Below are 56,087 nucleotides of genomic sequence, written 5' to 3'. Positions count from 1 at the left end.
GGGCGGTCAGCTCACCGAGAAGGTGCGTCGCAAGCCGTTCAGCGTTGTGTTGTTCGACGAGATCGAGAAGGCTCACCAGGAGATCTACAACACCCTGTTGCAGGTGCTCGAGGATGGTCGTCTCACCGACGGTCAGGGTCGCACGGTCGATTTCAAGAACACGGTGCTGATCTTCACCTCGAACTTGGGCACTTCGGATATCTCGAAGGCCGTGGGCCTCGGCTTCTCCGAGGGTGGCGGCGGCTCCAACTACGAGCGGATGAAGCAGAAGGTCAACGACGAGCTCAAGAAGCATTTCCGGCCCGAGTTCCTGAACCGCATCGATGACATCATCGTCTTCGAGCAGCTGACTCAGCAGCAGATCATCGAGATGGTCGATCTGATGATCGGGCGGGTGGGCAAGCAGCTCAAGGTCAAGGACATGGCGATGGAGCTCACCGACAAGGCCAAGTCGCTGCTCGCCAAGCGCGGGTTCGACCCGGTGCTGGGTGCGCGGCCGCTGCGCCGGACCATCCAGCGCGAGATCGAGGACACCCTCTCGGAGAAAATTCTCTTCAACGAGATCGGTGCCGGCGAGCTGATCACGGTCGATGTCGAGGGCTGGGACGGCGAAGGCGCCGGCGAGGACGCGAAGTTCACGTTCGTCGGCCGTCCGAAGCCCGCGCTGGTCACCGGTGAGGAGCCGGCCGCCGACCTGGCGGCCTCCGCCTCGGAGTAGACAACCCACAAAGCGCCGGGTGCGAGCCTCACAGCTCACACCCGGCGTTTTGTGCGTATTGGGACCTCAGGCGTGCAGCAGGGGTCGCACTTCCTGGCCCAGGCTGTGGATGTATCCGATGAGATCGGGTTCGTTTCCGGTCGGTGATGCGATGAAATCCGTGACGCCGAGGTCTCGTAGCGCGCGGAGCTTCCCGGCGACCTCGGCGGCATCTCCGCCGATGCTCGCCGAAGCGTCGAAGGAGATCCCGGGGTAGTGGCCGGGGTCGTTCGCGATGAGTTGGGCGGCGCCGGGCCCGACACTGATGGTTCGGCTCAGGAAGATCCGGTGATCGGGGCCGGGGTCAATCAGAGCGCAGTGCGCGGCGACGGTGTCGGCGGGAACCATGCTGGTCAGCAAGGTGCCATCGCCCAGGCGGCCGGCCAGTCGTAGCGAGCGGGGCCCGTTCGCGCCGATCATGATGGGCAGCGGTTCCGCGGGCGGCCAGTCCAGCCGGACCTCTTTCAGCCGCACATATCGCCCGGCGGCACTGACCTCCTTGCCCGCCAACAGATCCCGCAGTGCCGTCGCGTACTCCTGGAGCAGCGTCAGGGGCGAGCCGACCTTGGCGCCAATTTGTTCCATGTGAGGCTGCCAGCCGTGCCCGATCCCCGGCAGCACCTGCCAGGGAAATTGCGCGCCAGGATGCTGTAGTCCATTGCTGCCGTCACGACATTGCGTACCGGTGCCGAGAGGAAACCAGTTCCGACACTGATCCGTTCGGTGGACGCAAGGGCCAGGGAGGCGTACGCGATCGATGTGGTGGCGAAGCAGTCCTCGCAGACCCACAGGTGGTCGAGCCCGGCGGCTTCGGCCGCACGCGCGATCTCGAGCAGCCGTTCCGGTGGAAGTGATGGCGGCACCATGAGGCCGAGGGTGGTGGGCGAGCTCATGTCGTCACCCTAACTCCAGAAGCCGACAGCGTTCAGAATCCCTTGTCGCGCAGATAGTTCGCCAAGGTGACGATGGCATCCGGATTGCGCGGTCCCTCGACCAGGGCGGCGTAGGGCAGCACGATGAAGTTCCCATCGCGGACCGCCTGGGTGTGCTTCATCAGTGGCTGTGCCTTGAGCAGGTTGATCTTTGCGTCGGCCGTGTTGTTGGGGCCCACCCCGTAATCGCAGATGATGATCACCTGAGGGTCGCGCTGGGCGGCCGTCTCCCACGCGCTGGTGGTCCAGCTGTCGTCGAGATCTGAGAAGACGTTCCGGCCCCCGGCCTTCTCGATGATCTGTTGGGGTGCGGCGTTCCTGCCGGAGGTGAACGGTTCGGCCTCGCCGCTGTCGTACAAGAAGACACGTGCGGGCGGCTTGCCCTGCGGCAGACGTGACTGTACGGCCTCAATGGTCCTGCGGTATGTGGCGATCAACTCTGTTGCGCGGTCCTGAACTCCGAAGATGGCCCCGAGGTTGGCCAGATCCTCGTAGAGCGCGTCAAGGGGAGGCTTGATACCGCGCCGGACGGTTCCGGGCTGACGGCACGCCTCGGTCAGCTGATAGGGCACCGCCCCGATGGACCGCACCCAATCCGGGGTCAGCCCGGAGGTCTCGTTGAATCCGTAGCTCCACCCCGCGAACACGAGATCGGGACGCGCGGCTTGCACTGCCTCACGAGTGAATCCCTGCCCCAGGTTGGTGGCGGACTCGAACTGCGCCTTCCACGGCGAGGTGTTGATGTCGCGATCTTGTCCGGCGTCCAGGAAGTAGCCGGCCATCCGGTCCTGTAGGCCGAGCGCGAACATCAGCTCGGTTACCCCGGTGTCATTGCTGACGGCTCGGGTAACCGGGACCGGGACATCAAGCGGTGCACCGCAATTATCGACGGACACCCGCTCGGTTCCGGGGCTCTGCGCCTCGATGGTCGCGCAGCCCGCTGAGAGCACCGACACCACCACCGTCACGCCGATGAGTGCCTTCATTCCTTCTCCTGTCTTTCGGGCTGAGCGTCGAAGATGATCTGCGGAACACCGCTTCGTGGGTGTGCGATGACATGACAGCCGATGCCGAACCACTGGCCGATGGATTCGGCAGTGATGACCTCGCGCGGTGGGCCCGAGAGCACGATGCGCCCCTCGGCCATGACGTGGATCGTGTCGCAATACTGTGCCGCGAGGTTGAGGTCGTGCAGAGCGGCGATGACCGTAACGCCCAGCATCTGTGCCGAGCTGAGTATCGAATACTGATGGCGCACATCCAGATGATTGGTGGGCTCGTCCAGCACCAAGACACGCGGTTGCTGTGCGAGCGCGCGGGCGATGAGAACCCGTTGGCGTTCCCCGCCCGAGAGGGAACTGAACCTACGGTCGGCCAGCGCGGTCACATCCGCCGTCTCGGTCGCCTCCGCGCAGATGCGCCGGTCCTGTTCGGAGGTGCTGCGCAGCGACGTGCCGTGCGGCAGCCGGCCGGTGGCGATCACTTCTGCGGCCGTGAAATCAAAATCCAAGGACATGTCCTGAGTCAGCGCCGCCACCTGACGGGCGTTCTCCCGCATGCTGATGGCCCGTACCGACACGCCGCTGACCGCTACGTCGCCGGTGGTGGGAGTGAGCGCGCGGTACAAGCAGCGCAGGGTTGTCGACTTGCCGCTGCCGTTGGGGCCGACGATTCCCACGAACCCCCCGGCCGCGACCCGCATGTCGATGCCGGAGACGATCCGGTTGCCGGCGATGTCGACCGACACGCTCCGATAGGTGACGTCCATCAGCCGACAGCTCCCGCAGACATCGCGCGCCGGCGCATCAAGCCGACGAAGACCGGTACTCCGACGGCCGCGGTGATCGCACCCAGCGGAAGCTCCTGGGGCGGAATCATCGTCCTTGCAACGAGATCGGCGGCGACGAGGAAGCACGCGCCCAGTACCGGAGCCACGATCAAGACCCGGCGGTGGTCCGCGCCGACCAGCAGCCGTGCCGCGTGCGGAATGACCAGTCCCACGAATCCGATGGCTCCGCATATGGAGACAAAACATCCGGTCATAGCGGCCGACAGCACGAACAGTGCCACCCGGAACCGCCCGGCGTGCAGACCCAGGGACGCGCTCACCTCGTCGCCCATGGACAGGGCGTTCAGTTGGCGGGCCAGCCCCGCGACGCAGACGATCCCGATTACGGTCGCCGCGAGCGCCACCGGAACCTTGTCCCAGGACGACGCCCCCAGGCTGCCGAGCAGCCAGAACATGACGCTGCGCGCCGCTTCGCCGTTCGGCGCCAAGAACACCAGCACGGTCGTCACCGCGGACAGTCCGTAGCCCACCGCGGTGCCCACCAGAACAAGTCGCAGCGGCACCAAACCCTGTGGTGTTCGAGCGATTTGGTACACGAGTGCGGTCGCTGCGAGGGCGCCGAGGGATGCGGACAGCGACAGCGCGTAGGCGCCGAAGGTGCCGAGCACCCCATAGACCACCACGGCGGTGGCGCCCACCGAGGCCCCCGACGAGATGCCGAGAACGTACGGATCGGCCAGGGCATTGCGGACCATTGCCTGCACGAGCACGCCCACCACTGCCAGTCCGGCGCCGATAAGGATCGCAAGAATCACCCGGGGCAGCCGGGACTCGATGACGATCCGGTAATTCGCCGCGTCGGCGGCCCGAATGGACCCGCCCGTGGTGCCGACCCAGAGGAAGTGCAGACAGTCGCGCCAGGGCACGTCGGCGGTACCGAACGCGAGCGCACCGACCGACAGCAGCACCAGTGCCACCAGGCCACCGGCCGCCGCGAGGACCACCGGCCGCTCGTGTTGTGCTGCGGGCATCGGTCTTCCTGCGTCGTCGGGTCGCCGACCGCGGGGCATGACGGATACGCCAAGTCAGGCACTACCCACCAGGCGATCCCTCGGCACTGGCGAATGACTGCACCGGGTGGTGCGGCCGCGTTGGCAGGTCTTCGGACTCGTGGACACGAGGCCTTGCGAGCCTCACCTACTGGCGGCTGCTTCCCGGGCCTGGACCCAGTGCTCTTAGGTGCCGCTGTCGTTTCCACATACCGCTGCGGGGCAGTTCCGGATTCACGCCGGATTCCCTCTTGCGATCTCCGGGAGCACTTCCCTGGCGCTCTCGGAAAAACCAATGCGGGGCCAAAACTATCACTCGAACGCGCAGCCCAGCCGCGTCGACTAAGCTCAACTGGTCCTTCGACAGGACGGGAACCTGGTGTAATCCCAGGACGGTCGCGCCACTGTGAGAGTCAGACCCCGCCGTCGACAAGAACAGATCGGGACGCGGTATTCCGAAAAGGAGCAACATGGCACACACAACGTCCGCCAGCCATCCGGTTGCGGTGTCGATTCCCCAGGCCGCGCTGTGGTTGAGCGTGACCACCCTCCTGGGTCTGCTCGCCTATTACTTCATCGGCATCGACCAGGGTGCGGTGTCGATCTTCGGCAGCGATATGCACGTTCACGAGTTCGTGCATGACGCCCGCCACCTGCTCGGCTTCCCCTGCCACTAGCAGCGGGCCGAATACATGGAAAAGTCAATAATTCTGCGCGGCTTAGGTTTCGGCGCACTGGGTGGCCTGCTGTCCTTCATCTTCGGATGGATCTTTGTGGAGCCCGTCATCAACAGGGCGATCGCCTATGAGGAGGGCAGAGGCGAGGCGCAGGGCGTGCTCGATGAGGCCGCCGGTATCCACGCCCATCACGAGGGCGCGGAGCTGTTCAGCCGCTTCGCACAGGCCAATGCGGGCCTGGCGCTCGGTGTCATCGGATTCGGAATCGCGATGGGCGCGCTGTTCGCGGTGGCGTACGTGGTGGCGATCGGACGGGTCGGCAATCTGAGCCCGCGCACGCAGGCTCTCGCCGTCGCGGGCGGGCTGTTTCTGGTGCTGTATGTGGTGCCGTTCCTGAAGTTCCCGGCCAACCCGCCTGCGGCGAGCGCAGAGGGCACCATCAAGGAGCGCACCGGGTACTTCGTGCTGATGATCCTCGTCGCCGCGATCGCGTTGGCGGTGGCGCTGTGGGCGGGTCGAAAGCTCTCCGAGCGCGTCGATACCTGGACAGCCACTCTTGTTGCCGCTGCGGTGTTCATCGTGCTGGTCGGGCTCGTCATGGCTGTGACGCCGGGATTTGTCGAAGCGCCGCAACCGCTGCTCGATGCCGACGGGAAGATCGTCTATCCGGGTTTCCCGGCGCACGATCTGTATCTGTTCCGGCTGTACTCGTTCACAACGCAGGCGATTATGTGGGCGACGATCGGTCTCGGGTTCGCGACGGTTATCGGGCGTAAGCCCGTCAATGCCGAGACATCCGTTACCGGCTAGCTAGAGAGCCACGGTCTTCGCGCGGGCGCTCATCGGGGTGTGACGGTCTTCGCGCGGGCGCTCATCGGGGTGTGACGGTCTTCGCGCGGGCGCTCATCCCAGCTTCTTGAAGACGCCCTTGGCCAGGCCGATGACCCATCCGGCCGCGCCGGGGCCGAACGCGCGGTCCCAATTCAGCTGGAAACTCACCACATACGGCTGGCGGTTGCGATCCTCGGCGTACCAGCTGAATGTGAGGTCGCCGGGCAGGTTGCCACCTTTGGCGCCGATGTAGCGCCAGTTCTCGCTGTGCAGATCGATACCGGGTTCTGCTGACAGGATGCCGCGAATCGGAGCCGCCGGGCCGACGGCGACCTTCTGCAGTGCCGCGTGGACCCGGCAGATGTCTTCGGCGCTGCCGTACCACTCGATGCCGAATTTCGATGCGGGCGTGGTGGTCCGGTCCGGATCCAGCTTGTAGTCGTGGGTGTCGGCTTCGGCGAGCATCTGCCCGCGCTGGGCCGGTGTGGTGGCGTCCTTCCATTGCTGGCGGACATCGGGTATTCCCCACCCAATGTTGAACAGCTCATGCATGGTGGGGAAGGGGGTCATCGATGCCGGGTCATGATGCCCGCCGTCGGCAAGGGCCTTTTCTATCGCCTGGCGACCGAGGCGGTTGATCAGCATGTCCGTGCCCATGTTGTCGCTCACTGAGATCATCTTCTGGGCGGCGGTGCGCACCGACACCGTGGAGCCGGTGGGGAGCTTGTCCATCGAACTTCCGAGCGCCTTGCCGCGATCGCTGACGGTGAGTTGGTCGTCCCAGGTGAGGGTGCCCGCATTGATGGCGGTACCGGTGGCCAACAGCACATAGAGCTTGAAAACCGAAGCCAGCGGCATGGATTCGGAGGTATTGGTTCCGGCGACCTGCTCGCATTGACCGTTGACGATCTTGGACGCCCGGTAGGAGTACCGGCCGCCCGATGCCGACAGCACGGCGTCGACGTCGGACCAGTCGGCGATGGTCGGGGGCTGCTGATACGGAACCAGCCTGTCGACATCCCCCTTGGTGTTGGTGCGCAGCCCGATATCGACATTGGCGCCATAGGGTGCGATCAGGTGGACGGTGGAGCTATTGGCAGCCAGATCCACGGAGCTCACCTTGTATGGGCGATCGACCCACAGTTTGGTCATGATCTCGGTGTAGTCGTCGACCTTGTTGGCGGCGGCGAGCGTCGCCACGCCCTGCTTGCCGATCGGCCAGTTGGAGTTCAACATGTCGATCAGCTGTTGTGAGCGCAGGCCCGGGGGCGTGCTCGTATCCACGTCGCCATGCGGCACCTGTCGCAGCTTGATGCCACACCCCGCTGTGCTGCCCACCGATAAGGCCACCACTGCCACCGTGCATACCGAAACGGCGCGCGTCATGCGCGCGCGCAGCAAACTCCTACTCACGCCTTGGCGGCGGCCCCGGTCACGTCGAGCACAACCTCGAACTCCAGCAGGTGGGCACCCTTAGCCACGGGCTTGGCCTGCTGGCCGGCATGTGCTTCGACCGCCGGACCGGTGGCCCAGGCCTGGAAGGCCTCTTCGGACTCCCACTGGGTGACCACGAAGTAGCGGTCTTCTCCCTTGACGGGGCGCAGCAGCTGAAAGCCCAGGAATCCTGGCTGGTTCTCGACTGCTCCGGCGCGGTGAGCGAACCGCTTCTCCAGCTCCGGACCTGCACCCTCGGGGATCTCGATTGCGTTGATCTTCACCACGGACATGGGTTCAGGCTACCGTGCGGGCTCCCGCATGATTCGGGGCGATGATTGGGGCGATGATGACAGACATGGACCCAGACCGTCTGTTCGACCAAGGCGGTCTGCCGGAAGACTCGGGGGCGCCGTCCATCGTCCTTGTGCACGGTCTGATGGGCCGTGGAAACACCTGGTCACGGCAGTTGCCTTGGCTGCGGGAGCTGGGCCGGGTGTACACCTATGACGCGCCGTGGCATCGCGGACATGACGTCGTTGATTCCCAACCGATTTCGACAGAGCGTTATGTCGAGGCCCTCGCGAATGCGGTGGGTGCCCTTGGCGGTCCGGCCGTCCTCGTTGGTCACTCCATGGGTGGACTGCATTCGTGGTGTCTGGCGGCGGAGCATCCGGAGCTGGTGTCGGCCCTGGTGGTGGAGGACATGGCCCCCGATTTCGTCGGCGGCACCACGGGCCCCTGGGAACCCTGGCTGTATTCCTGGCCAGAAGTCTTCACGTCTGCCGCCGACGTCACCAGTAGGTTCGGAGCTGTTGCGGGACAGTACTTTCTGGAAGCGTTTGACCGAGTACCCGAGGGCTGGCGATTGCATGGCCCGATCGACAAGTGGATATCCACCGCCGCGGAATGGGGCGTCCGTGAATTCTGGGACCAGTGGCGGGGGGTGCGTTGTCCATCGCTATTGCTGGAGGCGTCAGTCACGGTGGCGCCGACCGGGCAGATGCGCCAGATGGCTGAAACAGGTTGGAAGACAACTTATTTGAAGATTGAAGGAGCGGGGCACCTGATACACGACGACGCTCCCGAACGGTACCGGTCCGCGCTCACGGAATTCATCGCCGCGCATCGAGTCCGGTAGTCCGCTAGCGCCGAGAGTGGATTACTTCCATTTCGTGCAGCTGCCGTTGTAGGTCGCGGTCATCGGCGAAGGTTCCGCCGAGGGGCGCTGCGACCCGGAACTGATCGAGGTGGATGCGAAAGGTCTTGTTTCGGCGGGCGATCCAGCTCAGTGCGACCGCCAGGGCGAACGGAGATATAAGGACGAGGATGGCGGCGAAGATGGTCATGGCAATAATTGTGTGCTGGTAAATATCACGCCAACAGTGGCGGTATTGACGATCTTCGATAATATTCAGCCATGTTGCGTTCGGTGGCGGCCCTAGTCCTCGATCAGGTTGCCGTTTTCGAGTTCGGGGTGATCTGCGAGGTCTTTGGCATTGACCGCGCCCGAGACGGCGTTCCGAACTTCGATTTCCGCGTCTGCGGGGTAGAGGCCGGTGTTCCACTGCGCACCACGGTGGGGGCGTCGATCATCCCGGATCGCGGACTCGAGGGGCTCGCCGACGCCGATCTGGTGGCGGTTCCTGCCCGCCCCTTTACTCATGGCTATCCGCCGGAGGCTCTGGAAGCACTGCGTGCGGCGGCAGACCGCGGAGCCACCGTGCTTACCGTCTGTTCGGGTGTCTTCATCGCGGGAGCGGCGGGGCTGCTGGACGGACGCCGCTGCACCACGCACTGGATGTACACCGACGAGTTGGCCCGCCGGTATCCGACGGCGACCGTCGATCGCGATGTGTTGTTCGTCGACGACGGCGACCTCATCACCAGCGCGGGGACGGCCGCCGGCATCGATGCCTGCCTGCATCTGGTGCGGCGTGAGTTGGGTAGCGAAATCACCAACAAGATCGCGCGACGCATGGTGGTGCCGCCACAGCGTGCGGGCGGTCAACGTCAATTCATCCCACAGCCAGTGCCCGATGTGGATACCAACGGCTTTGGCGGGCTTTTCGATTGGTTGATCGAAAACATCGACCAGACGCATACGGTGGCCGATCTTGCTGCACGCGTGCATATGTCGACCCGCACATTCGCCCGTAAGTTCACCGATCAGACCGGTGTGACGCCGATGCGCTGGATCATCGACCAGCGGGTGCTGCTCGCCCGGCGATTGCTCGAAGAGACGGATCTGGATATCGATACCGTCGCGGCGCACAGCGGTTTTGGTACCGCGATCCTGCTGCGTCATCACTTCCGCCGTGGCGTCGGCATCACACCCACCGATTACCGCAAGACCTTCGCGGTGGCTGTCGGCTAGCCGCCCTCGCCAGCCAGCGCGAAGCGCCCATCCGCGGTCTGCTCCACCAATCCATCGACCAACAGTGAATCCAACGCGCGGTCGCGCTGGGCGATGTCGGAAAGCCACACCACGTCGAGCTGTGCCCGCGTTACCGGAATGCTGCTGCCGCGCAACACATCCAACAGTCGCCCACGTACCTGACGATCGGTGCCGGCATACTTCTGCACCGCTCGCACCGGTGTGTCCAATTCGGGGTGTCCCGCCTCGTGCCACCCGCAAGAACTGAGCGGACACAGCGGGCACTGCGGTGCGCGGGCGGTGCACACCAGGGCGCCCAACTCCATCAGCGCCGCTGAGAACCGTGCCCCGTTGTCGACGGGCAGTAGCGCCTCGGCGTCCCGCAAGTCCCGCGCCGAGGGTGCCGAGTCCGCGACACCGTGCACCACTCGCGCGATCACCCGGCGAACATTGGTGTCCACCACGGGAACCCGCTGCCCGTACCCGAAGCAGGCAATGGCGCGCGCCGTGTACGCACCCACGCCAGGAAGCGTGAGCAGTGTCTCCACATCGTCGGGCACCTGATCGCCATGGTCACGGGCCAGCACGGTCGCGCACTCATGCAGCCGCATGGCGCGGCGCGGATAACCGAGCTTTCCCCATGCCCGTAACACCTCTGCCACAGACGTTTTCGCCATCGCTGAGGGCACCGGCCAACGTGCCACCCATTCCCGCCACACCGGCTCTACCCGGGACACCGGGGTCTGCTGGAGCATCACCTCGCTGATGAGGATGTGCCACGGTGTCGCCCCGGGGTGACGCCACGGTAGGTCACGCTCGGCGACATCAAACCAGTCCAAAAGTTCGTCAGGGCACAATGACGGGTATGACAGCTGATCCGAGGTCCGCCTGGAAGGCACTCAAAGAGGGTAACCAGCGTTTTGTCGGCGGTTATCCGCAGCACCCGAGCCAGAGCGTCGCGCGTCGTACCGAGCTGGCTAATGGCCAGAACCCCCATGTGCTGCTGTTCGGCTGCTCGGATAGCCGGGTGGCCGCGGAGATCATTTTCGATCAGGGCCTGGGCGACATGTTCATCGTGCGCACCGCGGGGCAGGTGATCGACTCGGCGGTGCTGGGTTCGATCGAATATGCGGTGGCGGTGTTGGGTGTGCCGCTGATCGCGATCTTGGGGCATGACTCCTGCGGCGCGGTGGGTGCCACGGTGCAGGCTCTGGACACCGGTGAGGTACCGGGCGGGCATATCAGGGATCTGGTGGTGCGGGTGATGCCCTCGATCCTGGGCGGCCGCAAAGACGGGCTGACCCGGATCGATGAGTTTGAGGCTCGCCACGTCGAGGAGACCGGCATCAAGCTGCTGCAGCGCTCGCAAGTGGTGGCCGATGCGGTCAAGGCCAAGAAGCTCGCGCTGGTGTATCTGACCTACAAACTCGCCGACGGGCGCGTCGTTTTGCACGGACACGTCGGCGACATCGGCCAGTAACAAGCTCTAAGTCCCAGGTCAAAGCCTATTCGGCAAACGTCACATGGCATCTTGCTGTCTGTGATGGGAGAATTAGAACGAATGCAGATTTCTCTGGGGGAGGGATGGGTAGTTCGGTGTGTACGTTGCTGCCACATCGGGGTAGTAACCGATGAGCCGCGACACTGGTCGCAGCCGGCCAAAGCACGCACTACCTAAGTCGAATAACCGCTGGTCGGTAAGCAAAACCGCGGCCGGTCGGGTCATCTTCGCACTGCTCGCCTGCGGCAGCCTGGTGGTAACCGGCGCCGGTTGGCAGGTCTTCTACAAGGCGTTCAGCCACGTCCCCACCTCGGGGGCGGAGGCCGAAGGTGGCAAATCGAGCGACGGCTCCATGAACATGCTGCTGATCGGTCTCGACTCGCGGAAGGATCAGGACGGCAACGACCTGCCGAAAGCGGTCCTGAACCAGCTGCACGCCGGTGATTCGGATGCGGGCGGCTACAACACCAACACCCTGATCCTCGTGCACGTCGGCGCCGACAACAAGGTCACCGCGTTCTCGATCCCCCGTGACGATTGGGTCCCGGCCGACGGCATACCGGGCTACAAGCACATCAAGATCAAGGAAGCCTATGGCCTGACCAAGGCCAACGAGGCGGACAAGCTCGTCAACGAGGGCATCACCGATCAGGCGATACTGGAGCAGCAGAGCCGCGAGGCGGGCCGCCGAGCCACCCTCAATGCCGTACACCGTCTGACCGGTCAGCCCATCGACTACTTCGCCGAGGTCAATCTGGTCGGCTTCTACGACTTGGCCTCCGAGCTTGGTGGGGTCACCGTGTGCCTGAACAATGCCGTCTACGACAGCTACTCGGGCGCCAACTTCCAGGCGGGAGAACAAACCCTCAACGCCTCACAGGCATTGGCGTTCGTGCGTCAGCGCCACGGGCTCGAGAACGGCGACCTCGATCGCACCCACCGTCAGCAGGCCTTCCTGATCTCGGTGATGCAGCAGCTGCGTAATGCCGGCACCCTGACCGACATCACCAAACTCACCGGACTGATGAACGTCGTCCACAAGGATGTCGTGCTGTCAAAAGGCTGGACCGAGAAGCAGTTCCAGCGCATCGGGCAGATCGCGGACGGCAACGTGAATTTCCAGACGTTGCCCGTGGTGCGATACGACACCATCAACGGTGCGGACGTCAACATCGTTGACCCGGTCGCGATCCGGGCCAAGGTTGCTGCGGCCTTCACGGGTTCGGATTCTGCGCCCGCGTCGACCCCGGCGACGCCCACCAGCACCGTCGATGTCGTGAACGCCACCTCCACCTCCGGTCTGGCGTCGACGATTTCGTCGGCGCTCGTCAGTCGCGGCTACACCAAGGGCGACGTGCGGGATCCGGAAAGCGGCGAATCGACCACTACCACCATCGATTACGGCGCAGGCGCCGATGCCGATGCCAAGGCGATGTCCACAATGTTGGGTATCGATGCGAAGCCCAGTGTGGATCCGACGTTGGCGCCCGGACGAATTCGCGTCATGTTGGGCGTCGGGTACTCCGCGCCATCCGATGTATTGAGCGCTGAAGACAGTGGCACCGCGAGCTCGATGTCCAGCTACTCGAGTTCGGAGTCCTCGAGTGATTACGCGCCGCCGGACTCGGGTAAGCCGGTGGTCGGCAGCAGCAGTGGCGTTCCCTGCGTGAACTGACGTGGGATGGCTGTAGATAGCCCCAAACGGGGCCCAAATAGCACTGTGAAGTCTGCGTAGCTCGCCGACACGCCGAGCGAGGTCGGCCATCCCGTAGTGACCTGCGCTTACCGTTGAATCGTGATTGACATGCACCCCTCAGGCCCGCTGCCTTCAGAGATCTACTGGCGGCGCCGCGCCCTCGCGATCGGCGTGGCGGTGGTCGTGGTTGCCATCGTCGCCGCGGTGATCTTTGCGCTGGTAGGTGGCAGTGCAGGAGCCGATACCAAGGCCGCGGATCAGCCCGCCGAAGCGGCGGCCCCCGCCGGTCAGCCGGTCATCCTGCCGCCGAACGAGATCAAAAAGCCGTCCGACAAGCCCGCGGATGCCCCGGTCCATGACGGACCGCCCATTGCCAAGCCCGAGCTGGTGCCGCCGGTGGCGCTGAACCCCGGTGATGACTGCCCCGACGCGACGCTTGCGGTGAAGGCCTCCAGTGATAAGCCCAGTTATCTTGCCGGTGAGCAGCCCAAGTTCACCATGGTGGTCACCAACATCGGCCTGGTGCAGTGCAAGCGGGATGTGGGCGCAGCCGTGCTGGCCGCGTCGGTGTTCAGCGTCGACAACAAGCGGATCTGGGCCAACTTGGACTGCGCTCCGTCGCAGGAGAACTCCATCAAGACCTTCAACCCGGGTGAGCAGGTGACCACCGAGGTCACCTGGACCGGAATGGGCTCCGCGCCGAACTGCCCGCTGCCGCGTCCGGCCATCGGTCCGGGAACCTACTCGCTGGTGGTGCAGCTCGGAGATCTGCGCAGCGCGCCAGTGCCTTTCATCATCGGTGAGAAGCCCGCCGACGCACCTCCGGCGGCGGGGCCACCGGCCTAGCCGGTCTGCTCGGTAAGAGTCGATTCGGCGAGTCGGGACAGACCCTCCCTGATGTGCCGGGCCCACATGGCCCCGATGCCTTCCACCGACTGCAGGTCTGTCGCGCTGGCGGCCAGGAGCCCCTGTAGGGATCCGAAGGCTCTGACCAGCCTGTCGATATGTGCGAACTGCAGCCGTGGGATGTGCGTCATGACCCGGTAGCCGCGCGAGCTCATCGCGGTGTCCTGGGCTTCGACAGTGGAGGGGTATCCGAATGTCCGGGACAGCACCGTCAGATCCAGCAGATCGGTGTCCGAGAGGGCGTCCAGATCCTCAAGAGTTGAGGCGATCTGCGCTTGCGTCGGTGGCTCGGGGTTGGCGTGATAGTCCCGGACCAGCAGCTCGCGTTCGGTGTCGTTATCGCCGACTAGCTCGCCGATCTGCAGTTTGAGCTGCCGTCCGTCGGTACCCAGCTCGATGACGTCGAGCTCGATGTCCTGACTGATCCGGCGCACCAGCTCCAGGCGCTGCGCCACCGTCATGACATCGCGCAGGGTGACGAAGTCCTCGATCTCCGCGGTGGACAGCGACGAGGTCACCTCGTCCAGGCGCGTTTTGTAGCGCTCCAGGGTGGACACCGCTTGGTTGACTCGCGACATGACTGTCGCCGAATCCATGACCACGTGCCGGATACCGGCGGTGTACACGCTCACGATGTTCATCGAATGACTCACGGACACAACGGGGTAATCCGTCTGAATGGCGGTACGCTCCGCGGAGCGGTGCCGGGTGCCGGACTCGTCGGTCGGAATGGACGGGTCGGGCACCAGTTGCACATTGGCGCGCACGATGCGCGATCCGTCCGTGTCCAGCACCACGGCGCCATCCATCTTGGACAGCTCGCGAAGGCGGGTGGGTGCGAAGGCGACGTCAAGGGAGAAGCCGCCGTCGCAGATGCTCTCGACCTTGTCGTCGTAGCCGAGAACGATCAGTGCCCCGGTGCGACCACGAAGAATGCGTTCCAGCCCGTCGCGCAGGGGTGTGCCCGGCGCCAACCGGGCGAGGGTCTCCCGCATCCTTGCGTTGGCTTCCGCGTTGTCCATCGCGCCCCTCCCTCTCCAGGCTCGGTTCGCCGCAGTTAGATTACGTGGTCATGTCGACGTGGACGTTGCCCGAGGGGCTAGAGGCGGTTAGTCGCGGCCCAGAAGCACCCGCTCCCGGTGCGGTGCTGAACCCGGGTTGGCCCCGCAGGTTTAGCCACCCGGGGCCCGAGGAGGACCTGTGGGGGACACGGTTCTACGCCGGCGAGGGTGCCAGCGTCACGGGACAGTTCGAGGTGCTTCCCGAGCTGGAGGGTGGACCCGGCGTCATCCATGGCGGCGTCATGGCGGCGATTTTCGATGAGCTACAGGGTGTTTTGGGCATCGTGACGCAGTTGATCGCTGTCACAGCGCATTTGGAGATCGACTATCGCAGGCCGATTCCCGTTGGGTCGACGGTGGACTTGTCCTCCGCTGTGGAGGGCCGAGCAGGACGCAAGCTGTACACAACGGCGAGTGCGCGCATCGACGGTGATGTGGTGGCCAGTTCGCAGGGCATCTTCGTGATCATCGACCCGGACGCGCACTACGGAGAGGGCGCCTCACGCGCGCTGGGTATCAGTCCGTAGCACCGTCGGCGCGGCTCCGCGCCAGGCGCAGGCTCGGGCGCTTCTCCGGTTCTATTCGGCGGGCCTCCGAAAGTACCTCGAGGGCCCTGCTCACCGTGGGGCAACGCAGCAGATGCATTCCGGCAGGATGCAGGTCATCGCCCTCGGGGGGAATCACCGCGTGCGTGTATCCGAGGCGTGCCGCCTCGGCGATGCGCCGACCCACGGCGGCGGTGCGCCGGATATCGCCCGCCAGTCCGACCTCGCCGATGAACACCATGTTGGCTGGTAGGGCAATGTCGGTGTACGCAGAGGCCACTGCCATCAAGATGGCCAAATCCGCCGCAGGGTCGGTCATACGCATCCCACCCACCGTTGCCATGTAAATGTCATTGTTGCCCAAGGGAATTCGGCCGTGACGCTCGAGTACGGCGGTGACCATCGCCGACCGTGCGTGATCGAGTCCGCTGACCGCGCGCCGCGGCGAGGGGTTGGTCGATGTGGTGACGAGAGACTGCACCTCGCCGAGTAGCGGGCGCTTGCCGTCGAGGGTGACGGTCACCGCGGTGCCCGCCGCGGCGTTCTCACGATGCTCCAGGAACAATCCGGATGGGTCGGTGACACACTCGATTCCCTTGTCGCGCAGCTCAAAACATCCAACCTCGTCGGCGGCGCCGAATCGGTTCTTAATCCCGCGCACCATCCGCAGCGCCGAGTGTTTGTCGCCTTCGAAATGCAACACCACATCGACCAGGTGTTCCAGGGAGCGCGGGCCCGCGATGGCGCCATCCTTGGTGACGTGACCCACCAGCACCATCGCCACACCCGACGACTTTGCGGCCATGGTTAGTGCCGTGGTCACCGCGCGCACCTGCGTAACGCCACCGGTCACGCCGTCGGCATCGGTGGTCGACATGGTCTGCACCGAATCAATCACTGCCAGAGTGGGTTTGACGGCATCGATGTGGCCCAACACGCTGTGCAGATCGGATTCGGCCGCCAGGTATACCTCGTCGTGTACGCAGCCGGTGCGTTCGGCCCGTAGCCGGACCTGAGCCGCCGACTCCTCGCCGCTGATGTACAGGGCTCGTCCACCGGAGACCGCCCACTGGTGGACAACCTTCAGCAGCAGTGTCGATTTCCCCACTCCGGGCTCGCCGGCCAGCAGATTCACCGAGCCGGTGATGACGCCGCCGCCGAGCACTCTGTCGAGTTCGGAGACACCGGTGGGCCGATGTTGGGTGTCATCGGTCGCAATGCTGGTGATCGGTACCGCCGCGGTCGCCGGGGCCACCGCGCGTACGGCGCCCAGCCCCCCGATCGAGGACAGTACGGCGGTCTCACTGACGCTGCCCCACGTTCCGCAGTCGGGGCAGCGGCCCACCCATTTGGCGGTGGTGTGCTGGCATTCCGAACAGCGATACTGCGCGCGGGGTTTGGCCACACCGCGACGTTAGCCTCCGGGTACGACAAGACCGGGCCAGCACAGCCCAAGCGTGGCTAACGGTTGTGTTTGTCGCAATCGGGCTCGGTAGATGTCCGTACGGTCCGTGTCGGTCACGCTTCGGGCTTGGGGGCTGGTCGAGCATTCGGGCCAGGTATGTTCCCTGCTGTTGCCGTGATTGGCGTGCAACTGTGCACTTTCTCTTAGAACTCCGAACGAATTGTTCGCGGAACCGCATCGCTCGGAAAGTGCAGTGAAGAACTGTATAAATAGTCCCTTGAACTGCGTCAATATGTCGACGTTGCGAGCGTCGCAGTGGAATAACTTGCGACCGAAGATGTCCTGCCATACTGTAGTTGGTGTACAACTGTTAACCGAAATGGAGCCGAGTATGTCTCTCAAACTTCAGGCTTGGACTTCTTCTCGGCTTGCACGTCGGGTGCTGACCTCTTCGTTCGTCAAGGCGGCTGCAACTCCGCACGGTGTGGACCGCTACTTCGAAATGGTCGACCCGCTGTGGTCCACGACTGAGACCCGCGCCGAGGTAACCGACGTCGTCCGGAAGACCAAGGACAGCCTCACCCTGACGTTGCGTCCCAATGCCAATTGGAAGGGCTTCCGGGCCGGACAGTTCGTCAAGCTCTCGGTTGAGATCGACGGCGTCCGCCGCACTCGTTGCTACTCGCCGGCGAACTCGCAGTTCCGCCGTGACGGCCAGATCGAGCTCACCGTCAAAGTGGACCCGAACGGCCTTGTTTCGCCCTGGCTGCTGGCCAACGCCAAGCCCGGCTTGGTCGTACAGATCTCGGCTGCGCAAGGCGAGTTCTGCCTGCCGCTGCCGCATCCGCGAAGCATCCTGCTCATCAGCGGTGGTTCGGGAATCACGCCGGTGATGTCGATGCTGCGCACACTCACCGATAAGGCGTACATCGGGAAGATCACCTTCCTGCACTACGCGTTCACCAAGGACGACGTGATCTACCAGGCTGAAATCGATGAGATCAAGGCCAAGTACGAAGGCGTCAGGATCGTCCGTGCGTATACCGAAGCATCGGACGGAGACCTCGAGGGCTATTTCAGCAAGGAGCACCTGCTTGCCGCTGATCGCCACTACGCAGAAGCCGAAACGTACCTGTGCGGCCCGATGCCGCTCATGAACGCGGTCCGTGAGATCTTCGATGCCGAGGGTCTCGCGCACAAGCTCCATCTCGAGCAGTTCGCCGCTCCGATTCGGACCGTCGGCACCGACGATGCCGAAGGTGACCTCACCTTCTCCGAGTCGAACCTGGCTATCGCCAACAACGGCCAGACGATCCTCGAGCAAGCTGAGGCCGCAGGCCTGACTCCGGAGTACGGCTGCCGCATCGGCATCTGCTTCACGTGTGTTCGCAAGAAGGACAGCGGAACGACGCAGAACGTTCTCAACGGCGACCTCTGCAGCGACCCTGACACCAACGTCAAGCTCTGCATCAACAAACCCGTTGGCGATGTCGTCATCGCCCTCTGATCAACGCCGAGTCAGCCTCTATCAACGCCCTGAAGGAGACCCGAAATGACTACTTTCGCACCTGCCAGCAAGCAGAAGAACCAGAAGAAGCCGACCACATACGCACCCCCGGCCAGGCCGAATGACCTCAAGAAACTGCCTTCCGAGCAGATCGAAGAGTTCGGCAAGGAAATGGACGCCCTGCGTGCCCGCATCGTCGCCGACCTCGGTGAAAAGGATGCCAACTACATCCGCGACATCGTGAGCAAGCAGAAGAAGCTCGAAGTCGCCGGCCGCGCGCTGTTGTGGGCTGGCTGGTTCCCCCCGGCCTGGCTGGCCGGCGTTGCTGCGCTGTCGTTGTCGAAGATCATCGACAACATGGAGATCGGGCACAACGTCATGCATGGCCAGTACGACTGGATGCAGGACCCGGCTCTTACGTCGAAGAACTTCGACTGGGACAACACCATCCACGCCGACAGCTGGCTGTACACGCACAACTACGTGCACCACACCTTCACCAACATCGTCGGCAAAGACCACGACGCCGAGGGTTACGGCGTCATGCGCATGACCGAGGAGCAGCCGTGGCACCCGATCTGGCTACTCAACCCCGTCTTCTGCGCCACCCTGCAGATCTTCTTCCAGTGGGGGACCGCGCTTCAGGAGCTCGAGTCGGAGAAGTTCTTCAAGGGTGAGAAGTCGTGGTCCGACATGAAGGACGGGCTTGCCAGGTTCCGCGCGAAGGCCGGCAAGCAGGCGCTCAAGGACTACGTCATCTTCCCGTTGCTCTCGGGTCCGGGCGCGCCGTTTACCTTCCTTGGAAACATGGCGGCCAACCTGGTCCGCAACCTGTGGGCATCGTCGGTGATCTGGTGCGGTCACTTCCCCGAAGAGGTTCAGACGTTCTCGATCGAAGAGACCGAGGACGAGAGCCATGCTGCTTGGTACTACCGCCAGATCCTCGGCTCGGCCAACTTCACCGGTTGGAAGGGCATCGACATCCTGTCGGGCAACCTGAGCTATCAGATCGAGCACCATCTGTTCCCCGACCTCCCCGCGTACCGCTATGCGGAGATTGCAGTGGAGGTCCGCGCGATGTGCGAGAAGTACGGCATCGCCTACCACGAGGCTTCGATGGCGAAGCAGCTGGGAAGCGTCTACAAGAAGGTGTTCAAGCTTTCGTTCCCGGACAACTTCTTCCAGAAGTCGCCGATTGCAACGGTTGCAGACATCATCGCGTTCCCAGTGCGGATGGTGAGGCGCCGATTCCAGGCGCGCTAGTCAGGGGGCAGCGGGACGATGCGGTCCTGACAGTTCACGGTCTTCTCGCCGTCATTGGACAGGACGGTCTGCCCGTCCACCAGAATCCGGCAATGGATGTGGCCCGTGCCCCAGATGGCCGTCACCTGCTTGACGGTGTCCTTGTACGGCCAGGCCACGGTGACCGACCATGGCAACTTGACGCCGTTGACGGCCTGCGGCAGTCCGGAGTAGTCGCCGTAGCTGATGGTGCCGGCCTCCGGTGTCTTGCCGGCAGCCCACACCAGATAGGTCACCTTGGGGGGTGCGGCCTGCGCCGTCCCCGGAAGAACCAGACCAATAACCGCAGTCGCTGCAGTTGCCGCTGCCCACGTTCGCTTCACGGTGTCCTCCCGGTTCTGGCTTTGGGCCGGAAGCTATCACGGCGACGACGGCCCGATGGGCCGAATCGTCACACCGCCGGCGTTACTGAGCGCGACTGCATGGGTCGCCATCCACCTTGGTCAAGATGCCGACAATGGAGCCGGAATTGCCGCGCATGCAGTGCTCGCGGGGTAGGCCGTCGGTGGCGTAGCTGCAGGTGGCTAGCTCCACTCTGTCGTCTTCGTCGACCACCTGGCCGTCGATGGGGATCTGACAGAAGATCCGGGGGCCATCGCCGGTGTTGTATCCAGTGACATTGATGAGGGGGTGCTTGGTGTCGTCGGTCCACGTGACGTCCTTCCCCCACGGCAACTGCGGATTCATCGCGCCGTGCCGGGACCCGTCTGCCTCGTTGTAGCCGATGGTTGCCGCGACGAGCGGGCCGTACTCCGCCCACACCCTGTAGGTGACCGTTTTGGGTGCCGCGTGCGCGGCAGGCGCGGTCAGTACCGAGCCCATCATGGCCACTACCGCCGTGCAGGTGACGAGCCGTTTCATGGGCGCAAGCTAGCACGAAAAAAGCGAGGGCCCGAGACGGCCGATCGCCGTTCCGGGCCCTCGCTACGCGACTGTGTTAGTGTCCGCCGCCCTCATGTCCGCCCTCATTGGCGGTGTGCTGGCGAGGTGCACTGGGTCCGGCATCGATGGGCACCGCGACGGTGACCTCTCCGGCCTTCTCGAACGTGAAGGTGAATCGGTAGGTGAGGCCGTCGGCCAGGTCCTTCGTCAGCTGCAGCTGCGCCTTGCCGTGCTTGATGGTCGGATCAGACGAGGCCAGTGGCTTGGATTCCGGCGCCTTGACCTCTGTGGTCGTGGCTCCGGGCTCAGCGGACGGGGCTGCGCCGTGCTCACCGCTGCTGGCCTCCGGGCCTGCGGCCTCGGCAGCGGGCTCCTGGCCTTCGGCGGCTCCGACGAACAGGCGGCCGGTGGCCGGAATGTCGCTGTCGCCGCTCAGTGTCACCTTGCCGATGTCGTCGGGAGAGGAAACAGAGGTGAGCTTGTCGTTGACATCAGCGGATTCATTCGTGATGACCAGAACCAGCTCGGCCTTCTGTCCCGCACGCTGCTTCACCGGGTCCGGGCTCCCGACGAGGTGGACATTGCGCAATGCGAGCTTGCCGAGGTTGGCACTGCCGCCGTTGATTGCCGATGACTGGTTTGCTGTCTGCGAGATCTGCCCAGCACCGCAGCCGGCGAGGGCGGTCGCGAGAACCGCGGCGCCGAGAAGTGTCATCACGCGAGCGGTGCTGCGCTGGGACCGAGTGCGAAACACAGGCATCTCCCTGATTCGATAGCGGCTCCGGACAGTCCGAAATCCACCTGCGGCCGATATGTCCTATAGACAGTAGTAGGTGCCGCGCGAGGACGAAAACAGCGGGGCACTCGCGATGAGCCGCGTGCACGAGGACGGTGCAGATCCGTCCGGATCTGGTGTTCGAGTCCAGCTTCAGGGAATCGATGTGACCTGGATTACCGCTTGTGGGGGCTGGTTTATGGGCCCGTCAGCGGGGTTGCGGAGGGGCGCTGGATGCACGAAATCGTCACCCTGTCAACCCCGAGGGTTCATCTGCAGTGCCCCTGACCTGCGCTGTTGGTGGGCGTGCCGAGATACGCCGTGATAGAATTGGGTATCGAAAGGGGCACGAAACAAGATGATATTTAAGGTCGGAGACACCGTTGTCTATCCACATCACGGTGCAGCACTGATCGAAGCGATCGAGACCCGGACGATTAAGGGCGAGCAGAAAGAGTATCTCGTCCTCAAGGTTTCCCAGGGTGATCTGACGGTCCGCGTGCCCGCCGACAACGCCGAATACGTCGGTGTCCGCGACGTGGTGGGACGCGAGGGTCTGGACACGGTCTTCCAGGTGCTGCGTGCACCGCATACCGAAGAGCCGACCAACTGGTCCCGTCGATTCAAGGCCAACCAGGAGAAGCTGGCTTCCGGTGACGTGAAGAAGGTCGCCGAGGTTGTTCGCGACTTGTGGCGTCGTGAGCAGGAGCGCGGCCTGTCCGCAGGCGAGAAGCGGATGCTGGCCAAGGCCCGCCAGATTCTCGTGGGCGAGCTGGCGCTGGCGGAGAACACCAACGCCGCCAAGGCCGACACCATCCTCGACGAGGTGCTCGCAGCTGCCTCGTAGGACAGCGGCGATAGTCCCGGCCGCCGGTCTCGGTGTGCGGCTGGGTGCGGATGTTCCGAAAGCCTTCGTTGCCGTCGGCGGCCGGACAATGCTCGAACGTTCTGTCGATGGTTTGTTGTCTTCAGGTGCCATCGACGAGGTAGTAGTCGTCGTCGGCGCCGATCAGCTCGATAAGGCCGCGGCGCTCGTAGGCCCGTTGGCCAGGATTGTGCAGGGCGGTGCCGAGCGCACCGATTCCGTACGTGCCGGGTTGGCCGCCGTGGCTGGTGCCGACTGGATTCTTGTTCACGATGCGGCCCGTCCGTTGACCCCTCCGGACATGATCGCCCGCATCGTGGCGGAACTGCGTGAAGGCCGCTGCGCGGTCATCCCAGCGATATCGGTCTCGGACACCATCAAGTCGGTCGATTCGTCCGGTGATGTGAGCGGCACACCCGACCGGGCATGCTTGCGTGCGGTGCAGACCCCGCAGGGGTTTGCGGCCAACGTGCTCAGGCGCGCGTATGCGGCCGCAGGCGATATCGCCACCGATGACGCCGCGCTCGTCGAACAGATCGGTGAGCGCGTTCATGTGGTGGAGGGCGACCGGCTGGCCTTCAAGATCACCACAGCGCTGGACATGATGCTGGCCGAGGCAATCCTGAGCAGAGAGGTAGCCCAATGACCGCATTGCCCCGGGTAGGCATCGGCACCGATGTGCACCCGATAGAGGAGGGCAAGCAATGCTGGCTACTCGGGCTGCTCTTCGCGGATGCCGACGGTTGTGAGGGACATTCAGACGGTGACGTTGCCGCACACGCCCTGTGTGACGCCCTGCTCTCAGCGGCAGGACTCGGGGATGTGGGCGCGGTATTCGGTACCGGTCAGCCCGAATGGTCGGGAGTCAGCGGCGCGACGATGCTGACTCACGTGCGGGAGCTGCTGCACAACAGCGGTTTCCGGATCGGCAATGCCGCGGTTCAGGTGATTGGGAATCGGCCGAAGATCGGACCGCGCCGGGTGGAGGCCCAGGAGCTGCTGTCCGGCCTTCTGGGGGCACCGGTCTCGGTGTCCGCGACCACAACCGACGGGTTGGGGCTGACTGGACGCGGCGAAGGCTTGGCCGCGGTGGCAACGGCGCTCGTCACAGCGCTGTAAGCTCGCTGGTCGTGACCGGTCACGCTCCGCTTCGGCTGTACGACACCCGCGTGGGTGCCGTGCGTGACTTCGTGCCTCTGCATCCCGGGTCCGTCTCCATCTACCTGTGCGGCGCAACGGTGCAGGGTCTGCCCCATATCGGGCATGTGCGCAGCGGTGTCGCCTTCGATGTGCTGCGCCGCTGGCTCGCCGCCCGCGCCTATGACGTCCTGTTCGTCCGCAATGTCACCGATATCGACGACAAGATCCTCAATAAGGCGGCCGATGCGGGGCGGCCGTGGTGGGAGTGGGCGGCAACGTATGAGCGCGCCTTCGACGAGGCGTACGACGCCCTCGGAGTGCTGCCGCCCTCGGTATCGCCGCGCGCGACGGGGCACATCACCCAGATGATCGAGCTGATCGAGCGGCTCATTGATACCGGGCATGCCTACGCCAGCGGTGGCGACGTCTACTTCGATGTGCTGAGTTACCCGGAGTACGGGCAACTGTCCGGGCACAAGATTGACGATGTGCACCAGGGCGAGGGTGTTGCGACCGGAAAACGCGATCCGCGCGACTTCACCCTGTGGAAGGGCGCCAAGCCCGGTGAACCGTCGTGGCCGACCCCCTGGGGCCCCGGCCGCCCGGGCTGGCATACCGAGTGTGTGGCGATGTGCGAGTCATATCTGGGGCCGGAGTTCGACATTCACGCGGGCGGGATGGATTTGATCTTCCCGCACCACGAGAATGAGATCGCGCAGAGCCGCGCCGCTGGCGACGGATTCGCCCGATACTGGCTGCACAACGGCTGGGTCACCATGGGCGGCGAGAAAATGAGCAAGTCCTTGGGCAATGTGCTGTCCATTCCTGCTGTGCTGCAACGTGTTCGGGCTGTCGAGTTGCGCTACTACCTGGGCAGTGCGCACTACCGCTCCATGCTCGAGTACTCCGAGACTGCACTCGCTGACGCGGTAAAGGCCTACTGCGGCATCGAAGATTTCCTGCATCGGGTGCGGGTCCGGGTGGGCGAGGTGCCAGTGGGTACCTGGACTCCTGCCTTCGCGGCAGCCCTGGACGACGACCTGTCGGTGCCGATCGCGCTTGCCGAGGTGCATTCCGCGCGCGCCGACGGGAACCGGGCGTTGGATGCCGGCGACCACGAGGGCGCACTATCGTCGGCGGCAAGTGTCCGCGCCATGATGTCGATCCTTGGCTGCGACCCGCTCGATGAGCGCTGGGAGACGCGCGATGAGACCTCCGCCGCATTGAACGCCGTCGACGTGCTGGTCACCGCAGAGCTGGAGCGGCGGGGAAAAGCTCGGGCAGAGAAGGATTGGGCGCTCGCAGACGAGATCCGGGATCGGCTCAAGCGCGCGGGCCTGGAGATAACCGACACCGCAGACGGCCCGCAGTGGTCCCTTACGAGTAGCGACGAAGAGTAGCAATGGCAGGAAATTCTCAGCGCCGTGGCGCAGTACGTAAGCCCGGTACCAAGAAGGGGCCCACCGTCGGTTCTGGCGGTGTGCGCCGGCGCGGACTGGAGGGCAAGGGCGCCACCCCGCCGGCCGAACAACGGACGAAGCATCCGGCCGCCAAACGCGCCGCTGTCCAGCGGAAGGTCAGCGACGCCAAGCAGCGTCGGCTCAAACAGGGCGACGAGTCCGAGATGGTGCTGGGCCGTAATCCGGTGCTCGAATGCCTGCGCACTGGTGTGCCGGCAACCGCGCTGTACGTGGCCGTCGGCGCCGATAACGACGAGCGGCTGACCGAATCGGTGTCGCTGGCCGCCGACGCCGGGATCGCGATCCTGGAGGTGCCACGACCCGACTTGGATCGCATGAGCACCAACGGATTGCACCAGGGGCTCGCGCTGCAGGTGCCGCCGTACCGCTACGCGCACCCCGACGACCTGTTGGCTCGTGCCCGCGCGGAGGCGCAGCCCGCGTTGTTGGTGGCGCTTGACAACATCTCGGACCCGCGCAACCTGGGTGCCATCGTGCGCTCCGTGGCTGCCTTCGGCGGGCACGGCGTGGTCATTCCACAGCGGCGCAGCGCGTCGGTGACCGCCGTCGCCTGGCGTACCAGTGCGGGTGCGGCAGCGCGCCTCCCGGTCGCTCGTGCGACGAATCTCACCCGGACACTGAAGGATTGGCAAGATAAGGGCCTCACCATCGTCGGGCTTGATGCTGGCGGCGATACCGAGCTCGACGATCTCGACGGTGTTGGCGATATCGCTGTTGTCGTCGGGTCGGAGGGCAAGGGGCTGTCTCAGCTGGTCCGCAAGACCTGCGATGCCGTGGTGTCGATCCCCATGGCGGGGCCCGTCGAATCGTTGAACGCCTCGGTGGCCGCGGGCGTGGTACTCGCGGAGATCGCGCGTCAGCGTCGCTGATTCCCGGCGCGATAAGCCAACCGTGTACGCAAGATGGCTGTTTGGTGTACGCGAGTGCCTTCTCGGCGAGAGTGACATAACCTCATCGCCATGAAGCGCTTGGCCGCCATTCTCGCCGTCACCCTGGCGTTGGCATCCTGTGGGGAAAAGGACAGGGCGTCCTTTGATCTGCAGGCGCACCGGGGTGGACGTGGAGAAACCACCGAAGAATCGTTGCGCGCCTTCGCGAAAGCCCTTGAACTTGGGGTGAGCACCCTCGAGCTCGACATCGTCATATCCAAGGACCGCAAACCCATGGTCTGGCACGATCCGATGATCGATTCCGCGAAGTGCTCCGATACGGCCCCGGTGATACCCGGCGACCCGCAGTTCCCCTACGTGGGAAAGCTCGTGAAAGACCTGACTTCCGATCAGCTGCGCACACTGGACTGCGGCAAGCTGCTCAAGGATTTTCCGCAGGCAGAGGTGGTCAAGAACGACAGGATCGCCTTGTTGCCAGAGGTTTTCGCCCTCGCAGATTCCTATCACGCCGATGCGCGGTACAACGTCGAGACCAAGGTGGAGGCCGCGGAACCACAGAAATCCGTGGAGCCGCAGGTGTTCGTCGACGTCATCCTCGACGCGATCCGCGCGGCGGGCAAAGTCGGCAAAGTGGAGATTCAGAGCTTCGATTGGCGCACGCTCCCGATGACCAAGCGAGCCGAACCGGGCATCCCGCTCGTCGCACTCTGGGATGAGACCACGTGGTACCCAGGCTCACCCTGGCTCGGTGGGGTGGACCCCGCCGTCGTCAAGGACCCGATTGACGGGGCCAGGCAGATTGGTGCCACGATCCTGTCGCCCGGATACACGGTGCCCTATGGAGGCAAGGCGGGTGACCCTGGTTTCGCGTTGGTCGCCGACAAGAAGTTTGTCGAGAAGGCGCACAGTTTGGGGCTCAAGGTCATTCCCTGGACCATCAACGATGCCGAGACCATGAAGGCGCAAATTGACGCCGGCGCGGACGGGATCATCAGCGATTACCCGACGGTCTTGCGGAGGGTCGTGGCCGAGAAGGGTCTGCCGCTGCCACCGGCCTATCACCGCTAGGCGCATTGCCATCGGCCCTACACGAACGAGGCCAGCTCGATTCCGTTGGCGGTCAGCGCCGCGCGGACAGCTCGCGCGATCGTCACCGCATCCGGTGAATCGCCGTGCACACATATCGATTCGGCTGTGTGGCTTAGTGCGGGGATCCGTACGGCGACCGCGGCGGGATCGTGCAACACCGCACCCGGCTCGCCGCGCGGCACCAGAGTGCCGTCGTCACGGTAGGCGCGGTCGGCGAAGGCCTCGGTCACTACGCGCAGCCCCAATGCGCGTGCGCGGTCCCGGAACACACCATGCGGCAGCGTCAACACGGGGAGATCGGCACCGACATCCCGCACCGCACGCGCTACCGCGTCCGCCTGCGCCTCGTGGTGGATGATCGCGTTGTACAGCGCGCCATGCGGTTTCACATAGGTCACCGACGATCCCGCGGTTCGGGCCAACGCGTCCAGTGCGCCGATCTGATACACCACGTCGGCATACAGGTCGTCGGCAGCGATATCGATGAATCGGCGACCAAATCCGGCGAGGTCGCGGTAGCCCACTTGTGCGCCGATCCGGATCCCGCGTGCCGCAGCGGCGCGACACGTGCGAAGCAATGTCGCAGGATCGCCCGCGTGGAAACCGCAGGCGAGGTTGGCGCTGGTGACCACGTCCAGCATCGCCTCGTCATCGCCGAGGCGCCAGGCCCCGAAACCTTCACCGAGGTCAGCATTCAGGTCGATGCGGTCCATCGTGCGAGCCTAGCTCGCTCAGGCGTGCCGATACCGCCCGATGACACGGCAGAGCAGATAGATGGATACGGCGATCATGGTGACAAAGACCGAGATCGGTACGCCCGGCGCCAAGGACAGCACGATTCCACCGATGGCAGCGATCTCGGCGAAGACAATCGACAAGCCGATGGCGCGCGCCGGGGATGAGGTGATGCGAGCGGCGGCCGCCGCGGGTGTGATGAGCAGTGACATCACCAGCAGCGCGCCGACGATTTGCACACCCTGCGCCGCGGTGAGGCCGACGAGGGCAGCGAACACAATCCCCAAGGCACGCACGGGGACTCCGCGCGCCTCGGCCACGTCGGGGTCGACCGTGGCGAACAGCATCGGCCGATAGGTGACCGCCAGTACCGCGCCTACCACGATGCTCACCACGACGAGCATCAGTAGCCCGCTGTACCCGACGCCGACGATCTGCCCGGTGAGGAGCGCGAAATTGGTGCCGGTGCGCCCCGGATACATGTGGATGAACAGCACCGCCAGCCCCAGCCCGAAGGCCATGACGACACCGATCGCCGAGTCGCGATCCTTGGTGCGTTGTCCGAGGATGCCGAAAAGTATGGCTGCGACCACGCTTCCGAGTAACGCGCCGGTGCCGACGTTGGCGCCGGCCAAGAGCGCCGCGGCGGCACCCGTTAGCGATAGCTCACTGGAACCGTGCACCGCGAAGGACATCTGGCGCATCACCACAAACGGGCCGATGAGCCCGGCCAGCAGCCCCAGCAGCGCGGCCGCAAGGATCGCCTGCTGCACGAAGTCGCGTCCGAGGAGGTCGGCGGTGAGGGAAAGGTCGAAGAAGTTATTCATGTGCGTGCTCCGCACATTCCTCGGTGACCTGTCGGTTTTCGCCCACGACCACGTACTGTCCGCGCACCTTCACCACGTCGATCTGGGCGCGATACAGCTCCGACAAGGTCTCGGTCGTCATCACCTCGTCGACGGCGCCGATTCGAAAGCGCCCGTCTACCAGATAGAGGATCCGGTCCACGTACGGCAGGATCGGGTTGATCTCGTGGGTCACGAACAGCACAGCCGTCTGCGCGCTATGCCGCCTCTTGTCGAGCAACGCGCAAATCTGTTGTGCACTTGCGGGATCCAGATTCAGTAGGGGTTCGTCGCAGAGCAGGAGTGCGGGATCGCCCGCCAGCGCCTGCGCGATGCGCACCCGTTGGAGCTCGCCACCGGATAGCGACGAGACGGCTTTGGTGGCCAGATGACTGGCGTCCACTTGATCCAGCGCAAGGTCGATAGTTATGCGACGGCGCGCTCGGCTGGCGGGATTCAGTGCCGCCAAACCCCAACGGTGCCCGTCGATCCCGAGGCCCACCAGGTCCTCAGCGCGCAGAATCAGCGCGTTGTCGGCAAGCCGATGCTGGGGGACGTATCCGAGGTCGTCGGCAACGGTCATCGTGCCGCGCGTCAGCGGGACCTCACCCAACAGCAGCCGCAGCAGCGATGTCTTTCCGGAACCGTTGGGGCCCAATACCGCGATGAACTCACTCGGTTCGATCGTGAGGTCGAGATCCTCCCAGAGGGTGCGTCCACCGCGGTTCAGCGAGGCATTGCGCAGCGTGGCGACACTCATGCGGCCATTATCTCAGGGCCGTAGCGAGCTGCTCGGTGGTGCGTCGCTGCCAGGTGATGTAGTCGGTGCCGTCCGGCAGGGTTTCGGTCACCGTCACCACCGGGACCCCGTGGGATTCGGCGGCTTGCTTGAGCTGGTTGGTCACCGGTCCGGCCGTTTGGGAGTTGAAGAGCAGTGCCGCAACCTGTTTGGTGTTGATCAGGTCCAACGCGGTCGCGAGATCCGCGGGGGAGGGGTCCTGGCCTTGCTCGGCAGCTTCGGCGAAGTCGTGGGGCGTGCGGTCGACCAGTTCACAATGAGAGACCAGGTGACTGGCCACCGGTTCGGTCGCCAGGATCGCTTTGCCGTGGTCCTTCTCGGCGATGCCGTGCTGCAGATCTGAGATGGAGTCAAGCTGCTGCCCAAATGTTTTGGCATTCGCGAGGTAGGTATCGGCGTCGTCCGGGTCGGCCTTGGCGAGCTCGTCTGCGACGTGATCGGCTACCTTTTTGGCGGTGCTCAGGCTGTAGAACACATGCTCATTCTTGTCGGTCGAGTCGGTGGGGAGCAGCTGGTAGGCGTTGATCCGGGGCTGGCCGTCCTTGAGCAGCTTGTCGATGAACGGGTCGTAGCCGTCGCCGTTGTACACCACGAGGGTGGCGTCCTGGACCTGCGCGGCCGCCGCGGGCGTCACCTCGAATGAATGCGGGTCTGTGTTGGCGCCGCTGACCAATGCGCTCACCGTGGCATGGTCGCCTGCGACGGCCTTGGCCACCGAAGCCCAGGCGTCGGTGGAGGCCACCACCATGGGTTCATCGGGCCGTTGGGCGGCCTGGCCGCAACCGGAGAGTACGAGCGTTCCGACGGTCGCAACCGTCACAGCCAACCCAGCCACGCGAGCGTGCACAGCGGACCTCCAGCCCTCCAGTAATGAAAACGGTTTTCATTATGGGGGATGGGTGGTGAGAGTGCAAAACGTGTCAGCGCTCGCTGAGCTTGGTGGCGACGCGCAGCGCCGGTAGCAGCAGTGATCGTGGCGTGTAGCGCCCGGCGACGGTCATCGCCTGCGGCACCGCTCCGGGGATTACGCTGCGCGATCCTTGCTGCATGCCCTTGATCGCCGCTATGGCGACCTGCTTAGGCGAGACCTGCACACCCGGCACGCTGAATCGCTCGGCACTCGCGATCTCTGCCCACTCCGTCGGCACCGGTCCCGGGCACAGCACCGTGCAGGACACACCAGTGCCCCGCAGCTCCTCGTGCACGGCCTCGGAGAAGGACTGCACATATGCCTTGGTCGCCGCATAGGTCGCCATAAACGGAATCGGCTGGAATGCGGCGACCGAGGCGATGTTCAGCACGGCCCCACTGCCTCGATCCACCATGCCAGTCACCGCGGCGTGGGTCAGTTCGACCAACGTGATGACGTTGACCTCGATCTCTTCGCGTTCGCGGTCCAGCGGTAGCTCATGGAAGACCCCGCTCGTTCCGAATCCAGCGGAATTGCATAGTCCCGTAATGCGGTGGGCGGCAATCCATTCGCGTAGCTGGGTGCGGCCCGGCTCAGTGCCTAGGTCAAGCGCTTGCACATCGACTTCGATGCGGTGGCGCGCACAGAGGATGTCGGCGAGCTTGTCCATCCTGTTCTTGCGGCGGGCGACCAAGACCAACGAGTATCCGCGCTTGGCCAGCCCATAGGCGAGCTCGGTGCCGATCCCCGAGGAAGCTCCGGTGATGACGACGGGCCCGGCGGCGCCCGGCTTCGGCAGGCTCACCAGTGCACCCCGGGCGTGGCGTCGATGAAGATCTGCTGTCCGCTGTCCACTTCCTCGGGCTTGAGGTTCTTGACGCCTTTGGCGGCATCGGAATCCGGGAACATCTTGTATCCCTGATTGCGTACCGCGTCCATGATCTCCGGTGTCAGCGAGTCTGCGAACGAGGCGATTCGTCCGAACGCCGAGGCCACCCGCCGTGGCCGCTCGATGATCGCCTTCGCGATGACCTCACCGGCCTCGTCCGGGGTCAGGGCCGGAAACTTCTGGTACAGCGTCGTCGGCGCGATCATCGGGGTACGCACCAGCGGCATGTGGATGGTCGTGAAGCGCAGTCCCTCGTCGGAGGTCTCGGCCTGGAACGCATCAGAGACCGTGTCCAACGCGGCCTTCGACGCGATGTAGGCGCCGAATCGCGGGACCTTTGTCTGCACCCCGATGGATGAGATGTTGATGATGTGGCCGAACTTGCGCCCACGCATACCCGGCATGAATCCCAGGATGAGATGCAGGGGTGCAAAGTAATTCAGTTGCATAGTGCGCTCGAAATCGTGTGGCCGGTCGTAGGACAGCGCCAGCGAGCGCCGGATCGATCGACCGGCGTTGTTAATCAGGATGTCCACCCTGCCGTGGTCGGCGAGTACGTCCTTGACCATGCGATCGATCGCGTCCATATCGGACAGATCGCACGGGAACACGTGGGCGGTGCCGCCAACGTCACGGACCTGTGCCGCGGTCTCCTGCAGCTTGTCCTCGGAGCGGGCCACCAGCAGCACCGTGCCGCCTGCCGCGCCAATCTGGAATGCGGCGGCCTGGCCGATGCCCGACGAGCCGCCGGTGATCATGACGATCTTGTTGCGGACCGACGAGCGCAGACTTCGGCTCGGTGTCACGAGCTTGGCGATGGCGTGCGGGGTGAGTTGTCCGGTCGGCGTCGTCAGGGCCTTGTTGACCTTGCCAAACTGTTGCGACGCCAGAGAGCTGAGACGTTGCATGGGGTTCATGGCTGAACGCTATGCCCGCGGGCGCCAGTAGCGCGGCGAAATGGGCCCTTAGGAAAGCAAGGCCGCGCAGCGCAGCAGCCCGATATGGCTGTACGCCTGCGGATGGTTGCCCAACGAGCGTTCGGCCACCGGGTCGTACTCCTCGGACAGCAGGCCGGTGGGGCCGGTGGCCTTGACCAGCTGGTCGAACAGGAGCTCGGCCTGCGATCGCGCACCGATGAGCAGATACGCCTCGACGAGCCAGGCGGCGCATAGATGGAAGCCGCCCTCTCCGCCGGGCAGACCATCGTCCCGGTGGTATCGGTAAACCGTTGCACCACTGCGCAACTCGGCCTCAGTAGCGATCACTGTCGCGGTGAAGCGGGGATCGGTGGGCTCGATCAGTCCGGATAGCCCGATGTAGAGGGTGGCGGCATCCAGATCGGTGCCGTCATAGGCGGCCGTGAAGGACTTGACCGACTCGTTCCACCCCTTTTCCACGACCTCGGCGGCGATCTCGTCGCGCAATGCGCCCCAGGATGGAGGTGATTCACGCTGGAACTCTTCGGCGAGCTTCACGGCGCGGTCCACGGTCACCCAGCACATGACCTTGGAGTAGACGTGATGCCGGGGATTTCCGCGGATCTCCCAGATTCCGTGATCGGGTTCGTACCATCGACGCTCGACGGCGAGAACCATGTCGGAAACCAGGTTCCAATCGGCATCGGTCAGCGGGTCAGTGTGTCCGAGGCGCTGGCGCGCGTGGGTCAGGTCATGGATCAGTTCCACGACGGGCCCGAAGACATCCAGCTGCACTTGCGAATTGGCGGCGTTTCCGACGCGGACCGGGCGCGAGCCCGCATACCCGGGCAGCGAGTCGATCACCGCTTCGGGTGGCAGCACCGTTCCAGCCAGTGTGTACAGCGGGTGTAGGCGATCGGGGCCGGGCAGATGCTCCAGCACCCGGTGCAGCCAGCCCAGCAGACCTTCGGCCTCGCTCAGCGATCCCAACGCCACCAGTGCCGATGCGGTCATCGAGGCATCGCGTAACCAGCAGTACCGGTAATCCCAGTTACGAATACCGCCAATGTCTTCCGGTAGCGATGTGGTGGCTGCGGCCAGGATCGCGCCCGACTCGGAGTGCACCAGCCCACGCAACGTCAGCGCTGAGCGCTTCATCAGTCCGGGCTTGCGCTCGGGAAGAGTCAGGGTGTGGGCCCAGTCGCGCCAGTAGGATTCGGCCCGTTCCCGTAGCTCGGGCTCCGTAACCGAGCTTTCGCCGAGATCCTCGGTGCCGCAGCGCAGCTCGAGGACCACCGGGCCCTTTGCCGGGCTGATGGTCGCGGTGGCGCTCTGTTCGTCGGCGCCGATTGTCCAGGTGACACCGGGGGCGCGCAGCACGATGGGATCGTTGGTGCCGAGTACGCGCACGCCGTTGTCTTCGGCGACCAACTGCACGGGAGCCTGGCCGAACTCGGGACGCGGGGCGAAGGTGACCACGGCATCGGCCTCGCCGGTGACAACCCGGATCAGGTCGGTGCGTCCGGGGATCTCGTCGGGCGCCAAGTAATCGGTGACTTGCAGACTGGCCCAACGTGTTTCAACAGTCATGGTGCTGTCGATGTACTTCTGGCCGAGTGGTAGCGCGGATCGTGCGGGCCCGATGGTGAAGTGTCCTGCCTCGTCGCCGCCGAGGAGGTGGGCGAAGATGGCGGCCGAGTCGGGTTCGGGGTGACACATCCAGGTGACGCCACCGGTGGGGGTCACCAGCGCGATGGTGCGCGAATTGGCGAGCATGGTGAGTCGCTCGATGGGGGTGGCGTGTCCGCCGAGCAGCCAGGTGCGGCGTTCCTCGAGCAGGAAAGCCAGCGCTGTGCCCACCGATTCGGTATCCGGAATGCGGTATCCCGCCAGGGTTTCGCCGTCGCCCACCTTGACGCCCAGGTCGGGGCCGTGTAGCCGCGTGAACACCTTTTCGTCGGTGACGTCATCGCCGAAGAACACGGCGGCGGTCGCGCCCTCCTGATGGCGCAGGATGTCGAGCGCTTGTCCCTTGTCGGTCGGTATGACGGCGAATTCGAGGACCTTCTTGCCCTCGGTGACCTGCGCGCCCCAACCGTTGGCCACGGTAAGTGCTTGGGCCAGCGCGGCATCGCCGTCCTCTACCGAGGCATTGCGTACGTGCAGTGCGACGCTTGCCGGTTTTAGCTCGATGGCTACCCCGGCGTACTCGGCGGCGATCGCCGACAGCTTGTTGGCAATGGTCTTCAACAGCGCCTTGGCGTCTCCGTCGATGGCGTGCACGAATCCGGCATCGAACTCCGAACCGTGGCTTCCGACCAGATGCACTTCGGAGGGCAGTCGCGACAGGGTCGCCAGATCACGCAGTGCCCGCCCGGAGATCAGCGCCGAAGTCGTCGACGGCAGTCCCGCCAAAGCCCGCAGCGCCGTAGTCGATTCGGGATGTGGGCGTGCGTCATCGGGGTTGTTGACCAGCGGGGCTATCGTTCCGTCGTAGTCGGAGGCCACCAGCAGACGGGGCGTACGGGCCACCTCGGAAAGAGCGCGGCGCAGTTCGACGGGCAGATCTTGGGCACTCACCACGGGTCCCGAGTCTACGTCCGCTACCTACTCAGGGTTGGTTAGGCCAAGCGTCGCAGGTCAGGTAATTCCCAGCAGCAATCTGACGGTGCGATCAAGCCGGTGGCTCACATCAGTTGCCGACGCTCGCCGCGTCAACCAGGCAATCATGTTGGAGGTCCAGACATCCGAGATGACACGGGCGATGTGGAACTGCCCGTCGGAGGGATCGTCGTCGCCGGCCATCGCGCGGGCGAAGATGCCGTCCATCAGTCGGCCCACGTGATCAACCTCACCGGCGGCGGAAGCGTCCGCGAAGACCAGGGCGCGGGTCATCGCCTCGGTGAGTAAGGGATTGCGCTGCATGTTGCGGTTCAGCCGGGTGATTGCCGTATGCAGCCGTTCGTATGCGGTGCCGCCGCTGACGGCACCGCGATCCGATCTGGCGTCGATCTGCTCGAACTCGCGCTCCAGCGCGGACACCAGCAGATGCACTTTGGAGGGGAAGTATCGATACAGGGTGCCGACGGCGACGTCCGCACGCTCGGCGACGGTGCGCATCTGCACCGCTTCGTAGCCTCCTTTGGAGGCGATGGCCAAAGTGGCGTCCAAGATGCGCTTGCGGCGCTCGCGCTGCGCGGTCGAACCGAGATCATCGTCGGATAGTGCTGAGACGGCAGCAGGCTGATTCGTCGCGTCGGTATCACCGCTAGCTGACTGCGCGGCTTCCGATGCGCTAGATGTCCGAGGCGTTGCCATGGCGTCTCTACTCCCTGCGTTCACGTTCTGGTTCAGCGCACGACTATACGGATCACCATCGGCCGTTTCAGGTCTCCCTGGCCCGCTGGTAGTGCTCTGTACAGCCTGAATGCGTTCCTACTACACTGAACCCAATCACGATATTAGAACACGTTCTAGTCTCATGTACCCGAATCAAGCCGAGGAGAATCTGTGTCGTCCGACGTGCAGGAAGCCGCCCGCGACGCTGTCCGTCAATGGGCCAAGAGCGCGGCTGTCATCGAGTCGGTCCGGAAGATGGAGTCCGAGCCCCACGGGTGGGGCCCTGCCTATGCCGGGCTCGCTGAGCTGGGCATTTTCGGTGTCGCGGTGCCGGAGGCCGCCGGCGGTTCGGGAGCTGGATTCGACGACATGATCGCCATGGTCGACGAGGCCGCAGCGTCCTTGGTGCCGGGGCCGGTTGCCACCAGTGCGCTGGCCGCAGTGGTGCTGGCGACCGACGGACCCGCGGAATTGGTCGCAGCGCTGGCGGCCGGAGATCGCACGGCGGGACTGGCGCGCACCGGGGACCTGACCATCGCCGACGGGCTGGCCTCGGGCGTGTTGCCCGCGGTGCTGGGAGGTACGGCCGACGGAGCGCTGTTGGCCCCGGGGCCCGACGGCTGGGTGCTGATCGACTGCGTGGGCGCTGGCGCCACGGTGGACGTCAAGAAGGCGACCGACTTCTCGCGTCCGTGGGCCGCGGTCACCCTGCGCGGCGCTGCGGTACATCCGGTGAGCCTGCCGGCCGCCGTGGTCGCCGATCTGGCGACGGTGACCCTCTCGGCCGAGGCGGTCGGCGTGGCGCGTTGGGCGCTGCGGACCGCCGTCGAATACGCGAAGGTGCGCGAGCAATTCGGTAAGCAGATCGGCAGCTTTCAGGCGATTAAGCACATGTGTGCGGAAATGCTGTGCCGTGTCGAGCAGGCCGATGTCGCTGTCTGGGACGCCGCCGGATGTGCGCAGGATGCTGTTGCCAATGGCGGTGATTCTCAGCAGCTTTCGCTTGCCGCTGCCGTTGCGGCGGCGGTTGCCGTCGATGCGGCGCTGGCCAACACCAAGGACTGCATCCAGATTCTTGGTGGTATCGGATTCACCTGGGAGCATGACGCACACCTGTACCTGCGGCGCGCATACGCGCTCCAGTCCTTCCTGGGTAAGCCCGCGGTATGGCGGCGAACGGCCGCCACGCTGACGCTAGGGGGAACGCGCCGGTCCCTGACCGTCGACCTCGGTGAGGCGGAGAGTCAGCGCGCACAAGTTGCGGCTACCGCTGCGGAAATCGCTTCTGCGCCAAGTGATGAACACCAGATCCGACTGGCTGAGTCGGGCTTCCTGGCTCCGCACTGGCCCGCGCCGTACGGGTTGGGTGCGGGGGCCGCGCAGCAGCTGCTCATCGACCAGGAGCTGCATGCCGCGGGCGTCACACGCCCTGATCTTGTCATCGGATGGTGGGCGGCCCCCACCATTCTGGAGCACGGAACGCCCGAGCAGATAGCGCAATTCGTGGCACCCACGCTTCGTGGTGAGATCGAATGGTGCCAGCTGTTCTCCGAGCCCGGCGCCGGTAGTGACCTTGCGGCGTTGCGTACCAAGGCAACCCGGGTCGACGGCGGGTGGAAGCTCGACGGTCAGAAGGTGTGGAACTCCAAGGCGCAGATCGCGGACTGGGCGATCTGCCTGGCGCGCACCAACCCCGATGTTCCCAAGCACAAGGGCATTACGTACTTCCTGCTCGATATGAAGACCCCCGGGATCACCGTGCGGCCGCTGCGTGAGATCACCGGAGAGGAGATGTTCAACGAAGTCTTCCTGGACGGTGTGATCGTCCCGGACGAGTACGTGGTCGGTTCGGTCGACGACGGGTGGCGCCTGGCCCGCACCACACTGGCCAACGAGCGGGTGGCGATGGCGGGAGGCGGCACTCTCGACGAGGCCATGGAGTCGCTGCTTGCCCTCATCGGAGACACCGAACTGGATGCGGCGCAACTCGATACGCTCGGCGTTTTCGTGTGCTCGGCGCAGACGGGCGCGCTGCTTGATCTGCGCACCGCGCTGCGCGCCATCGGTGGTCAGGATCCGGGTGCGGCCTCGAGTGTGCGCAAGCTCGTCGGTGTGCGTCATCGTCAGGGACTTTCGGAGCACATCCTCGACTACGTGGACACCCATGGTGCGGTGGAGTCCCACGAGATGTGGCTGTTCATGCGAGACCGGTGCCTGTCGATCGCCGGAGGTACCACCCAAATCCTGCTCAGCGTGGCAGGGGAGCGGCTACTCGGCCTGCCGCGTTGACAGCCAGCGGTCAGCTCGGGTGCCCGGATCCCGCGTTAGTGTGGCGGCGCTGAGATCAACACCCTGGTGACGGCTAGCTGAAGCGGGCCTGCGCGCAGGCATCGGGCGAGATCACGCTGCGGCCACCGATACTGGCCTCGACGTGACTGCACACGATGTAGTCGGCATCGAGCTTGGGCTGCCCCGTCGCCCAATCGGTCGGCTGGGTGGTGCCGGTGACCCGGAAGCGGTCGACATCGCCTCCGCCGAAGTAGACGGTGGTAAGCAGCCAGGTGCTACCGCCGTTGTGCTCCACGGTGTTCGGATTGTCGGCCCACTGCACCCACAAGTAATTCATCCGGTCCGAGGTGCGTAGTTCGGTGGTCTGCTTGGCCCACAGGTCGCCCCCGAATCCCTCAATCCCGCTGGGGGTCCGCAGGTTGAAGCTCGCGGTGTAGTAGCACTGCCGTTCTGCCCTGCGACAGTCGGCGGTGGCGTGCACCTCGAGTTGGCGCCCCTCGTCGACGGGAGTGCTGACGTCGGTGGTCTTGACCTCTGCGGTGGCGGTACCTGGGAAAACTAGGGAAGTAACCACCAGTGATGCGGCGGCCAGCGCCGATTTCAGGGACTTCATGATGTCGGAATCGTATCGGCCCGCTTGGGCAACGGCGCCGGGATCTTCTTTCTGTACCTGGCGTTCACTCATCGAAGGTGACGTTGACGTCGTCGGTCTCGGGAACGGCCTGGCACGCCAGGATGTACCCGTCGTCGATGTCGTTCTGGGACAGTGCGTCGTTGACGAGCATGCGGACCTTCCCGTCCTTGAGGATGCAGGCACATGTCATGCAGTGCCCCTCGCGGCAGGAGAACGGCGCGTCCAGCCCCTTGGCGAGCAACACGTCGAGCAGGACGGTGCTGCGCGGCCAGCTGACGGTGTGGGTCTCACCATCGAGTTCCACGGTGGCCGTGGCCGGCGGTTCGTCATCGTCGGAAGGCTCGGCAAGGACTACCTCGGCGAACGGATCGCTTTCCAGGGAACGGAAGACCTCGATGTGTACGCGGTCCTCGGGCATGCCGTTGCTCTTGAGTGCGGCCTCGGAGGCGTCCATGAACGGTCCGGGGCCGCAGATAAAGGCCTCATGCCCGGCAAACGGTGCGGCCAGCGTGGCCAGTGATTCTCGCGAGGGCAGCCCCTGCACCGATTCGAGCCAGTGAATGACGGTGAGCCGCTCCGGATATTGCGTGGTCAGCTCCCGAAGTGCCGCTCCGAAGATGACCGACTGTTCGTCGCGGTTGGCGTAGATGAGAACGACCTTGCCGCTGCCCTGGGAGAGCGCGGACTTGCAGATCGCCATCATCGGGGTGATTCCGCTGCCGCCGGCAACGAGGAGGAGATCCCGGCTCAAGTCTTTGGGGACGAACACTCCCGAGGGCGCCAGTACGTGCATGTGCATACCGGCATGGGCGTTATCGCAGATCCAGTTGGACCCGTAACCATCGACGGTCCGCTTGACCGTCACCGTCAACCGGTCGTCGATATGCGGTGAGCTGGACAGCGAGTAGCAGCGCGCCACCGATCCGGTGCGGTCGGATGGAATGCGCAGCGTGAGGTACTGGCCGGGTGTGTACGCGAACTTGTCGGCCGCGTCCTCGGGAATGTCGAAGACCAATGACCTGGAGTCGGCGGTCTCGTCGATAACCTCGGCGATTCGAACCTCGAGGACGTGCTTTCCCAGCGGAACGTCCGTCACGTGATTTCCTCCGTCGTTGACTTCGTCTGGCCGAGCCCAACTACAACCGAACTAGAACAGGTTACAGAATTGACCTTTGGCCCTACAACACCGTCGTCGCTTCGTTCCAGATGAGCCCGCCTTCCCGGGGTGGGCGAGGCGGTGTCGACACAGATCGAAACGTGTTCTAGTCTCAGCAGGGAACACGCGCTACCACCGTGGGTGTACAGCGGGTGTCGCGAACTACTAGCCCTAGTTTGTGCCGACTGATGCTAACTACAGCAGTGGAGGAAATGCAGTGACGACGACCGAACAGCGGGACGAGATTCAGGCGGTTCTCGCAGGAATTGACGACCTGCTGCCGATCCTGCGCAAGCGCGCGCAGGAGACCGAGGACCTGCGGCGTCTGCCCGACGCCACGGTCGCCGAACTGCAGGAGATCGGCTTCTTCAAGCTGTTGCAGCCCTCGCAGTGGGGTGGATACGAGACGGCCCCCACTACCTTCTACGAGGCGGTGCGCCGGCTCGGCAGCGCCTGCGGCTCAACCGGCTGGGTCTCCTCGATCATCGGTGTGCACAACTGGCACCTGGCCCTGTTCGACCAGAAGGCCCAGGAAGAGGTCTGGGGCGACGACACCAACGTGCGAGTCTCCTCCTCCTACGCGCCCATGGGCGCCGGTGTCGTTGTCGATGGCGGGTACCTGGTCAACGGCGCGTGGAACTGGTCCTCGGGCTGCGATCACGCCACCTGGGCGTTCCTCGGTGGCCCCGTCATCAAGGACGGCCGTCCGGTCGACTTCGGTAGCTTCCTGATCCCGCGTACCGAGTACCGCATCGACGACGTGTGGAATGTCGTCGGTCTGCGTGGCACCGGCAGTAACACTGTCGTGGTCAAAGACGTGTTCGTGCCGTCACACCGCTTCTTGTCGTACAAGAAGATGAACGACCAGACCGCCGGTGGTTACGAGACCAACACCGCGCCGGTGTACAAGATGCCTTGGGGCACCATGCATCCCACAACCATCACCGCGCCCATCATGGGCATGGCGTATGGCGCCTACGACGCGCACGTCGAGGCTCAGGGCAAGCGGGTGCGCGCGGCATACGCCGGTGAGAAGGCCAAGGACGACCCGTTCACCAAGGTGCGGGTGGCCGAGGCCGCTAGTGACATCGATGCCGGTTGGCGTCAGTTGATCGGGAATGTGGGCGACGAGTACGCCCTTATCTCGGCCGGCCAGGAGGTTCCCTTCGAGCTGCGCGCCGCCGCACGCCGCGACCAGGTGCGTGCCACCGGACGGGCCATCGCCTCGATCGACCTGTTGTTTGAGAACTCCGGGGCCACCGCGCTATCGAATGACGCACCGGTACAGCGTTTCTGGCGTGATGCGCACGCTGGACGCGTGCACGCGGCCAATGACGCTGAGCGGGCTTACCAGATCTGGGGTAACCACGCCTTCGAGCTGCCCGCCACCGACACGATGGTTTAGGAGAGCGTCAGCAAGATGAGCATTATCAAGGCACTCGGGTACATGCGCATCGAGGCCACCGATGTAGCCGCCTGGCGTGAATTCGGTACCAAGGTTCTCGGCATGATGGAAGGCACCGGCGACAACCCTGCCGCGCTCTATCTGCGGATGGACGATGTCGCGGCTCGCCTGGTGATCGTGCCCGGCGAGAACGACCGGTTACTCGCTTCGGGATGGGAGGTCGCGGACGCCCCGGCGTTGCAGGCAATTCGCGACCGCCTGGACAACGCGGGTGTTGAGTACGTCGAGGGCACCAAGGTCGAGGCTTCCGACCGTAAGGTCGAGGGGCTGATCAGGTTCCAGGATCCGTCGGGAAACGTGCTGGAGGTGTTCCACGGAGCCCAGTATCTGGGGCGCCGATTTGTGAGCCCATACGGCCACAAGTTCGTCACGGCTGAGCAGGGACTGGGGCACGTGGTGCTTACCTGCACCGATGACGCTGCGGCGCAGGCGTTCTACGAGGGTGTGCTCGGCTTCCGGCTGCGTGACTCGATGCGGCTGCCGCCGCAGCTTGTCGGCCGCCCGGCCGACGGTGACCCGGTGTGGCTGCGCTTCTACGGATGCAACCCGCGCCACCACGCGCTGGCGTTCATGCCGATGCCCAACCCGACCGGAATCGTGCACCTGATGGTCGAAGTGGAGAATTCCGATGATGTCGGTCTCTGCTTGGACCGCGCGAACCGGCGAAAGGTTAAGATGTCGGCCACCCTGGGGCGGCACATCAATGACAAGATGCTGTCCTTCTATATGAAGACTCCCGGCGGGTTCGATATGGAGTTCGGTTGCGAGGGTTCTGAAGTCGATGACGAGAGCTGGATCGCGCGCGAGAGCGTCGGTATCAGTCTGTGGGGTCACGATTTCAGCGTTGGGTTCAAGTAGAGATGCCCGCATCGCAGATCGACCCCAGGGCATTCCGGAATGTGCTGGGGCAGTTCTGTACCGGCGTCACCATCATCACCACGACGCATGAGGACGTACCGGTGGGTTTTGCCTGTCAGTCGTTCGCGGCGCTGTCGTTGGAGCCGCCGCTGGTGCTGTTCTGTCCGACCAAGCAGTCGCGGTCCTGGGCGGCGATAGAGGCCTCGGGCAAGTTCTGCGTGAATGTCCTCGGGGAGGACCAGCGGGAGGTCTCGGCGCGATTCGGTTCGCGGGAGCCGGACAAGTTCGGTGGAATCGATTGGCGTCCCTCTGGTCTCGGATCGCCGATCATCAACGGATCGCTTGCGCACATCGACTGCGAGGTTGCCACCGTTCACGACGGCGGGGATCACTGGGTGGTGTTCGGGTCGGTCAACGAATTGAGTGAGATTCCCGAGAACCCGACAGCCACCCGGCCGTTGCTGTTCTACCGAGGGCAGTACACCGGCATCGAGCCCGACAAGACCACGCCCGCCGATTGGCGCAACGACCTGGAGGCTTTCCTCACCGCCACCACCGAGGACACCTGGCTGTAACCTGCCCTCCGCTCGTTTCCTGTGCGGGCCTGGCCAATCCGGCGTAACGTCACAGCTCCAGGTGCTACCTCGGTGAGGGCGGGTCATGGCGTTGTACGAGTATCGGTGCACGAACTGTGGCGATACCTCGCGTAAATTTCCGATGGCCACGGCCCCCGATACGGTGCCGTGCCCCGGCTGCCCCGCGTCGGCACGACGGCTTTTCGGCATCGCCGGAATGAGCCGTGGTTCCTCGTCGCGCATGCGCTTGCTCGATGCCACCCAGCGCAGTGCCAGTGAGCCGCCCGTGGTTTCCGCGCCGCCTCCCCTGCGCCGATCAGCGCCGGTGACATCAAATCCCTTGCATCGCAAACTGCCCCGCCCCTGACCGGAAGGACTGCCATGCCCGAAGTGTTGTTCCCGCTGGATTCGAGCAAGAAATTCACCGAACAACAGATCATCGGGCACAACCGGTGGCACCCGGACATTCCGCCGGCAGCGGTCGTGAAGCCCGGTACTTCCTTCCGTGTGCATTGCCGCGAATGGTTCGACGGCGCGATTCGCAACGACGACTCCGCCGACGACATCCGTGATGCCCCACTGACCACGGTGCACGCTTTGTCGGGACCGTTCTCGGTGGAGGGGGCACAGCCGGGAGACCTGCTGATCGTCGATATCCTGGATGTGGGTCCCATCCCGCAGGAAGATTCCGGGCCGCTGGCCGGCCAGGGGTGGGGTTACACCGGCATCTTCCCGACGACCAACGGTGGCGGATTCCTCACCGAGCAGTTTCCCGATGCGTACAAGGCGATTTGGGACTTCTCAGGTCAAACCGCCACCTCCCGCCATGTGCCTGGGGTCAGCTTTACCGGGATTGTGCATCCAGGGTTGATGGGGACGGCGCCATCGGCGGAACTGCTGGCGAGGTGGAACGCCCGTGAGGGTGCGCTGATCGCCACAGATCCCAACCGTGTTCCCGCGCTGGCACTTCCGCCGGAGCCACGGGATGCGGTACTTGGCGGGCTTACCGGGGAAACCTTCGAGAGAGCGGCGGCTGAGGCGGCCCGGACCGCGCCACCCCGGGAGAACGGTGGCAATCAGGACATCAAGAACCTGACCAAGGGCAGCAGGGTGTTTTACCCGGTGTTCGTGCCGGGCGGAAAGCTGTCGGTCGGCGACTTGCACTTCTCCCAGGGCGACGGCGAGATCACCTTCTGTGGGGCCATCGAGATGGGTGGCTTCATCGACTTGCATGTCGACGTCCTCAAGGGAGGTATGGACACCTATGGGGTGTCAGAAAACGCGATCTTCATGCCAGGTAATACCGATCCGCAGTATTCGCAGTGGTTGGCGTTCTCGGGGACGTCGGTCACCCTTGACGACGAACAGCGTTACCTGGATTCACATTTGGCGTACCAGCGCGCTTGTCTGCACGCCATCGATTACTTGACCAAGTTCGGCTATAGCCCGGAGCAGGCCTATCTTCTACTGGGCGCCGCACCCATCGAAGGCCGACTGTCCGGCGTCGTCGATATCCCGAATTCCTGTGCCACTGTGTATATTCCGACGGCGATATTCGACTTCCCGGTGACGCCCTCGGCCGCGGGCCCGGTGCAGATCGACGCCGGGCCGGGTGCGCCGCGATCGGTTGCGCACTGAGTCAGCGCTATCGGAGTTCTTGCTGGGTGGCGCAGTGGATGCCACCGCCACCGGCGGCAATACCGTCGATATCGAGCTGCACGATCCGACGGTCGGGAAAGACGGCTTCCAGGGTGGATTTGGCCGCCGCGTCGGCGTCCGGGTCTCCGAATTCGGGTGCGATGACGCCGCCGTTGCACACATAGAAGTTGATGTAGCCCGCGGCGAAATCCTTTGACTCGAAGTCATCACGCCCCTGCTCGGGTGCTTCGAGCACTTCCACACGCAGGGGGCGTCCGGCCGCGTCCGTCGCCTTTTCCAGGATCGTGAGATGCTCACGTGTTACGTCGTAGTCGAACGAGTCGGGGTCGTTATCCAGCCCCGCGACTACCACGCCCGGTCCGGCGAATCGCGCGTAGAAATCGGTGTGCCCATCGGTGATGTCCATGCCCGCGATACCCGGCAGCCAAATGATCTTTTGCAGACCAAGTAGTCGCCGTAGCTCCGCCTCGACATCTTTTTTGGAGCGTCCCCGGTTGCGGTTGTTGTTGAGAACGCAGCTTTCGGTGATGATCGCGGTGCCCTCACCATCGACTTCGATCCCGCCGCCCTCGAGCACGAGATCGGTGTGAAGGACCCGTACTCCAGCGCGCCTGGCGACCTCGGCGGCGACCTTGGCGTCGGAGTCGTGCTTCTGTTTGTTGCCCCAGCCGTTGAAGTTGAAGTCAACAGCTGCCTTGCCGGTGTCGTTGCGGACGAACACCGGACCGCTGTCACGGATCCACAGATCGTCCAAGGGTGCGGGAACCAATTCCACATTAGGTCCGGCCAATTGGCGCGTCAGTTCGATCTCCTGCGGTCGCACCAGCATCGACACCGGTTCGAACTGTGCGATGGCTTGGGCGATCGAGCCCAGATTTTGCTGGACCTTTCGGTTCAGCCTTCGGCCCCAGATCTCGTCACTGGCGCCGAAGGCCATCCAGGTTCGCAGGTGTGGTTCGCCCTCGTCGGGCATGCGCCAGGTCTCGCCGTCGCTCACGTCACCATCATTGTCGTCGCGTTCATCGGCACAGGAAGTCAGCGCGAGGTCCGCTGCCACTCCCGCTCCGAGTTGGAGCAAGTGTCGTCGGCGCATAACCAGGATTGTGCCAAGTTATGCCGCGTGGGGGCGCAGGGCCGCGATGAGCCCCTCCGGGTCGGTGACGCTGAGCTGCAGGCCGCCGACCGCGCCGAACGACATGGGCGCCTTAGGTTTGATGGGCGGGGAGTATTGGATGTCGACAATGCCGCAGCGTGAGCCGTTGACGAGCCAGCCGGTGCCGCTGGGGTGCACCCCCCAGGCGAACGGCTTCTCCTCGCGAGCTTTTGCCGATCGGATGCTCGTCAGCGGGATCTGGATAGAGAAGGCCCATCCGTGCTTGACAGTGAGCGCGCCGTCCGCAACCCGGATGCTCGTGCGCTTGCGGCCCATCAGGAATGCCGTCGCGAGCGGCAAATACCAGCGGTCGTAGCGCAGTTCAAAGTCCATCGGATCCCCTGGTCATACAGTCACCATACCGCGTACAGCAAATGCTAGAGGGGTCGGCGTCTCGATGCGGCGGGCAGGTGATGCCCCTGGTCTCGAGCACGGTGGCTGCACCTGTTCTTGTCCATTGAGCTACTGGGCGCCACCAGAATTCGTGACCCAACCGTTTCTGATAAGTGGCTGTGGGTTTCGACCTTGCATTGCTGTAATCAAGATCACTCGAGTTCTTCCTAACGAAGGGATCCGACGGTGACCAAGACGAGCACCAAATTGCTGGCCGAGTTCTTCGGCACGTTCTGGCTGGTTTTAGGCGGTTGTGGCAGCGCCATATTCGCTGCCAAGAACGTCGCCGATGCAGGAGAAGGAAGTACGGGCGCGATCCAATTGGGCATCGGTTTCCTCGGCGTTGCGTTGGCCTTCGGGTTGACGGTCGTGACCATGGCTTACGCGGTAGGTCATATCTCGGGCGGGCACTTCAACCCGGCGGTGACGCTCGGAGCGGTGGTCGGTGGGCGTCTACCCGCTAAGGAGCTGCCCGGTTACTGGGTGGCGCAGGTGCTCGGCGGTCTGCTTGCGGGCACCGCGCTGTGGTACATCGCGCGGGGTAAGCCGGGTTTCGAGGCCACGGGGAACATGGCGGCCAACGGCTACGGTGAGCATTCGCCCGACCATTATTCTCTGACGGCCGTACTGGTTACCGAGATTGTGCTTACCGCGGTGTTCATCATGGTGATCCTGGGCGCCACCGACGCAGGTGCGCCCAAGGGATTCGGTCCGCTCGCAATTGGTTTGTGTCTCACGCTGATTCATCTGATCTCGATTCCGATCAGCAATACGTCGGTGAATCCGGCCCGGTCGACTGCCGTCGCCTTCTTCAACGGCGGTGCGGCGCCCGGGCAGCTGTGGCTGTTCTGGGTGGCGCCACTGATCGGCGGTCTGGCTGGCGGTCTCCTGTACCCGTTCTTGTTCGACAACAGAAACTTGGGGCTGGTCACCGAACAGGACTGAACACGCTAGCCGTACCAGCGGCTGGCGTGTTCGGCATGCGTCGACAGGTAGGCGCCGGAGCCGAAGTGCGTGTCGTAGAAGTCCAGGTCGATGTTTTGCGCCTGCAGATACATCAGGGTGTGCACGGTGGGAACGGTGCCGGGAATCTTTCCGAAGGTGTCGTAGACGTAGGAGGCCTCCGTCGTGACGATCTCCTGGATCGCCTCGGCCGGTAGGGCGGCCGCGCGCACCGTGCGCGAATCTGCCCAAGCACCGGGGGTATCGGGGTGGAAGGGCCCGCCGGGGCCGTATTTACGCTCGATGTACTTCTGGACGCCCGCTGCGACCGTCGGCACGTGCGGGGGACTGAGGGTTTCGAAGAATCCATCCAGACCGGTGGCGTTCGGAAATGGCCACCGGTCATCGTTGTCGGAACGGAACCCGATACCGGGCGCGCGCGGGTCGCCGGAGCCGCCGAGCACCGACAGCCGGTCGAGACCGTCGAACATCCAGCCGCCCAGCCCGAGCGCCTGAAGGAGGAGCACCCCGTTGTGGGTTGCGGTGGCCAGTTCGGCGCTGGCCTCGGTGAGCGTGTACTGCTCCACGAAGGACAGCGGAATGGGGTCGTCGTAATTCCTTAAGCTGCTGAACTTTTCGGTGCCAGGGATGCTCCGGTTGTTGACATCGTCGTAGACCAGATAGCCATTCGCGGCAAAGAAGGACAGGTTGGCGATCAGGTGTTCTGCCAGATCGGCGACCGGGAAGGCCAGCAGGCTGCCCGGGTGATTTCCGATCCAGATGTTGTGGCCCTCCATGTACGGCTCTTCCCGCGGTAATTCCAGGCGTTTGTCCGAGATCCGCACGTAGGAGTCGGCGGTGTGGGTGATCCAGTCCTCGATGGACGTGAACTCCCGAGGGGGTTCATCGCGTGTCGGCAGCAGGTAGATCCCGGTGTCATCGGTGAAGAAGAGCTGGCTGGTGTGAAAACCCGCCGCGGAGGGGAAGGTGCGTCCGGTCGCGGTGCCGGAATAGTTCGGGAATGCGGGGGCGTATCCGGCGTGATAGGTGATGCCGTAGTGCCACCCGGTGACGCCCCCGACCACCGAAAGAATCAGTGCCCGTTCGACTTCCGATATCGGTCTGACGGGATGAGCGCTGGTGTACGCGAGCGGACCGTCGGGGATGCGCCCGCCGAGGGGGAATCGTCGTGACCGGCGCCCGGTGATCGCTGCCAGCAGCGGGAATGTAGTGACCTGCGCCAGGGCTTCGCGTTCGCGGTCGGATATCTGCAGCGGCATGGGTCAAGCCGACCACTGAGCGATTGCGGGGTCAACCTTTTGGCTTGTCTCCTTTCAAAATATGGCATGAAGGGGGGCTTGCGGCAAGACCCCCACCGTGGCGCAGAATCCTGCGACCACGAATGTCGACTGATGGGAACGGGTATGACGATGCCGAACTTTTTCGAGGCGCACGAGTCGGGCGCGTACTTCCATGGCACCAAGGCCGCCCTGGAGATAGGCGATCTGTTGACCGCCGGGCATCTGTCGAACTACGAGGAAGGCCGCATCATGAACCACGTCTACGTGACGAGGACATTGATTGGCGCGGGGTTGGCGGCCATGATGGCCAAGGGCGAGGGCAGGGGCCATGTCTACATCGTGGAGCCGGAGGGCACTCTCGAAGACGATCCGAACGTCACGGACAAGAAGTTCCCTGGGAATCCGACCCACTCGTACCGCACCCGCGAACCCGTACGCATCGTGGGTGAGGTCGCGGACTGGGAAGGGCCCCCGCCCGAATTCATGGAGACCTTTCGGGCGGGGCTAGCCGACCTTCAGCGCACGGGAAATGCCGTCATCTATGACTAGAACACGACGAAGCGACTACCCCGTACGTCGCACCTTGAGTGCCTCGGTGATCATCGGGATCTGCAACGGCAACCGGGCAAGCGCCCCCAGTCGCAGCGGCCATGGCTTGTCCCACCACTGCCGCGCCATGTTGATGTTCGCGGGGAAGACGGCGATGAACAGCAGCGCTGCGAGGGTGCCGCCAAGCCTGCGTGTCTTCGGGGCCAGCAGAAGCGCACCGGTTCCGAGCTCGGCAACACCCGAGGCGTACGTGTAGAACCGGGCCTCACCAGGCAGTTCGGTCGGGACGATGTCATCGAAGGGTTTAGGGGCGACGAAATGTACGACGCCGACACCGAGGAGCACGGCGGCGAGCCGGTAGGCGGGCCAGGGGCTGGCTGTGGTCTCCATGCCCGGAGTCTAGGCCGGGAACCTACAGTCCCGCGGCGCTCTCCAGACTTGGGAGTAGCTGACGCGGTGTTCCCAGGAGCAGCGCGCTGCCGTGTGCGCGCTTGAAGTACAGGTGGGCGTCGTGCTCCCAGGTGATGGCGATACCACCATGCAACTGGATCGATTCACCGGCCACAATCGAAAGTGCCTCGCTGGCTTTGATTCTCGCCACGGTCGCGGCCTCGGTAGTGAGATCGTGGATAGCCTGATAAACGGTCGCGCGTGCCGACTCCACCAGCACGTACAGGTCGGCCATCCGGTGTTTGAGAGCCTGGAAGCTGCCGATCGCGCGTCCGAACTGGACCCGCGTCTTGGCGTACTCGACGGTGAGTTCCAGCGCACGCGCCGCCGCGCCCACCTGCTCGGCGGCCAGCAGCAGCCCGGCCTTGTCGATCAGTCCCGCGGCACTGCCGATCGGTTTGCTTCCGCCGACCGCGACCGCGGCCAGCCGACGGGTGGGATCCATGGTGGACAGCGGCATAGCGGTGATGTTCTCCGCTCGGTGCACGTCATCGCCGTCCAGGATGAGCACTACGTCGGCGTTGGCTCCATTGACGACATATCCCGGGTCGAAGGCCACTGCACCGATCGATTCACCGGAGGCCAACGATTCCAGCAGCTCACCTTCGTACCCGGCGCCCAGGAGAGCGAGCTGTGCCCACAGCGTGCCCATCAGCGGGCTGGGCACGAGCCCGCGGCCGAGCTCCTCCACCACGACGGCCGCGTCCGCGAGCTCGCCCCCGGCACCGCCCAATTCCTCGGGAACCAACAACGCCGCGGCACCTACCTGTTCGCACAGAACGGTCCACAGGCTCTCGTCGTAGCCGCGTTCGGATTCCATCGCCTTGCGCACCGCGGCCGAGTCGGCTCGCTTGGTCACCAAAGAGCGGACGGTGTCACGCAGCATCTGCCGTTCGGAACTCATGCGAGCGCTCCAAGCACGCGCGCACGGTGCCATTCCGGTGTGCCCCAGGCCGACATCAGTGCCCGCACCTTGAGGATCCACAGTGACAGGTCGTATTCGGCGGTGAAGCCGATGGCGCCGTGGGTCTGCAGGGAGGATCGCCCGGCAAGGTAAGCGGCCTTGCCGGCAGCGACCTTCGCGGCACTCACATCGCGTGCGGCGGTGGGAGAGTCCTCGGCCACGGATAACGCCGCGCCGTACACCAGCGGGCGGGCCAGCTCCAGTGCGATGTGGACATCGGCCAGTTTGTGCTTGACGGCCTGATAGGACCCGATCGGCCGCCCGAACTGCGAACGCTGCTTGGCATACTCCACAGCGCGGTCCAGTAGTGACTGCCCCAGACCGACAAGCTGCGCCGAAATCGCAAGCACACCAAAGTTGATCGCGCGGCTGGTGTCCAGAGAGACGCCGCCGCCTGCCGGTGTTACGTCGAACACCCGGCGGGTGGCGTCGATCGACTCGTGCTGCGTGCCGGCCTGGGCCTCGCGGAACCCGATGTCGTCGGCGATGAGCACCAGCCCCGCAACATCCGCATCGAGCGCGCGTGGCGTCATGGGAGGTGCGGCCACGGTGGCGATGAGTTCTCCGGAGGCCAGTTGTGAGGAACGCTCAGCTCCGTTCTCATCCTCGGCGAGCAGGATTGGTGCCACCGCAAGGGACTCGACGACTGGTCCCGGTACCGCCCACTTGCCTAGACCTTCCAGCGCGACAACGAGATCGACGGGATGGGCGCCGATGCCGTCGTACTTTTCGGAGACCGCGAGGGCGGTGACACCGAGATCGGACAATGTCGACCACACCGCGAGCCCGGGTTCATGGTTGCCGGTTGCCCACGCGCGAGCCGCGCCGGGAACATCGGCGGACCCCAGGGCCGCGTCGATGCTTGCCGCGAAATCTCGCTGCTGCGTGTCCAGATCGAACCTCACTTGGCACCTCCCGTGCGAGCGCTTTCCTTGGGGAGGCCCAGAATCCGCTCGGCGATGATGTTGCGCTGAATCTCGTTGGTGCCAGCGTAAATCGGACCGCCGAGGGAGAACAGGTACCCGTCTGTCCATGGTCCGGTGAGCTCGCCGTCGGCGTCACGCAGGTCGATCGCCGTCTCGTGCAGGGCGACATCCAGCTCGGACCAGAACACCTTGGTGATCGAGGATTCGGCACCGAGCTCGCCGCCGCCGGACAGCCGGGTGACGGTGCCGAAGGTATGCAGCCGGTAGGCCTGCGCGGCGATCCAGGCGTCCGCGACTCGCTCGGACGCGAACCCGTTCTCCGGAACCGATTTCCACAGATCCACCAGCCTGTCGGCGGTGGCCAGGAAGCGGCCGGGGCTACGCAGTGACATGCCGCGCTCATTGCTCGACGTGCTCATGGCCACCCGCCAGCCGTCGTGCACAGCACCGATGACATCCTCGTCGGGGACGAAGACGTCGTCCAGGAAGATCTCGGCGAAACCGGGATCGCCGTCGAGCTGGGGGATGGGGCGGACAGTGACGCCCTCGGCCTTGAGGTCGAACATGAAGTACGTCAAACCCTGGTGGCGCTGCGATTCCGGGTCGGAGCGCCAGAGCCCGAATGCCCTGTCCGCGAACGGCGCTCGTGAGCTCCAGATCTTCTGCCCGGACAAGCGCCAGCCCCCGTCCACCTTGCGGGCGGGGGAGCGCAGCGATGCCAGATCGCTTCCCGACTCCGGCTCCGACCAGGCTTGTGCCCAGATCTCCTCGCCGTTGGCCATCTTGGGGAGAATGCGATCCAGCTGGTCCTTGCTGCCGTGCGCGAACAGCGTGGGCCCCAGCAGGAACATGCCGTTCTGGCTGATACGCGCGGGGGCTCCTGCCTTGAAGTACTCCTCCTCGAAGATCACCCACTGCAGCAGGCTGACATCGCGGCCGCCGTACTCCTTGGGCCAGGACACCGCGGAGAAGCCCGCGTCATAGAGGGTCCGCTCCCACTGGCGGTGCAGTACAGCGCCTTCGGGTGAGTCATAGGAGGGTAGCGGCGGATTCGGGGTGTTGGCGGCGAGGAACTCGCGCACCTCCGCCCGGAAAGCCTCGGTCTCGTCGTCAAGCAACAGGTCCATTACGCAGACTCCTCATGCATGGCGCGCAGGGTGGGTTTGACCACCTTGCCGCCCAGGTTGCGGGGAAGTTCGTCGAGAAACTCGACGAACCGCGGTTTCTTGAAGTTCGCCACATGCGCTGCGCTGTAATCGATGACGCCCTGAGCGTCGAGGGACGCGCCGGGCCTGCGCACGATGTAGGCCTTCCCAACTTCGCCAAGCCGCGCGTCGGGCACTCCTATCACGGCAACGTCCGCTACACCGTCGAGCCGCATCAGCACCTGTTCGATCTCGGCGGGATACACGTTGAACCCGCCGCAGATGTACATGTCCTTCAGCCGGTCGGTGATGGTGAGATTGCCGCGCTCGTCGAGCTTTCCGATATCGCCGGTGTGCAACCAGCCAGCCGAGTCGATGGTCTCGGCGGTGGCCTGCGGATCGTCGAGATAGCCCTTCATGACGTTGGCACTGCGCAGCAGCACTTCGCCCTCGTCGCCCGGCTTCTGCGCGCCGTCGATCCGCAGCTCGTAGCCGATCATCGGACGTCCGCAGGTGGTCGCGACGGTCACCGCGTCGTCATCGGAGCGGCAGATCGTGGCGAAGCCCTGAGTCTCGGTGAGGCCGTACGCGGTAAGCACCAGATCGAAATCCAGCTCGGATTGCATGCGCTCGATGAGCACCACCGGGACAACGGCCGCACCCGTCACGGAGTACCGCAGTGAGGTCAGGTCATAGTTTTTACGGGCGGGGTGGTCGAGCAGCATCTGGAAGATAGTGGGTGCGCCCGGCAACACGGTGATCTTGTGTTCCTGGACTGCGGCCATTGCCTTTTCGGGGTCGAAGGTCAGCTGTGGCATGAGCGCCGCGCCCGTCTGCAGACAGGCCAGGATGCCCGCCTTGTATCCGAAATTATGAAAGAACGGATTGACACACAGATACCGGTCGTTCTCGGTGAATTCTCCATAGGTAGCCCATGCCAGGGAGGCCGCCAGTGGTTGGCGGTGCATGCAGAGCACACCCTTGCTGCGTCCGGTGGTGCCGGAGGTGAAAAGGATGTCGCTGATGTCTTCGGAACTCACCGACGACTTCCGCGCATCGATGTCCTCGTCGCTCACGTCATCTCCGTGCGCGACGAATTCGTCCCAATTGGCGTGATCGCCGGCTTCCACCGCGACCCGCACGACATGGGCGAGATCGGGGAGCGTCGCGGTGTCCAGTTGAGTGATTCGATCCGAACCGAGGAAGACTCCCACCGACACCAGCACGCGAGCCTCGCTGCGCTGCAAGATGTCCGTCGCCTCGTCGACCGTGTACCGGGTATTCATCGGGACGACGACGGCTCCGGCGTACTGCGCGCCCAGGCAGGCGATGGGCCAGTGCCACGAGTTGGGAGACCAGATGGCCACCCGGTCTCCGTGCTTGATGTCGAGGGCGATCAGCGCCGCCGCGAAGCGCCTGGCGCGGGTGCGAAGTTCGGAAAAGGACAGCCACGAGCCGTCGGCATAGAGGGCATCGCGATCACCAAAACGGGATTCTGCCTGGTCTAACGCGGCCGGAATGGTGGGCTCGGGTGTCTGCTGCGCCGACTCCATACGCGTCCGACCCACCTTCCAATAACAAGCAAGTGCTTGGTAGGTTAGCCTACATGTGTGGGTGAGTTCCAAGCGGCTTCCGAGCGTCCGTTATCGGAGATGTCCGATGATCAGGTGCGTACCGAGATCCGGGAATGGCTGGCCGAGAACCTTGTCGGTGAGTTCGCCGAGCTGAAGGGCCTTGGTGGCCCCGGCAGCGAGCATGAAGCCTTCGACGAGCGCCTCGCCTGGAACCGCCACCTGGCCGCCGCGGGCTGGACCTGCCTGGGCTGGCCCGTCGAGCACGGGGGACGCGGCGCCACCGTGAGCCAGCGCGTCATCTTCTACGAGGAGTACGCGCGGGCCGAGGCGCCGCACAAGGTGAACCACCTCGGCGAGGAGCTCCTCGGTCCGACGCTCATCGCCTATGGCACCCCCGGGCAGCAGCAGCGCTTCCTTCCGGCCATCCGCGATGTCACCGAGCTGTGGTGTCAGGGCTATTCGGAACCCGGTGCGGGGTCGGACCTGGCGAATGTATCCACCACCGCGGTGCTCGACGGTGATGAATGGGTGATCAACGGGCAGAAGGTGTGGACCTCCCTGGCCCTGCAGTCGCAGTGGTGCTTCGTGATCGCGCGTACCGAACCCGGATCGGCGCGGCATAAGGGCCTGTCGTATCTGCTTGTGCCCCTCGATCAGCCGGGGGTCGAGATTCGGCCGATCATCCAGCTGACCAGCACCTCGGAGTTCAATGAGGTGTTCTTCGACAACGCGCGTACCGCCGCTGATCTGGTGGTCGGAGAGCCCGGCGATGGCTGGCGGGTCGCTATGGGCACCCTGACCTTCGAACGCGGTGTCTCGACGCTGGGTAACCAGATCACCTATGCCCGTGAACTTTCCCGGCTGGCCGGGCTCGCCAAGTCCAACGGTGCGGCGGACGATCCGGCGATCCGGGAGCGTCTTGCGCAAGCCTATGTAGGGCTTCGCGCCATGCGTGCCTATGCGCTGGCCACAATGGACGAGGAGCGGCCCGGTCAGGACAACGTGTCAAAGCTGTTGTGGGCCAACTGGCATCGCGATCTGGGCGAACTTGCGATGGAGATCATCGGAAAGTCGACCCTGTTGACCGATGACGGTGAGATGGACGAATGGCAGCGGTTGTTCCTCTTCTCGCGCGCCGACACGATCTATGGCGGTTCCAACGAGATCCAACGCAACATCATCTCCGAGCGGGTGCTCGGTTTACCCAGAGAGGCGCGCTAGTGAGCTTGTCGCAGGCACCGGAAGAGATTGCCGGACACGGACTTCTGAAGGGCAAGGCGGTTGTCATCACGGCCGCGGCGGGCACGGGTATCGGATCCTCCACGGCGCGCCGTGCTCTGGCCGAGGGGGCCGATGTCGTCGTCTCCGACTACCACGAGCGTCGCCTTACCGAGACCCGCGACGAGCTCGCGGCGCTCGGGCTGGGCAAGGTGGCCGCGGTGGTGTGTGATGTCACCTCCACCGAAGCTGTGGATGCGCTGATCACCGAATCCGTCGCGGCACTTGGCCGTATCGACGTGCTGGTCAACAATGCGGGACTCGGTGGTGAGACCCCCGTCGCCGATATGACCGACGAGCAGTGGGACCGGGTTCTCGACGTCACCCTTACCTCCACCTTCCGTGCGACCCGTGCGGCGCTGCGGTATTTCCGCGAGGCCGGCCACGGCGGCGTCATCGTCAACAACGCGAGCGTGTTGGGCTGGCGTGCGCAGTACGGACAGTCGCACTACGCCGCCGCGAAGGCCGGCGTCATGGCGCTCACCCGGTGCAGTGCCATCGAGGCCGTCGAGCATGGGGTACGCATCAACGCCGTCGCCCCGAGCATTGCCCGGCACAAATTCCTCGACAAGGTGACGTCCTCGGATCTACTGGACAAACTGTCCTCCGATGAGGCATTCGGTCGTGCCGCCGAGCCATGGGAGATCGCTTCCACCATTGCCTTCCTGGCCAGCGATTACTCGAGCTACCTGACCGGCGAGGTCATCTCGGTGTCCAGCCAGCGGGCGTGACATGCACCATGAAGCGCACTCAACGGTGACCAAACAAGCGCTTGGTTGATACAGTGGGGAGGTGGACAACGTGGCAGAAGTGCGAGAGTCGGACGCTCTTCGCGCAAGCGGCTCATCGCAGCCGTCTCGGCGTGACGAGCTGCTGAGCCTTGCGGCCGCCATGTTCGCCGAACGCGGTCTGCGGGCCACCACGGTGCGTGACATCGCCGATGCTGCGGGAATCCTGTCCGGCAGCCTCTATCACCACTTCGACTCCAAAGAAGCGATCGTGGACGAGCTGCTCCGCGACTTCCTGGAGGGACTGTTCACTCGGTACCGCGAAATCGCGGCGGCCAACCTGAATCCTGTCGACACCCTCAAGGGCCTGTTTCTTGCTTCGTTCGACGCGATCGAAAGCAAGCACGCGCAGGTCGCCATCTACCAGGCGGAGGCCCCCCGACTGTTGTCGCAGGAGCGGTTCGCCTATCTGAACGAGCTCAACACCGAGCAGCGCGAGCTGTGGCTGGAAGTGCTGCGTGACGGCATTGCGCAGGGCTACTTCCGCCCGGATCTCGATGTGGCCGTGGTGTACCGGTTTATTCGCGATGCGACCTGGGTATCGGTGCGCTGGTTCCGGCCTGGTGGTTCACGCACGGCGCAGGAAGTCGCCGAACAGTACCTCTCGATAGTTCTCGGCGGGATCACCACGAACAACGCCGTTCAGTCACCCGAATAGACAAA

General features: G+C 64.4%; 58 protein-coding genes, 1 pseudogene and 1 riboswitch (1 of these 60 running past the window's edge). Of the genes and pseudogenes, 28 read left to right on the top strand and 31 right to left on the bottom strand.

The window, feature by feature from the left end; genetic code table 11:
- Positions 1-718, top strand: partial view of an ATP-dependent protease ATP-binding subunit ClpC gene (clpC1, locus tag B4394_RS20950; RefSeq protein WP_078311509.1) — the 3' end only. It extends 1,817 nt beyond the left edge of the window; only the last 718 of its 2,535 coding nucleotides appear in the window; its start codon lies off the left edge, out of view; its stop codon occupies positions 716-718.
- A 66-nt stretch (positions 719-784) separates the two neighbouring features.
- Here the strand turns inward: clpC1 and B4394_RS20945 are convergent.
- The 4 genes and pseudogenes from B4394_RS20945 to B4394_RS20925 form a co-directional block, all read right to left on the bottom strand.
- Positions 785-1,623 (bottom strand): annotated as a pseudogene (locus B4394_RS20945) (LLM class flavin-dependent oxidoreductase).
- Positions 1,624-1,682: 59 nt separating this feature from the next.
- Entirely contained in the window at positions 1,683-2,675 is a 993-nt protein-coding gene (locus B4394_RS20935; protein ID WP_078311507.1) for an ABC transporter substrate-binding protein, read from the bottom strand.
- Positions 2,672-3,457, bottom strand: coding sequence for an ABC transporter ATP-binding protein (locus B4394_RS20930; protein WP_078311506.1), 786 nt, complete (start codon positions 3,455-3,457; stop codon positions 2,672-2,674). The genes B4394_RS20935 and B4394_RS20930 overlap by 4 nt, the downstream gene beginning before the upstream one ends.
- Complete coding sequence (locus tag B4394_RS20925) at positions 3,457-4,509, bottom strand: FecCD family ABC transporter permease (RefSeq protein WP_078316169.1); 1,053 nt, start codon at positions 4,507-4,509, stop codon at positions 3,457-3,459. The genes B4394_RS20930 and B4394_RS20925 overlap by 1 nt, the downstream gene beginning before the upstream one ends.
- A gap of 105 nt (positions 4,510-4,614) precedes the next feature.
- A riboswitch (cobalamin riboswitch) is annotated at positions 4,615-4,839 on the bottom strand.
- 158 nt (positions 4,840-4,997) lie between these two features.
- Here B4394_RS20925 and B4394_RS20920 point away from each other — a divergent pair.
- Both B4394_RS20920 and B4394_RS20915 read left to right on the top strand, forming a co-directional pair.
- Entirely contained in the window at positions 4,998-5,204 is a 207-nt protein-coding gene (locus tag B4394_RS20920) for a CbtB domain-containing protein (RefSeq protein WP_078292593.1), read from the top strand.
- 15 nt (positions 5,205-5,219) lie between these two features.
- Complete coding sequence (locus tag B4394_RS20915; protein ID WP_078311504.1) at positions 5,220-6,014, top strand: CbtA family protein; 795 nt, start codon at positions 5,220-5,222, stop codon at positions 6,012-6,014.
- 93 nt (positions 6,015-6,107) lie between these two features.
- On the opposite strand, the gene B4394_RS20910 is transcribed toward B4394_RS20915, so the two are convergent.
- On the bottom strand, positions 6,108-7,421 hold the full coding sequence (locus B4394_RS20910; RefSeq protein WP_078316168.1) for a serine hydrolase: 1,314 nt from the start codon (positions 7,419-7,421) through the stop codon (positions 6,108-6,110).
- A 23-nt stretch (positions 7,422-7,444) separates the two neighbouring features.
- Positions 7,445-7,762, bottom strand: a complete 318-nt coding sequence (gene mhuD, locus B4394_RS20905; protein ID WP_046252406.1) for a mycobilin-forming heme oxygenase MhuD — start codon at positions 7,760-7,762, stop codon at positions 7,445-7,447.
- A 65-nt stretch (positions 7,763-7,827) separates the two neighbouring features.
- Between mhuD and B4394_RS20900 the strand changes: the two genes are divergently transcribed.
- Positions 7,828-8,610, top strand: coding sequence for an alpha/beta fold hydrolase (locus B4394_RS20900; protein ID WP_078311652.1), 783 nt, complete (start codon positions 7,828-7,830; stop codon positions 8,608-8,610).
- 4 nt (positions 8,611-8,614) lie between these two features.
- Here B4394_RS20900 and B4394_RS20895 read toward each other — a convergent pair whose 3' ends face one another.
- Positions 8,615-8,818, bottom strand: a complete 204-nt coding sequence (locus B4394_RS20895; RefSeq protein WP_078292596.1) for a hypothetical protein — start codon at positions 8,816-8,818, stop codon at positions 8,615-8,617.
- A 71-nt stretch (positions 8,819-8,889) separates the two neighbouring features.
- Between B4394_RS20895 and B4394_RS20890 the strand changes: the two genes are divergently transcribed.
- Positions 8,890-9,846, top strand: a complete 957-nt coding sequence (locus B4394_RS20890; protein ID WP_078292597.1) for a helix-turn-helix domain-containing protein — start codon at positions 8,890-8,892, stop codon at positions 9,844-9,846.
- On the opposite strand, the gene B4394_RS20885 is transcribed toward B4394_RS20890, so the two are convergent.
- Positions 9,843-10,685, bottom strand: coding sequence for an HhH-GPD family protein (locus tag B4394_RS20885; protein WP_139360357.1), 843 nt, complete (start codon positions 10,683-10,685; stop codon positions 9,843-9,845). The genes B4394_RS20890 and B4394_RS20885 overlap by 4 nt on opposite strands.
- 26 nt (positions 10,686-10,711) lie before the next feature.
- On the opposite strand from B4394_RS20885, the gene B4394_RS20880 reads away from it, so the two are divergent.
- The 3 genes from B4394_RS20880 to B4394_RS20870 all read left to right on the top strand — a co-directional run bounded on the left by B4394_RS20880 (position 10,712) and on the right by B4394_RS20870 (position 13,889).
- Positions 10,712-11,326, top strand: a complete 615-nt coding sequence (locus B4394_RS20880; RefSeq protein ID WP_078316226.1) for a carbonic anhydrase — start codon at positions 10,712-10,714, stop codon at positions 11,324-11,326.
- A gap of 151 nt (positions 11,327-11,477) precedes the next feature.
- Complete coding sequence (locus B4394_RS20875) at positions 11,478-13,022, top strand: LCP family protein (RefSeq protein ID WP_078316167.1); 1,545 nt, start codon at positions 11,478-11,480, stop codon at positions 13,020-13,022.
- 123 nt (positions 13,023-13,145) lie between these two features.
- Positions 13,146-13,889, top strand: coding sequence for a hypothetical protein (locus B4394_RS20870; protein WP_078311649.1), 744 nt, complete (start codon positions 13,146-13,148; stop codon positions 13,887-13,889).
- On the opposite strand, the gene disA is transcribed toward B4394_RS20870, so the two are convergent.
- Entirely contained in the window at positions 13,886-14,971 is a 1,086-nt protein-coding gene (disA, locus tag B4394_RS20865; RefSeq protein WP_078300464.1) for a DNA integrity scanning diadenylate cyclase DisA, read from the bottom strand. The two genes, B4394_RS20870 and disA, sit on opposite strands and share 4 nt — an antisense overlap.
- A gap of 50 nt (positions 14,972-15,021) precedes the next feature.
- Between disA and B4394_RS20860 the strand changes: the two genes are divergently transcribed.
- Positions 15,022-15,537 carry a PaaI family thioesterase gene (locus B4394_RS20860; protein ID WP_139360348.1) on the top strand — a complete coding sequence of 172 codons (516 nt, stop codon included), beginning with the start codon at positions 15,022-15,024 and terminating at the stop codon, positions 15,535-15,537.
- Here the strand turns inward: B4394_RS20860 and radA are convergent.
- Positions 15,527-16,960: a DNA repair protein RadA gene (gene radA, locus B4394_RS20855; RefSeq protein ID WP_078311501.1), complete on the bottom strand. Its 1,434-nt coding sequence runs from the start codon at positions 16,958-16,960 to the stop codon at positions 15,527-15,529. The two genes, B4394_RS20860 and radA, sit on opposite strands and share 11 nt — an antisense overlap.
- A 391-nt stretch (positions 16,961-17,351) precedes the next feature.
- Here radA and B4394_RS20850 point away from each other — a divergent pair, with 391 nt between their 5' ends.
- Entirely contained in the window at positions 17,352-18,467 is a 1,116-nt protein-coding gene (locus B4394_RS20850) for a ferredoxin reductase (protein ID WP_078316166.1), read from the top strand.
- A 171-nt stretch (positions 18,468-18,638) separates the two neighbouring features.
- Complete coding sequence (locus B4394_RS20845; protein ID WP_286142229.1) at positions 18,639-19,730, top strand: fatty acid desaturase family protein; 1,092 nt, start codon at positions 18,639-18,641, stop codon at positions 19,728-19,730.
- Here B4394_RS20845 and B4394_RS20840 read toward each other — a convergent pair.
- The 3 genes from B4394_RS20840 to B4394_RS20830 form a co-directional block, all read right to left on the bottom strand.
- The gene (locus tag B4394_RS20840; protein WP_078311498.1) at positions 19,727-20,092 is read right to left on the bottom strand and encodes an MmpS family transport accessory protein; all 366 of its coding nucleotides are present in this window, start codon (positions 20,090-20,092) and stop codon (positions 19,727-19,729) included. The genes B4394_RS20845 and B4394_RS20840 overlap by 4 nt on opposite strands.
- A gap of 82 nt (positions 20,093-20,174) precedes the next feature.
- Positions 20,175-20,630, bottom strand: coding sequence for an MmpS family transport accessory protein (locus tag B4394_RS20835; RefSeq protein WP_078316165.1), 456 nt, complete (start codon positions 20,628-20,630; stop codon positions 20,175-20,177).
- 76 nt (positions 20,631-20,706) lie between these two features.
- Positions 20,707-21,405: a copper chaperone PCu(A)C domain-containing protein gene (locus tag B4394_RS20830; protein ID WP_078311647.1), complete on the bottom strand. Its 699-nt coding sequence runs from the start codon at positions 21,403-21,405 to the stop codon at positions 20,707-20,709.
- Positions 21,406-21,784: 379 nt separating this feature from the next.
- Here B4394_RS20830 and B4394_RS20825 point away from each other — a divergent pair, with 379 nt between their 5' ends.
- The 6 genes from B4394_RS20825 to B4394_RS20800 all read left to right on the top strand — a co-directional run bounded on the left by B4394_RS20825 (position 21,785) and on the right by B4394_RS20800 (position 26,870).
- Positions 21,785-22,273: a CarD family transcriptional regulator gene (locus B4394_RS20825; protein WP_078292605.1), complete on the top strand. Its 489-nt coding sequence runs from the start codon at positions 21,785-21,787 to the stop codon at positions 22,271-22,273.
- Positions 22,263-22,937, top strand: a complete 675-nt coding sequence (ispD, locus tag B4394_RS20820) for a 2-C-methyl-D-erythritol 4-phosphate cytidylyltransferase (protein WP_176138355.1) — start codon at positions 22,263-22,265, stop codon at positions 22,935-22,937. The genes B4394_RS20825 and ispD overlap by 11 nt, the downstream gene beginning before the upstream one ends.
- Complete coding sequence (ispF, locus tag B4394_RS20815; RefSeq protein ID WP_078311496.1) at positions 22,934-23,410, top strand: 2-C-methyl-D-erythritol 2,4-cyclodiphosphate synthase; 477 nt, start codon at positions 22,934-22,936, stop codon at positions 23,408-23,410. Before ispD ends, ispF begins: the two co-directional genes overlap by 4 nt.
- Before the next feature lie 11 nt (positions 23,411-23,421).
- Positions 23,422-24,831 carry a cysteine--tRNA ligase gene (cysS, locus tag B4394_RS20810; protein WP_078311495.1) on the top strand — a complete coding sequence of 470 codons (1,410 nt, stop codon included), beginning with the start codon at positions 23,422-23,424 and terminating at the stop codon, positions 24,829-24,831.
- Positions 24,832-24,833: 2 nt separating this feature from the next.
- Positions 24,834-25,781, top strand: a complete 948-nt coding sequence (gene rlmB / locus B4394_RS20805; protein ID WP_078311494.1) for a 23S rRNA (guanosine(2251)-2'-O)-methyltransferase RlmB — start codon at positions 24,834-24,836, stop codon at positions 25,779-25,781.
- A gap of 90 nt (positions 25,782-25,871) precedes the next feature.
- Positions 25,872-26,870 carry a glycerophosphodiester phosphodiesterase family protein gene (locus B4394_RS20800; protein ID WP_078316164.1) on the top strand — a complete coding sequence of 333 codons (999 nt, stop codon included), beginning with the start codon at positions 25,872-25,874 and terminating at the stop codon, positions 26,868-26,870.
- 17 nt (positions 26,871-26,887) lie between these two features.
- On the opposite strand, the gene B4394_RS20795 is transcribed toward B4394_RS20800, so the two are convergent.
- From B4394_RS20795 to kstR, 8 genes are all read right to left on the bottom strand, one after another.
- Complete coding sequence (locus B4394_RS20795) at positions 26,888-27,604, bottom strand: LamB/YcsF family protein (RefSeq protein WP_078316163.1); 717 nt, start codon at positions 27,602-27,604, stop codon at positions 26,888-26,890.
- 18 nt (positions 27,605-27,622) lie between these two features.
- The gene (locus B4394_RS20790) at positions 27,623-28,453 is read right to left on the bottom strand and encodes a metal ABC transporter permease (protein ID WP_078311491.1); all 831 of its coding nucleotides are present in this window, start codon (positions 28,451-28,453) and stop codon (positions 27,623-27,625) included.
- Entirely contained in the window at positions 28,446-29,231 is a 786-nt protein-coding gene (locus B4394_RS20785) for a metal ABC transporter ATP-binding protein (RefSeq protein WP_078316162.1), read from the bottom strand. Before B4394_RS20785 ends, B4394_RS20790 begins: the two co-directional genes overlap by 8 nt.
- Positions 29,232-29,238: 7 nt before the next feature.
- Positions 29,239-30,117, bottom strand: coding sequence for a metal ABC transporter solute-binding protein, Zn/Mn family (locus tag B4394_RS20780; protein ID WP_139360347.1), 879 nt, complete (start codon positions 30,115-30,117; stop codon positions 29,239-29,241).
- 73 nt (positions 30,118-30,190) lie between these two features.
- A complete protein-coding gene (locus B4394_RS20775) occupies positions 30,191-30,985 on the bottom strand; it encodes an SDR family NAD(P)-dependent oxidoreductase (protein ID WP_078316161.1) in 795 nt (264 codons plus the stop codon).
- Complete coding sequence (locus B4394_RS20770) at positions 30,982-31,986, bottom strand: SDR family NAD(P)-dependent oxidoreductase (protein ID WP_078316160.1); 1,005 nt, start codon at positions 31,984-31,986, stop codon at positions 30,982-30,984. The genes B4394_RS20775 and B4394_RS20770 overlap by 4 nt, the downstream gene beginning before the upstream one ends.
- Positions 31,987-32,034: 48 nt before the next feature.
- Positions 32,035-34,566, bottom strand: a complete 2,532-nt coding sequence (gene otsB, locus B4394_RS20765) for a trehalose-phosphatase (protein ID WP_078316224.1) — start codon at positions 34,564-34,566, stop codon at positions 32,035-32,037.
- 60 nt (positions 34,567-34,626) lie between these two features.
- Complete coding sequence (gene kstR / locus B4394_RS20760; RefSeq protein WP_078311487.1) at positions 34,627-35,304, bottom strand: cholesterol catabolism transcriptional regulator KstR; 678 nt, start codon at positions 35,302-35,304, stop codon at positions 34,627-34,629.
- 192 nt (positions 35,305-35,496) lie between these two features.
- On the opposite strand from kstR, the gene B4394_RS20755 reads away from it, so the two are divergent.
- Positions 35,497-37,614, top strand: a complete 2,118-nt coding sequence (locus B4394_RS20755) for an acyl-CoA dehydrogenase family protein (RefSeq protein ID WP_078316159.1) — start codon at positions 35,497-35,499, stop codon at positions 37,612-37,614.
- Positions 37,615-37,687: 73 nt separating this feature from the next.
- Here B4394_RS20755 and B4394_RS20750 read toward each other — a convergent pair whose 3' ends face one another.
- Positions 37,688-38,227 (bottom strand): hypothetical protein, encoded by a 540-nt coding sequence (locus B4394_RS20750; protein WP_078311643.1) that lies wholly within the window; start codon positions 38,225-38,227, stop codon positions 37,688-37,690.
- A 64-nt stretch (positions 38,228-38,291) separates the two neighbouring features.
- Positions 38,292-39,344, bottom strand: coding sequence for a ferredoxin--NADP reductase (locus B4394_RS20745; RefSeq protein ID WP_078316158.1), 1,053 nt, complete (start codon positions 39,342-39,344; stop codon positions 38,292-38,294).
- A gap of 277 nt (positions 39,345-39,621) precedes the next feature.
- Here B4394_RS20745 and hsaA point away from each other — a divergent pair, with 277 nt between their 5' ends.
- The 5 genes from hsaA (at position 39,622) to fmdA (ending at position 43,940) form a co-directional block, all read left to right on the top strand.
- On the top strand, positions 39,622-40,809 hold the full coding sequence (gene hsaA / locus B4394_RS20740) for a 3-hydroxy-9,10-secoandrosta-1,3,5(10)-triene-9,17-dione monooxygenase oxygenase subunit (RefSeq protein WP_078292617.1): 1,188 nt from the start codon (positions 39,622-39,624) through the stop codon (positions 40,807-40,809).
- Between the two features lie 15 nt (positions 40,810-40,824).
- Positions 40,825-41,727, top strand: coding sequence for an iron-dependent extradiol dioxygenase HsaC (gene hsaC / locus B4394_RS20735; RefSeq protein WP_078292618.1), 903 nt, complete (start codon positions 40,825-40,827; stop codon positions 41,725-41,727).
- Positions 41,728-41,729: 2 nt separating this feature from the next.
- On the top strand, positions 41,730-42,302 hold the full coding sequence (hsaB, locus tag B4394_RS20730) for a 3-hydroxy-9,10-secoandrosta-1,3,5(10)-triene-9,17-dione monooxygenase reductase subunit (protein WP_078311484.1): 573 nt from the start codon (positions 41,730-41,732) through the stop codon (positions 42,300-42,302).
- Between the two features lie 85 nt (positions 42,303-42,387).
- Entirely contained in the window at positions 42,388-42,669 is a 282-nt protein-coding gene (locus B4394_RS20725; protein ID WP_078311483.1) for a zinc ribbon domain-containing protein, read from the top strand.
- 14 nt (positions 42,670-42,683) lie between these two features.
- Positions 42,684-43,940: a formamidase gene (fmdA, locus tag B4394_RS20720; RefSeq protein WP_078316157.1), complete on the top strand. Its 1,257-nt coding sequence runs from the start codon at positions 42,684-42,686 to the stop codon at positions 43,938-43,940.
- 7 nt (positions 43,941-43,947) lie between these two features.
- Here the strand turns inward: fmdA and B4394_RS20715 are convergent, their stop codons facing one another.
- Together B4394_RS20715 and B4394_RS20710 are read right to left on the bottom strand one after the other, a co-directional pair.
- Positions 43,948-45,054, bottom strand: coding sequence for an agmatine deiminase family protein (locus B4394_RS20715; protein ID WP_078316156.1), 1,107 nt, complete (start codon positions 45,052-45,054; stop codon positions 43,948-43,950).
- 18 nt (positions 45,055-45,072) lie between these two features.
- Positions 45,073-45,447, bottom strand: a complete 375-nt coding sequence (locus B4394_RS20710; RefSeq protein ID WP_078311480.1) for a hypothetical protein — start codon at positions 45,445-45,447, stop codon at positions 45,073-45,075.
- A gap of 246 nt (positions 45,448-45,693) precedes the next feature.
- On the opposite strand from B4394_RS20710, the gene aqpZ reads away from it, so the two are divergent.
- A complete protein-coding gene (aqpZ, locus tag B4394_RS20705; protein ID WP_078311479.1) occupies positions 45,694-46,452 on the top strand; it encodes an aquaporin Z in 759 nt (252 codons plus the stop codon).
- A 5-nt stretch (positions 46,453-46,457) separates the two neighbouring features.
- On the opposite strand, the gene B4394_RS20700 is transcribed toward aqpZ, so the two are convergent.
- Positions 46,458-47,729 (bottom strand): hypothetical protein, encoded by a 1,272-nt coding sequence (locus tag B4394_RS20700; RefSeq protein WP_078316155.1) that lies wholly within the window; start codon positions 47,727-47,729, stop codon positions 46,458-46,460.
- Positions 47,730-47,873: 144 nt separating this feature from the next.
- On the opposite strand from B4394_RS20700, the gene arr reads away from it, so the two are divergent.
- Complete coding sequence (arr, locus tag B4394_RS20695; RefSeq protein WP_078311477.1) at positions 47,874-48,299, top strand: NAD(+)--rifampin ADP-ribosyltransferase; 426 nt, start codon at positions 47,874-47,876, stop codon at positions 48,297-48,299.
- Between the two features lie 15 nt (positions 48,300-48,314).
- Here the strand turns inward: arr and B4394_RS20690 are convergent, their stop codons facing one another.
- Genes B4394_RS20690 through B4394_RS20670 form a run of 5 tightly spaced genes read right to left on the bottom strand, consistent with a single transcriptional unit; the run spans position 48,315 to position 53,337 of the window.
- Positions 48,315-48,689: a DoxX family protein gene (locus B4394_RS20690; RefSeq protein ID WP_078311476.1), complete on the bottom strand. Its 375-nt coding sequence runs from the start codon at positions 48,687-48,689 to the stop codon at positions 48,315-48,317.
- A 22-nt stretch (positions 48,690-48,711) separates the two neighbouring features.
- Complete coding sequence (gene ipdE2 / locus B4394_RS20685; protein ID WP_078316154.1) at positions 48,712-49,653, bottom strand: acyl-CoA dehydrogenase IpdE2; 942 nt, start codon at positions 49,651-49,653, stop codon at positions 48,712-48,714.
- Positions 49,650-50,618, bottom strand: a complete 969-nt coding sequence (locus B4394_RS20680; RefSeq protein WP_078316153.1) for an acyl-CoA dehydrogenase family protein — start codon at positions 50,616-50,618, stop codon at positions 49,650-49,652. The genes ipdE2 and B4394_RS20680 overlap by 4 nt, the downstream gene beginning before the upstream one ends.
- A complete protein-coding gene (locus tag B4394_RS20675; protein ID WP_078311473.1) occupies positions 50,615-51,766 on the bottom strand; it encodes an acyl-CoA dehydrogenase family protein in 1,152 nt (383 codons plus the stop codon). Before B4394_RS20675 ends, B4394_RS20680 begins: the two co-directional genes overlap by 4 nt.
- Positions 51,766-53,337: a FadD3 family acyl-CoA ligase gene (locus tag B4394_RS20670; protein WP_078316152.1), complete on the bottom strand. Its 1,572-nt coding sequence runs from the start codon at positions 53,335-53,337 to the stop codon at positions 51,766-51,768. Before B4394_RS20670 ends, B4394_RS20675 begins: the two co-directional genes overlap by 1 nt.
- A gap of 99 nt (positions 53,338-53,436) precedes the next feature.
- Here B4394_RS20670 and ipdE1 point away from each other — a divergent pair, with 99 nt between their 5' ends.
- From ipdE1 to B4394_RS20655, 3 genes are all read left to right on the top strand, one after another.
- The gene (gene ipdE1, locus B4394_RS20665; protein ID WP_078311642.1) at positions 53,437-54,579 is read left to right on the top strand and encodes an acyl-CoA dehydrogenase IpdE1; all 1,143 of its coding nucleotides are present in this window, start codon (positions 53,437-53,439) and stop codon (positions 54,577-54,579) included.
- Entirely contained in the window at positions 54,579-55,367 is a 789-nt protein-coding gene (gene ipdF, locus B4394_RS20660) for a (5R,7aS)-5-hydroxy-7a-methyl-1-oxo-2,3,5,6,7,7a-hexahydro-1H-indene-carboxyl-CoA reductase (protein ID WP_078311471.1), read from the top strand. Before ipdE1 ends, ipdF begins: the two co-directional genes overlap by 1 nt.
- A gap of 70 nt (positions 55,368-55,437) precedes the next feature.
- Entirely contained in the window at positions 55,438-56,082 is a 645-nt protein-coding gene (locus tag B4394_RS20655; RefSeq protein ID WP_170914970.1) for a TetR/AcrR family transcriptional regulator, read from the top strand.
- Positions 56,083-56,087: the final 5 nt, after the last annotated feature.

It is taken from the genome of Mycobacterium sp. D16Q16 (assembly GCF_002013745.1).
In the GTDB taxonomy this organism is placed as follows: Bacteria; Actinomycetota; Actinomycetes; order Mycobacteriales; family Mycobacteriaceae; genus Mycobacterium.
Note: the sequence above shows the minus strand (reverse complement) of the source record. Positions and strands in the feature narration are given on the sequence as shown.

Coding starts and splice junctions, on each gene's coding strand:
- B4394_RS20915 (WP_078311504.1), top strand. CDS start 5,220: ATGGAAAAGTCAATAATTCTGCGCGGCTTAGGTTTCGGCGCACTGGGT.
- B4394_RS20770 (WP_078316160.1), bottom strand. CDS start 31,986: ATGAACCCCATGCAACGTCTCAGCTCTCTGGCGTCGCAACAGTTTGGC.
- B4394_RS20795 (WP_078316163.1), bottom strand. CDS start 27,604: ATGGACCGCATCGACCTGAATGCTGACCTCGGTGAAGGTTTCGGGGCC.
- B4394_RS20700 (WP_078316155.1), bottom strand. CDS start 47,729: ATGCCGCTGCAGATATCCGACCGCGAACGCGAAGCCCTGGCGCAGGTC.
- arr (WP_078311477.1), top strand. CDS start 47,874: ATGACGATGCCGAACTTTTTCGAGGCGCACGAGTCGGGCGCGTACTTC.
- disA (WP_078300464.1), bottom strand. CDS start 14,971: ATGGACAACGCGGAAGCCAACGCAAGGATGCGGGAGACCCTCGCCCGG.
- kstR (WP_078311487.1), bottom strand. CDS start 35,304: ATGGCAACGCCTCGGACATCTAGCGCATCGGAAGCCGCGCAGTCAGCT.
- B4394_RS20880 (WP_078316226.1), top strand. CDS start 10,712: ATGACAGCTGATCCGAGGTCCGCCTGGAAGGCACTCAAAGAGGGTAAC.
- hsaB (WP_078311484.1), top strand. CDS start 41,730: ATGCCCGCATCGCAGATCGACCCCAGGGCATTCCGGAATGTGCTGGGG.
- hsaC (WP_078292618.1), top strand. CDS start 40,825: ATGAGCATTATCAAGGCACTCGGGTACATGCGCATCGAGGCCACCGAT.
- B4394_RS20920 (WP_078292593.1), top strand. CDS start 4,998: ATGGCACACACAACGTCCGCCAGCCATCCGGTTGCGGTGTCGATTCCC.
- B4394_RS20925 (WP_078316169.1), bottom strand. CDS start 4,509: ATGCCCGCAGCACAACACGAGCGGCCGGTGGTCCTCGCGGCGGCCGGT.
- B4394_RS20875 (WP_078316167.1), top strand. CDS start 11,478: ATGAGCCGCGACACTGGTCGCAGCCGGCCAAAGCACGCACTACCTAAG.
- B4394_RS20860 (WP_139360348.1), top strand. CDS start 15,022: ATGTCGACGTGGACGTTGCCCGAGGGGCTAGAGGCGGTTAGTCGCGGC.
- ipdE1 (WP_078311642.1), top strand. CDS start 53,437: ATGTCCGATGATCAGGTGCGTACCGAGATCCGGGAATGGCTGGCCGAG.
- B4394_RS20935 (WP_078311507.1), bottom strand. CDS start 2,675: ATGAAGGCACTCATCGGCGTGACGGTGGTGGTGTCGGTGCTCTCAGCG.
- B4394_RS20835 (WP_078316165.1), bottom strand. CDS start 20,630: ATGAAACGGCTCGTCACCTGCACGGCGGTAGTGGCCATGATGGGCTCG.
- B4394_RS20670 (WP_078316152.1), bottom strand. CDS start 53,337: ATGGAGTCGGCGCAGCAGACACCCGAGCCCACCATTCCGGCCGCGTTA.
- fmdA (WP_078316157.1), top strand. CDS start 42,684: ATGCCCGAAGTGTTGTTCCCGCTGGATTCGAGCAAGAAATTCACCGAA.
- B4394_RS20900 (WP_078311652.1), top strand. CDS start 7,828: ATGGACCCAGACCGTCTGTTCGACCAAGGCGGTCTGCCGGAAGACTCG.
- B4394_RS20800 (WP_078316164.1), top strand. CDS start 25,872: ATGAAGCGCTTGGCCGCCATTCTCGCCGTCACCCTGGCGTTGGCATCC.
- ipdE2 (WP_078316154.1), bottom strand. CDS start 49,653: ATGAGTTCCGAACGGCAGATGCTGCGTGACACCGTCCGCTCTTTGGTG.
- B4394_RS20710 (WP_078311480.1), bottom strand. CDS start 45,447: ATGGACTTTGAACTGCGCTACGACCGCTGGTATTTGCCGCTCGCGACG.
- B4394_RS20725 (WP_078311483.1), top strand. CDS start 42,388: ATGGCGTTGTACGAGTATCGGTGCACGAACTGTGGCGATACCTCGCGT.
- B4394_RS20890 (WP_078292597.1), top strand. CDS start 8,890: ATGTTGCGTTCGGTGGCGGCCCTAGTCCTCGATCAGGTTGCCGTTTTC.
- B4394_RS20850 (WP_078316166.1), top strand. CDS start 17,352: ATGTCTCTCAAACTTCAGGCTTGGACTTCTTCTCGGCTTGCACGTCGG.
- B4394_RS20790 (WP_078311491.1), bottom strand. CDS start 28,453: ATGAATAACTTCTTCGACCTTTCCCTCACCGCCGACCTCCTCGGACGC.
- mhuD (WP_046252406.1), bottom strand. CDS start 7,762: ATGTCCGTGGTGAAGATCAACGCAATCGAGATCCCCGAGGGTGCAGGT.
- ispF (WP_078311496.1), top strand. CDS start 22,934: ATGACCGCATTGCCCCGGGTAGGCATCGGCACCGATGTGCACCCGATA.
- rlmB (WP_078311494.1), top strand. CDS start 24,834: ATGGCAGGAAATTCTCAGCGCCGTGGCGCAGTACGTAAGCCCGGTACC.
- B4394_RS20845 (WP_286142229.1), top strand. CDS start 18,639: ATGGACGCCCTGCGTGCCCGCATCGTCGCCGACCTCGGTGAAAAGGAT.
- B4394_RS20825 (WP_078292605.1), top strand. CDS start 21,785: ATGATATTTAAGGTCGGAGACACCGTTGTCTATCCACATCACGGTGCA.
- B4394_RS20930 (WP_078311506.1), bottom strand. CDS start 3,457: ATGGACGTCACCTATCGGAGCGTGTCGGTCGACATCGCCGGCAACCGG.
- B4394_RS20910 (WP_078316168.1), bottom strand. CDS start 7,421: ATGACGCGCGCCGTTTCGGTATGCACGGTGGCAGTGGTGGCCTTATCG.
- B4394_RS20750 (WP_078311643.1), bottom strand. CDS start 38,227: ATGAAGTCCCTGAAATCGGCGCTGGCCGCCGCATCACTGGTGGTTACT.
- B4394_RS20715 (WP_078316156.1), bottom strand. CDS start 45,054: ATGCGCCGACGACACTTGCTCCAACTCGGAGCGGGAGTGGCAGCGGAC.
- B4394_RS20675 (WP_078311473.1), bottom strand. CDS start 51,766: ATGGACCTGTTGCTTGACGACGAGACCGAGGCTTTCCGGGCGGAGGTG.
- B4394_RS20895 (WP_078292596.1), bottom strand. CDS start 8,818: ATGACCATCTTCGCCGCCATCCTCGTCCTTATATCTCCGTTCGCCCTG.
- B4394_RS20785 (WP_078316162.1), bottom strand. CDS start 29,231: ATGAGTGTCGCCACGCTGCGCAATGCCTCGCTGAACCGCGGTGGACGC.
- B4394_RS20690 (WP_078311476.1), bottom strand. CDS start 48,689: ATGGAGACCACAGCCAGCCCCTGGCCCGCCTACCGGCTCGCCGCCGTG.